Origin of the sequence: Pseudomonas sp. StFLB209 (assembly GCF_000829415.1) — a bacterium.
Lineage (GTDB): Bacteria > Pseudomonadota > Gammaproteobacteria > Pseudomonadales > Pseudomonadaceae > Aquipseudomonas.
Window position 1 is genome coordinate 1302092 of the sequence record NZ_AP014637.1, and the last position, 57671, is coordinate 1359762.

47 protein-coding genes, 4 tRNA genes, 3 rRNA genes and 2 pseudogenes (2 of these 56 running past the window's edge) are annotated in these 57671 nt (G+C 58.8%); 19 read left to right on the forward strand and 37 right to left on the reverse strand.

Going from position 1 to position 57671, the window contains the following annotated elements; genetic code table 11:
• From rpoC to tyrS, 19 genes are all read right to left on the reverse strand, one after another.
• Positions 1–2479 carry the 5' portion of a DNA-directed RNA polymerase subunit beta' gene (gene rpoC / locus PSCI_RS06060; RefSeq protein ID WP_045484156.1) on the reverse strand. The gene continues 1721 nt to the left of window position 1, outside the view, so only the first 2479 of its 4200 coding nucleotides appear in the window; the start codon lies at positions 2477–2479; its stop codon lies off the left edge, out of view.
• Between the two features lie 63 nt (positions 2480–2542).
• Positions 2543–6616 carry a DNA-directed RNA polymerase subunit beta gene (gene rpoB, locus PSCI_RS06065; protein ID WP_045484159.1) on the reverse strand — a complete coding sequence of 1358 codons (4074 nt, stop codon included), beginning with the start codon at positions 6614–6616 and terminating at the stop codon, positions 2543–2545.
• Between the two features lie 219 nt (positions 6617–6835).
• Complete coding sequence (gene rplL / locus PSCI_RS06070) at positions 6836–7207, reverse strand: 50S ribosomal protein L7/L12 (RefSeq protein ID WP_045484166.1); 372 nt, start codon at positions 7205–7207, stop codon at positions 6836–6838.
• Between the two features lie 75 nt (positions 7208–7282).
• Entirely contained in the window at positions 7283–7783 is a 501-nt protein-coding gene (gene rplJ / locus PSCI_RS06075) for a 50S ribosomal protein L10 (RefSeq protein WP_045484170.1), read from the reverse strand.
• A gap of 195 nt (positions 7784–7978) precedes the next feature.
• Positions 7979–8674 (reverse strand): 50S ribosomal protein L1, encoded by a 696-nt coding sequence (gene rplA, locus PSCI_RS06080; RefSeq protein WP_045484173.1) that lies wholly within the window; start codon positions 8672–8674, stop codon positions 7979–7981.
• Positions 8674–9105 (reverse strand): 50S ribosomal protein L11, encoded by a 432-nt coding sequence (gene rplK / locus PSCI_RS06085; RefSeq protein WP_045484176.1) that lies wholly within the window; start codon positions 9103–9105, stop codon positions 8674–8676. The genes rplA and rplK overlap by 1 nt, the downstream gene beginning before the upstream one ends.
• Positions 9106–9222: 117 nt before the next feature.
• A complete protein-coding gene (gene nusG / locus PSCI_RS06090) occupies positions 9223–9756 on the reverse strand; it encodes a transcription termination/antitermination protein NusG (RefSeq protein WP_045484179.1) in 534 nt (177 codons plus the stop codon).
• 9 nt (positions 9757–9765) lie between these two features.
• A complete protein-coding gene (secE, locus tag PSCI_RS06095) occupies positions 9766–10134 on the reverse strand; it encodes a preprotein translocase subunit SecE (RefSeq protein ID WP_045484182.1) in 369 nt (122 codons plus the stop codon).
• Between the two features lie 43 nt (positions 10135–10177).
• Positions 10178–10253: transfer RNA gene (locus tag PSCI_RS06100), tRNA-Trp, on the reverse strand.
• A 174-nt stretch (positions 10254–10427) separates the two neighbouring features.
• Positions 10428–10503: transfer RNA gene (locus PSCI_RS06105), tRNA-Thr, on the reverse strand.
• 27 nt (positions 10504–10530) lie between these two features.
• A tRNA-Gly gene (locus PSCI_RS06110) sits at positions 10531–10604 on the reverse strand.
• Positions 10605–10628: 24 nt separating this feature from the next.
• Positions 10629–10713: transfer RNA gene (locus PSCI_RS06115), tRNA-Tyr, on the reverse strand.
• A 143-nt stretch (positions 10714–10856) separates the two neighbouring features.
• Positions 10857–11282, reverse strand: a complete 426-nt coding sequence (locus tag PSCI_RS06120) for a hypothetical protein (RefSeq protein WP_045484185.1) — start codon at positions 11280–11282, stop codon at positions 10857–10859.
• Positions 11283–11289: 7 nt separating this feature from the next.
• Positions 11290–12039 carry a pantothenate kinase gene (locus tag PSCI_RS06125; protein ID WP_045484187.1) on the reverse strand — a complete coding sequence of 250 codons (750 nt, stop codon included), beginning with the start codon at positions 12037–12039 and terminating at the stop codon, positions 11290–11292.
• Entirely contained in the window at positions 12029–12988 is a 960-nt protein-coding gene (gene birA / locus PSCI_RS06130) for a bifunctional biotin--[acetyl-CoA-carboxylase] ligase/biotin operon repressor BirA (protein WP_045484190.1), read from the reverse strand. Before birA ends, PSCI_RS06125 begins: the two co-directional genes overlap by 11 nt.
• A gap of 146 nt (positions 12989–13134) precedes the next feature.
• Positions 13135–13250: ribosomal RNA gene (rrf, locus tag PSCI_RS06135) — 5S ribosomal RNA — on the reverse strand.
• Between the two features lie 133 nt (positions 13251–13383).
• Positions 13384–16275: ribosomal RNA gene (locus tag PSCI_RS06140) — 23S ribosomal RNA — on the reverse strand.
• A gap of 283 nt (positions 16276–16558) precedes the next feature.
• Positions 16559–18095: ribosomal RNA gene (locus tag PSCI_RS06145) — 16S ribosomal RNA — on the reverse strand.
• The 16S, 23S and 5S rRNA genes sit together here, the layout of an rRNA operon.
• Positions 18096–18603: 508 nt before the next feature.
• Positions 18604–19803, reverse strand: coding sequence for a tyrosine--tRNA ligase (gene tyrS / locus PSCI_RS06150; RefSeq protein WP_045484193.1), 1200 nt, complete (start codon positions 19801–19803; stop codon positions 18604–18606).
• Between the two features lie 201 nt (positions 19804–20004).
• Here tyrS and PSCI_RS30120 point away from each other — a divergent pair.
• The 3 genes and pseudogenes from PSCI_RS30120 to PSCI_RS06160 all read left to right on the forward strand — a co-directional run.
• Positions 20005–20260 (forward strand): annotated as a pseudogene (locus tag PSCI_RS30120) (peptidase M23); the annotation flags it as partial.
• 68 nt (positions 20261–20328) lie between these two features.
• A pseudogene (locus PSCI_RS06155) lies at positions 20329–21444 on the forward strand (peptidoglycan DD-metalloendopeptidase family protein); the annotation flags it as partial.
• A 3-nt stretch (positions 21445–21447) separates the two neighbouring features.
• The gene (locus PSCI_RS06160) at positions 21448–22542 is read left to right on the forward strand and encodes an anhydro-N-acetylmuramic acid kinase (protein ID WP_045484195.1); all 1095 of its coding nucleotides are present in this window, start codon (positions 21448–21450) and stop codon (positions 22540–22542) included.
• Between the two features lie 52 nt (positions 22543–22594).
• On the opposite strand, the gene erpA is transcribed toward PSCI_RS06160, so the two are convergent.
• Positions 22595–22945 carry an iron-sulfur cluster insertion protein ErpA gene (gene erpA / locus PSCI_RS06165; protein WP_045484197.1) on the reverse strand — a complete coding sequence of 117 codons (351 nt, stop codon included), beginning with the start codon at positions 22943–22945 and terminating at the stop codon, positions 22595–22597.
• Positions 22946–23168: 223 nt separating this feature from the next.
• Between erpA and hemJ the strand changes: the two genes are divergently transcribed.
• The 5 genes from hemJ to coq7 all read left to right on the forward strand — a co-directional run bounded on the left by hemJ (position 23169) and on the right by coq7 (position 26550).
• Positions 23169–23594: a protoporphyrinogen oxidase HemJ gene (gene hemJ / locus PSCI_RS06170; RefSeq protein ID WP_045484200.1), complete on the forward strand. Its 426-nt coding sequence runs from the start codon at positions 23169–23171 to the stop codon at positions 23592–23594.
• An 89-nt stretch (positions 23595–23683) separates the two neighbouring features.
• The gene (locus PSCI_RS06175) at positions 23684–24559 is read left to right on the forward strand and encodes a DUF805 domain-containing protein (protein ID WP_045484203.1); all 876 of its coding nucleotides are present in this window, start codon (positions 23684–23686) and stop codon (positions 24557–24559) included.
• A gap of 41 nt (positions 24560–24600) precedes the next feature.
• Positions 24601–25380 (forward strand): SDR family NAD(P)-dependent oxidoreductase, encoded by a 780-nt coding sequence (locus PSCI_RS06180; RefSeq protein ID WP_045484204.1) that lies wholly within the window; start codon positions 24601–24603, stop codon positions 25378–25380.
• 56 nt (positions 25381–25436) lie between these two features.
• The gene (locus PSCI_RS06185) at positions 25437–25781 is read left to right on the forward strand and encodes a histidine triad nucleotide-binding protein (RefSeq protein WP_442965443.1); all 345 of its coding nucleotides are present in this window, start codon (positions 25437–25439) and stop codon (positions 25779–25781) included.
• 121 nt (positions 25782–25902) lie between these two features.
• Positions 25903–26550 carry a 2-polyprenyl-3-methyl-6-methoxy-1,4-benzoquinone monooxygenase gene (coq7, locus tag PSCI_RS06190; RefSeq protein WP_045484207.1) on the forward strand — a complete coding sequence of 216 codons (648 nt, stop codon included), beginning with the start codon at positions 25903–25905 and terminating at the stop codon, positions 26548–26550.
• 49 nt (positions 26551–26599) lie between these two features.
• On the opposite strand, the gene PSCI_RS06195 is transcribed toward coq7, so the two are convergent.
• The gene (locus PSCI_RS06195) at positions 26600–27022 is read right to left on the reverse strand and encodes an OsmC family protein (protein ID WP_045484210.1); all 423 of its coding nucleotides are present in this window, start codon (positions 27020–27022) and stop codon (positions 26600–26602) included.
• Between the two features lie 230 nt (positions 27023–27252).
• Between PSCI_RS06195 and crp the strand changes: the two genes are divergently transcribed.
• Positions 27253–27897, forward strand: coding sequence for a cAMP-activated global transcriptional regulator CRP (crp, locus tag PSCI_RS06200; protein ID WP_045484213.1), 645 nt, complete (start codon positions 27253–27255; stop codon positions 27895–27897).
• Positions 27898–27903: 6 nt separating this feature from the next.
• Here crp and PSCI_RS06205 read toward each other — a convergent pair whose 3' ends face one another.
• From PSCI_RS06205 to PSCI_RS06220, 4 genes are read right to left on the reverse strand one after another with little or no spacing between them, the layout of a single operon-like run.
• On the reverse strand, positions 27904–28590 hold the full coding sequence (locus PSCI_RS06205; protein WP_045493897.1) for a lipoate--protein ligase family protein: 687 nt from the start codon (positions 28588–28590) through the stop codon (positions 27904–27906).
• 13 nt (positions 28591–28603) lie between these two features.
• Entirely contained in the window at positions 28604–29446 is an 843-nt protein-coding gene (gene trpC / locus PSCI_RS06210; RefSeq protein ID WP_045484216.1) for an indole-3-glycerol phosphate synthase TrpC, read from the reverse strand.
• Positions 29443–30492 carry an anthranilate phosphoribosyltransferase gene (gene trpD, locus PSCI_RS06215; RefSeq protein WP_045493900.1) on the reverse strand — a complete coding sequence of 350 codons (1050 nt, stop codon included), beginning with the start codon at positions 30490–30492 and terminating at the stop codon, positions 29443–29445. The genes trpC and trpD overlap by 4 nt, the downstream gene beginning before the upstream one ends.
• 21 nt (positions 30493–30513) lie before the next feature.
• A complete protein-coding gene (locus PSCI_RS06220; RefSeq protein WP_045484218.1) occupies positions 30514–31113 on the reverse strand; it encodes an aminodeoxychorismate/anthranilate synthase component II in 600 nt (199 codons plus the stop codon).
• Positions 31114–31597: 484 nt separating this feature from the next.
• Here PSCI_RS06220 and estP point away from each other — a divergent pair, with 484 nt between their 5' ends.
• Complete coding sequence (estP, locus tag PSCI_RS06225) at positions 31598–33535, forward strand: esterase EstP (protein ID WP_045484222.1); 1938 nt, start codon at positions 31598–31600, stop codon at positions 33533–33535.
• A 98-nt stretch (positions 33536–33633) separates the two neighbouring features.
• On the opposite strand, the gene trpE is transcribed toward estP, so the two are convergent.
• The 9 genes from trpE to PSCI_RS06270 form a co-directional block, all read right to left on the reverse strand.
• Entirely contained in the window at positions 33634–35106 is a 1473-nt protein-coding gene (gene trpE / locus PSCI_RS06230; RefSeq protein ID WP_045484226.1) for an anthranilate synthase component I, read from the reverse strand.
• Positions 35107–35189: 83 nt separating this feature from the next.
• Entirely contained in the window at positions 35190–36008 is an 819-nt protein-coding gene (locus PSCI_RS06235; RefSeq protein WP_045484229.1) for a phosphoglycolate phosphatase, read from the reverse strand.
• A complete protein-coding gene (gene rpe, locus PSCI_RS06240) occupies positions 36005–36679 on the reverse strand; it encodes a ribulose-phosphate 3-epimerase (protein WP_045493903.1) in 675 nt (224 codons plus the stop codon). The genes PSCI_RS06235 and rpe overlap by 4 nt, the downstream gene beginning before the upstream one ends.
• 144 nt (positions 36680–36823) lie before the next feature.
• A complete protein-coding gene (locus PSCI_RS06245; protein ID WP_045484232.1) occupies positions 36824–37648 on the reverse strand; it encodes an ABC transporter permease in 825 nt (274 codons plus the stop codon).
• An 11-nt stretch (positions 37649–37659) separates the two neighbouring features.
• Entirely contained in the window at positions 37660–38907 is a 1248-nt protein-coding gene (locus PSCI_RS06250; protein ID WP_045484236.1) for an ABC transporter permease, read from the reverse strand.
• Positions 38908–38985: 78 nt separating this feature from the next.
• On the reverse strand, positions 38986–40017 hold the full coding sequence (locus PSCI_RS06255) for a polyamine ABC transporter substrate-binding protein (RefSeq protein WP_045484238.1): 1032 nt from the start codon (positions 40015–40017) through the stop codon (positions 38986–38988).
• Between the two features lie 71 nt (positions 40018–40088).
• Positions 40089–41213 carry an ABC transporter ATP-binding protein gene (locus PSCI_RS06260; RefSeq protein ID WP_045484241.1) on the reverse strand — a complete coding sequence of 375 codons (1125 nt, stop codon included), beginning with the start codon at positions 41211–41213 and terminating at the stop codon, positions 40089–40091.
• A gap of 254 nt (positions 41214–41467) precedes the next feature.
• The gene (locus tag PSCI_RS06265; protein WP_045484244.1) at positions 41468–42097 is read right to left on the reverse strand and encodes a response regulator; all 630 of its coding nucleotides are present in this window, start codon (positions 42095–42097) and stop codon (positions 41468–41470) included.
• Positions 42098–42102: 5 nt separating this feature from the next.
• The gene (locus PSCI_RS06270) at positions 42103–44100 is read right to left on the reverse strand and encodes a PAS domain-containing sensor histidine kinase (RefSeq protein WP_045484247.1); all 1998 of its coding nucleotides are present in this window, start codon (positions 44098–44100) and stop codon (positions 42103–42105) included.
• Positions 44101–44203: 103 nt separating this feature from the next.
• Here PSCI_RS06270 and PSCI_RS06275 point away from each other — a divergent pair, with 103 nt between their 5' ends.
• Entirely contained in the window at positions 44204–45199 is a 996-nt protein-coding gene (locus tag PSCI_RS06275) for an alpha/beta hydrolase family protein (protein ID WP_045484250.1), read from the forward strand.
• A 29-nt stretch (positions 45200–45228) separates the two neighbouring features.
• On the opposite strand, the gene PSCI_RS06280 is transcribed toward PSCI_RS06275, so the two are convergent.
• The 3 genes from PSCI_RS06280 to PSCI_RS06290 are packed head-to-tail and all read right to left on the reverse strand — an operon-like array spanning position 45229 to position 47739.
• The gene (locus PSCI_RS06280) at positions 45229–45996 is read right to left on the reverse strand and encodes a TerB family tellurite resistance protein (protein WP_045484255.1); all 768 of its coding nucleotides are present in this window, start codon (positions 45994–45996) and stop codon (positions 45229–45231) included.
• Complete coding sequence (gene murU, locus PSCI_RS06285) at positions 45996–46682, reverse strand: N-acetylmuramate alpha-1-phosphate uridylyltransferase MurU (protein ID WP_045484257.1); 687 nt, start codon at positions 46680–46682, stop codon at positions 45996–45998. Before murU ends, PSCI_RS06280 begins: the two co-directional genes overlap by 1 nt.
• A gap of 31 nt (positions 46683–46713) precedes the next feature.
• Positions 46714–47739 (reverse strand): aminoglycoside phosphotransferase family protein, encoded by a 1026-nt coding sequence (locus PSCI_RS06290; RefSeq protein ID WP_045484263.1) that lies wholly within the window; start codon positions 47737–47739, stop codon positions 46714–46716.
• Positions 47740–47867: 128 nt separating this feature from the next.
• Between PSCI_RS06290 and PSCI_RS06295 the strand changes: the two genes are divergently transcribed.
• The 8 genes from PSCI_RS06295 to PSCI_RS06330 form a co-directional block, all read left to right on the forward strand.
• Positions 47868–50639, forward strand: coding sequence for an LPS-assembly protein LptD (locus tag PSCI_RS06295; RefSeq protein WP_045484266.1), 2772 nt, complete (start codon positions 47868–47870; stop codon positions 50637–50639).
• Positions 50620–51942 (forward strand): peptidylprolyl isomerase, encoded by a 1323-nt coding sequence (locus tag PSCI_RS06300; protein ID WP_045484269.1) that lies wholly within the window; start codon positions 50620–50622, stop codon positions 51940–51942. The genes PSCI_RS06295 and PSCI_RS06300 overlap by 20 nt, the downstream gene beginning before the upstream one ends.
• Positions 51939–52928 carry a 4-hydroxythreonine-4-phosphate dehydrogenase PdxA gene (pdxA, locus tag PSCI_RS06305; protein WP_045484272.1) on the forward strand — a complete coding sequence of 330 codons (990 nt, stop codon included), beginning with the start codon at positions 51939–51941 and terminating at the stop codon, positions 52926–52928. The genes PSCI_RS06300 and pdxA overlap by 4 nt, the downstream gene beginning before the upstream one ends.
• Entirely contained in the window at positions 52925–53731 is an 807-nt protein-coding gene (rsmA, locus tag PSCI_RS06310; RefSeq protein ID WP_045484275.1) for a 16S rRNA (adenine(1518)-N(6)/adenine(1519)-N(6))-dimethyltransferase RsmA, read from the forward strand. Before pdxA ends, rsmA begins: the two co-directional genes overlap by 4 nt.
• 343 nt (positions 53732–54074) lie before the next feature.
• Positions 54075–54455 (forward strand): Co2+/Mg2+ efflux protein ApaG, encoded by a 381-nt coding sequence (gene apaG / locus PSCI_RS06315; RefSeq protein WP_045484278.1) that lies wholly within the window; start codon positions 54075–54077, stop codon positions 54453–54455.
• Positions 54455–55345, forward strand: a complete 891-nt coding sequence (locus tag PSCI_RS06320; RefSeq protein WP_045484280.1) for a symmetrical bis(5'-nucleosyl)-tetraphosphatase — start codon at positions 54455–54457, stop codon at positions 55343–55345. Before apaG ends, PSCI_RS06320 begins: the two co-directional genes overlap by 1 nt.
• Entirely contained in the window at positions 55342–55662 is a 321-nt protein-coding gene (gene glpE / locus PSCI_RS06325) for a thiosulfate sulfurtransferase GlpE (protein WP_045484283.1), read from the forward strand. The genes PSCI_RS06320 and glpE overlap by 4 nt, the downstream gene beginning before the upstream one ends.
• 287 nt (positions 55663–55949) lie before the next feature.
• Positions 55950–57671, forward strand: the 5' portion of a protein-coding gene (locus PSCI_RS06330) for a PrkA family serine protein kinase (RefSeq protein ID WP_045484288.1). The gene runs 201 nt beyond the window's last position; 1722 of the gene's 1923 nt are visible here — the first part of the coding sequence; the start codon lies at positions 55950–55952; its stop codon lies off the right edge, out of view.

Here is a 57671-nt window from a genome sequence, read left to right on the forward strand (position 1 = left end):
CAATGTGCGGAGTCATCAGCAGGCCGTGCTCGGTGCCACAATCGACCTCAGTCACAACCAGGTCTTGTGCGACGTCTACCAGACGGCGAGTCAGGTAACCGGAGTTAGCGGTCTTCAGTGCGGTATCCGCCAGACCTTTACGAGCACCGTGAGTCGAGATGAAGTACTGGAGTACGCTCAGACCTTCACGGAAGTTCGCAGTGATTGGCGTCTCGATGATCGAGCCGTCCGGCTTGGCCATCAGACCACGCATACCGGCCAGCTGACGGATCTGGGCAGCGGAACCCCGCGCACCGGAGTCAGCCATCATGTACATCGAGTTGAACGATTCCTGGTCGACTTCAGCACCCGTGCGGTCGACAACCTTCTCTTTCGAGAGGTTGGACATCATCGCCTTGGATACTTCGTCGTTGGCCTTGGACCAGAGGTCGATCACCTTGTTGTACTTCTCGCCCTGGGTTACCAGGCCGGAAGCATACTGGCTTTCGATCTCTTTCACTTCGGCGGTAGCGGCATCGATGATGCGCGCCTTCTCATCCGGAATGACGAAGTCGTTCACACCAATCGATACGCCGGAGATCGTCGAGTAGGCGAAACCGGTGTACATCAGCTGGTCAGCGAAAATGACGGTGTCCTTCAGACCAACCACGCGGTAGCACTGGTTGATCAGCTTGGAGATCGCCTTCTTCTTCATCGGCTGGTTGACCACGTCATACGACAGGCCGGCCGGAACCACCTGGAACAGCAACGCACGGCCGACAGTGGTGTCGACAATACGGGTGTTCTTCACGCTATTGCCGTCACGATCGTTAACGGTTTCGTTGATACGAACCTTGATCTTGGCGTGCAGGGCAGCCTCGCCGGCGCGGAATACGCGGTCGACTTCCTGCAGATCAGCGAACACGCGGCCTTCGCCTTTGGCGTTGATCGCTTCACGGGTCATGTAGTACAGACCCAGTACCACGTCCTGCGACGGAACGATGATTGGCTCACCGCTGGCTGGCGACAGGATGTTGTTGGTCGACATCATCAACGCACGGGCTTCGAGCTGGGCTTCCAGGGTCAGCGGTACGTGAACGGCCATCTGGTCGCCGTCGAAGTCGGCGTTGTACGCAGCACAGACCAGCGGGTGCAGCTGAATAGCCTTACCTTCGATCAGTACTGGTTCAAATGCCTGGATACCCAGACGGTGAAGCGTAGGTGCACGGTTGAGCAGCACGGGGTGTTCGCGAATCACTTCGGCGAGAACGTCCCACACCTCTGGCAGCTCGCGCTCGACCATCTTCTTGGCAGCTTTGATGGTCGTGGCCAGGCCACGCATTTCCAGCTTGCCGAAGATGAACGGCTTGAACAGTTCCAGTGCCATCTTTTTCGGCAGACCGCACTGGTGCAGACGCAGGGTCGGACCTACGGTAATTACCGAACGACCGGAGTAGTCAACACGCTTACCGAGCAGGTTCTGACGGAAACGACCCTGCTTACCCTTGATCATGTCAGCCAGGGATTTCAGAGGACGCTTGTTGGAACCGGTGATTGCACGACCGCGACGACCGTTGTCGAGCAGGGCATCGACCGCTTCCTGCAGCATGCGCTTTTCGTTGCGCACGATGATGTCAGGAGCCGACAGGTCCAGCAGACGCTTCAGACGGTTGTTACGGTTGATCACGCGACGATACAGATCGTTAAGATCGGACGTCGCGAAACGGCCACCGTCCAGCGGAACCAGCGGACGCAGGTCTGGCGGCAGAACCGGCAGAACGGTCAACACCATCCACTCAGGCAGGTTGCCGGAGCCCTGGAAGGCTTCCATCAACTTCAGACGCTTGGACAGCTTCTTGATCTTGGTTTCGGAGTTGGTTTGCGGAATTTCTTCGCGCAGACGGCCAATCTCGTGCTCCAGATCAATCGCGTGCAGCAGCTCGCGGACAGCCTCGGCACCCATGCGGGCATCGAAGTCGTCACCGAACTCTTCGAGGGCTTCGAAGTACTGCTCGTCGTTCAGCAGCTGACCCTTTTCCAGGGTGGTCATGCCTGGATCGATAACGACATAGCTCTCGAAGTAGAGAACACGCTCGATATCACGCAGGGTCATGTCCATCAGCAGGCCGATACGGGACGGCAGCGACTTCAGGAACCAGATGTGGGCAACCGGCGAGGCCAGTTCGATGTGAGCCATACGCTCACGACGGACTTTGGCCAGCGCGACTTCAACGCCGCACTTCTCACAGATCACACCGCGATGCTTGAGGCGCTTGTACTTGCCGCACAGGCACTCGTAGTCCTTGACCGGGCCAAAGATCTTGGCGCAGAACAGGCCGTCACGCTCAGGTTTGAACGTACGGTAGTTGATGGTCTCCGGCTTTTTAACTTCACCGAACGACCACGAACGGATCATCTCAGGCGATGCCAAACCGATACGGATGGCGTCGAACTCTTCGACTTGACCCTGGTTTTTCAACAGATTCAGTAGGTCTTTCAAGGCCTTTCCTCCTGGCGGAGCAAGGAGCAGGCAGTAGCGCCCTGCTCCCATTCACGTCACGTGTTATTCGGTTTCCAGATCGATATCGATACCGAGAGAACGGATCTCTTTGATCAACACGTTGAAGGACTCGGGCATGCCCGGCTCCATACGGTGATCGCCGTCCACGATGTTCTTGTACATCTTGGTCCGACCGTTCACGTCGTCCGACTTCACTGTGAGCATTTCTTGCAGAGTGTAAGCGGCGCCGTATGCTTCCAGCGCCCAGACTTCCATCTCCCCGAAACGCTGACCACCGAACTGCGCCTTACCACCCAGCGGCTGCTGGGTAACCAGGCTGTAGGAACCCGTGGAACGCGCGTGCATCTTGTCGTCCACCAGGTGGTTCAGTTTCAGCATGTACATGTAGCCAACGGTTACAGCGCGCTCGAACTTGTTGCCGGTACGGCCGTCGAACAGCTGCATCTGGCCGCTGTCAGGCATATCTGCCAGACGCAGCATCGCCTTGATCTCACGCTCTTTGGCCCCGTCAAACACCGGAGTCGCCATAGGCACGCCGTTGCGCAGGTTCTTCGCCAGGTCGAGGATTTCCTGGTCAGAGAAGCTGTCCAGGTTTTCCTGACGGCCACCGATCTCGTTGTAGATCTCGGCCAGGAACTTGCGCAGCTCGATGACTTTGCGCTGCTCTTCGAGCATACGGTTGATCTTCTCGCCCAGACCCTTGGCTGCGAGGCCCAGGTGGGTTTCAAGGATCTGACCGACGTTCATACGCGAAGGTACACCCAACGGGTTCAGGACGATATCGACCGGAGTACCGTTGGCGTCGTGCGGCATGTCTTCGACCGGCATGATCACCGAGACAACACCCTTGTTACCGTGACGACCGGCCATCTTGTCACCCGGCTGGATGCGACGGCGGATAGCCAGGTAAACCTTGACGATCTTCAGTACGCCTGGAGCCAGGTCATCGCCTTGCTGCAGCTTGCGTTTCTTGTCTTCGAACTTGTCGTCCAGCAGACGACGACGATCAACGATGTAAGCCTGAGCTTTTTCGAGCTGCTCGTTCAGAGCATCTTCGGTCATGCGCAGCTTGAACCACTGGCCGTGCTCAAGACCGTTGAGGATCTCGTCGGTGATCTCCTGGCCTTTCTTCAGGCCAGCGCCGCCTTCCACAGTCTTGCCAACCAGAGCCGACCGCAGACGTTCGAAGGTTGCACCTTCAACGATGCGGAACTCTTCATTGAGGTCCTTGCGGATCTCGTCCAGCTGGGACTTCTCGATCGACAGGGCACGGGAGTCGCGCTCGACGCCATCACGAGTGAAGACCTGTACGTCGATGACAGTACCCTTGGTGCCGGTTGGCACGCGCAGGGAGGTGTCTTTGACGTCGCTGGCCTTCTCACCGAAGATTGCACGCAGCAGCTTCTCTTCCGGGGTCAGCTGGGTTTCGCCCTTCGGCGTGACCTTGCCCACCAGGATGTCGCCAGCAGCCACTTCGGCGCCGACGTAAACGATACCGGCTTCGTCCAGTTTGTTCAGTGCAGCTTCACCCACGTTCGGGATGTCTGCAGTGATTTCCTCTGGGCCCAGCTTGGTATCACGCGCCACACAGGTCAGTTCCTGGATGTGGATCGTGGTGAAGCGGTCTTCCTGAACCACACGCTCGGACAGGCAGATGGAGTCTTCGAAGTTGAAGCCGTTCCATGCCATGAACGCGATGCGCATGTTTTGACCGAGCGCCAGTTCACCCATGTCGGTGGACGGACCGTCGGCCATGATGTCACCACGACTGACCACATCACCACGGCTCACCAGCGGACGCTGGTTGATGCAGGTGTTCTGGTTGGAACGGGTGTACTTGGTCAGGTTGTAGATATCCACACCCGCTTCGCCGGTTTCGACTTCATCGTCGGCAACCCGGACCACGATACGGCTGGCATCCACGGAGTCGATCACGCCGCCACGACGAGCCACGACGCAAACGCCGGAGTCGCGAGCCACGTTACGCTCCATACCAGTACCAACCAGCGGCTTGTCGGCACGCAGGGTTGGGACCGCTTGGCGCTGCATGTTCGAGCCCATCAACGCACGGTTGGCGTCGTCGTGCTCAAGGAACGGAATCAGCGAGGCTGCAACCGAGACTACCTGCTTGGGCGATACGTCCATCAGGGTTACGTCGGCAGGTGCCTTGACGGTGAACTCGTTCAGGTGACGAACGGCTACCAGCTCGTCGATCAGTTCCTGCTTGTCGTTCATCGCGGCCGAAGCCTGGGCGATGACGTGGTCAGCCTCTTCGATTGCCGACAGGAACACGATGTCGTTGCTGACAACGCCGTCTTTCACTACACGGTACGGGCTTTCCAGGAAGCCGTACTGGTTGGTACGGGCATAGGCCGCCAGAGAGTTGATCAGGCCGATGTTCGGACCTTCAGGCGTCTCGATCGGGCACACACGGCCGTAGTGAGTCGGGTGTACGTCACGAACTTCGAAGCCTGCGCGCTCACGAGTCAGACCGCCAGGGCCGAGTGCGGAAACACGGCGCTTGTGGGTGATCTCGGACAGCGGGTTGTTCTGGTCCATGAACTGCGACAGCTGGCTGGAACCGAAGAACTCTTTCACCGCCGCCGCAACCGGCTTGGCGTTGATCAGGTCCTGCGGCATCAAGCCTTCGCTTTCTGCCATCGACAGACGTTCCTTGACCGCACGCTCAACGCGCACCAGGCCAACACGGAACTGGTTCTCGGCCATTTCACCAACGCAACGAACGCGACGGTTACCCAGGTGGTCGATGTCATCGACGATACCTTTGCCGTTACGGATATCGACCAGGGTCTTGAGAACCTCGACGATATCTTCCTTGCACAGCACGCCCGAACCTTCGATCTCGGTACGACCGATACGACGGTTGAACTTCATGCGACCCACTGCCGACAAGTCGTAGCGCTCGGCACTGAAGAACAGGTTGTTGAACAGGGTCTCGGCGGCATCCTTGGTTGGCGGCTCGCCAGGACGCATCATGCGGTAGATCTCGACCAGAGCTTCCAGCTGGTTGCTGGTGGAGTCGATCTTCAGCGTGTCGGAGATGAACGGACCGCAGTCGATGTCGTTGGTGTACAACGTTTCGATGCGCACGACCTGACCTTTAGCGATCTTGGCCAGCAGGTCGGTGGTCAGTTCGGTGTTGCACTCGGCGATGATCTCGCCAGTCGCCGGATGCACGATAACCTTGGCGGTGGTGCGACCCAGGAGATATTCCAGAGGCACTTCCAGCTCTTTGATACCGGCTTTTTCCAGCTGGTTGATGTGACGGGCAGTGATACGGCGACCCTGCTCGACAATAACCTTGCCGCTGTCGTCCTTGATATCAAGAACGGCGATTTCACCACGCAGACGCTGCGGTACCAGCTCCAGGTTCAGGCTCTGGTCGCGGATATGGAAAACGTTGGTGGTGTAGAAGGCATCCAGCACCTGTTCGGTGGTGTAGCCCAGCGCGCGCAGCAGTACGGACGCCGGCAGTTTGCGGCGACGGTCGATACGCACGAATACGCAGTCTTTCGGGTCGAACTCGAAGTCCAGCCAGGAACCGCGGTATGGAATGATGCGAGCGGAATACAGCAGCTTGCCGGAGCTGTGAGTCTTGCCACGGTCGTGGTCGAAGAACACACCAGGCGAACGGTGCAGCTGGGACACGATGACGCGCTCGGTACCGTTGATAACGAAGGTACCGTTTTCAGTCATCAGGGGGATTTCACCCATGTAGACTTCTTGCTCTTTGATGTCCTTGATCGCTTTGTTCGACGATTCTTTGTCGAAAATGATCAGACGAACCTTGACCCGCAGAGGTACTGCATAAGTCACGCCACGCAGCACGCACTCCTTGACATCAAATGCCGGTTCGCCCAAGCGATAACCTACATACTCCAGGGCAGCATTGCCGGAGTAGCTGATGATCGGGAAAACGGATTTGAAGGCTGCATGCAGACCGACGTCGCGGAACTGATCTTTGGTCGCTCCCGCCTGCAGGAATTCACGATACGAATCCAGCTGGATGGCCAGGAGATACGGCACATCCATTACGTCCGGCAACTTGCTAAAGTCCTTGCGGATACGTTTTTTCTCAGTGTATGAGTAAGCCATCAGCGTTCCCCAGCTTGGTCACCTGCCTGTTTGGCTCCTTCGACGGAAGCAGCCAGAAAATCGTGCAAACCCTCTTGGTTTGCGCCACCGTCTCGGTGGTATTGCACGTTGTAGAACGTTGGCCTGGCCACACGTCTATAACGGAAAAAGGCCGGTGGCATAAGCCACCAGCCATCAGCCTTCTGCTTGACGCTTGGGCTGGACGCTCAAGGTCGATGCTTATTTCAGCTCGACTTTAGCGCCTGCTTCTTCCAGAGCAGCCTTGGCTTTCTCAGCCGACGCCTTGTCAACGCCTTCCAGAACGGTAGCTGGAGCGCCGTCAACGGCAGCTTTAGCTTCTTTCAGGCCCAGACCGGTCAGCTCACGAACAGCCTTGATCACGTTAACTTTCTTCTCGCCAGCTTCGGCCAGGATAACGTTGAACTCGGTTTGCTCTTCAACAACGGCAGCAGCGCCACCGGCAGCTGGGCCAGCCGAAGCGGCAGCAGCAGTAACACCGAACTTCTCTTCGAAGGCTTTGATCAGTTCTACGACTTGCAGAACGGACATCTCGGCAACGGCGTTAAGGATATCTTCTTGAGAGATGGACATGACTCAATTTCCTGAATTGGGGGACGGCCTGTGCGACCATCGAAATAAACAAAAACGCGTTAGAAGGGCTCAGCCTCAGGCTGCAGCAGCTTCTTTCTGGTCGCGAACAGCCGCCAGAGTACGAGCCAGCTTGCTGGTAGCGCCTTGGATCACGCTCATCAGCTGCGAAATGGCTTCGTCGCGGGTCGGCAAGCTTGCCAGTACGTCGATCTGATTAGCTGCGAGGAACTTGCCCTCGAACGCAGCTGCCTTGATCTCGAACTTGTCCTGACCTTTGGCAAACTCTTTGAACAGACGAGCAGCAGCGCCCGGGTGTTCGTTGGAGAAAGCGATCAAGGTCGGGCCGGTGAACACATCGTTGAGGACACTGTATTCAGTGTCAGCAACGGCGCGCTTGAGCAGGGTGTTACGTACGACACGTACATAAACACCAGCTTCACGAGCCTCTTTACGGAGTCCGGTCATAGCGCCTACAGTCACACCACGGGCATCAGCCACGACAGCGGACAGGGCAACTTTGGCAGCCTCGTTGACTTCAGCGACGATGGCCTTCTTGTCTTCGAGTTTAATTGCCACGGGTTTAACTCCTGCTTGTTACCGTTTCATCCAGCCGGAGCCGGATGTCGTTTTGGTGTCTGATTCGGTAAGGAACCGGGAGCACCATCTGCGTAGGCTTGTGGTTTAAGACTTGCGTCGCCTACGGTCTTGGACAGCCCCCGCCAGGCAGGGACCCCAATTTTTGAGTGGCGCGGCATGCCGCGCCACTGCACATTACGCGTCCAGCGAGCTCTGATCGATAACCAGACCTGGGCCCATGGTGGTGCTCAGGGTTACGCGCTTGACGTAGATACCTTTCGAGGAAGCTGGCTTGATACGCTTCAGATCAGCGATCAGGGCTTCAACGTTTTCCTTCAGCTTGACGGCATCGAAGCCGATCTTGCCAACGGAAGTGTGGATGATGCCGTTTTTGTCGGTGCGGTAACGAACCTGACCAGCCTTGGCGTTTTTCACGGCGTTGGCTACGTCTGGAGTTACAGTACCGACTTTCGGGTTAGGCATCAGGCCGCGAGGACCCAGAACCTGACCCAACTGACCGACAACGCGCATGGCATCCGGAGAAGCGATGACTACGTCGTAGTTCAGGTCGCCGGCTTTCATTTCGGCAGCCAGATCGTCCATACCTACACGGTCAGCGCCGGCAGCCAGAGCGGCTTCAGCAGCTGGACCCTGGGTGAACACGGCAACACGAACAGTCTTACCGGTGCCGTGCGGCAGAACGGTAGCGCTACGAACGACCTGGTCGGATTTACGAGGATCGACGCCCAGGTTAACAGCAACGTCGAACGACTCGCTGAACTTGACGGTCGACAGCTCGGCCAGCAGGCTTGCTGCGTCAACGAAGTTGTAGACTTTGCCAGCTTCGAGCTTGCTGGCGATTGCCTTTTGACGCTTGGTCAACTTAGCCATTACACACCCTCCACGTTAAGGCCCATGCTGCGAGCAGAACCGGCGATGGTACGCACGGCTGCATCGAGGTCAGCGGCTGTCAGATCAGCGCTCTTGGTTTTAGCGATCTCTTCCAGCTGAGCACGGGTAACAGTGCCAACCTTAACAGTGTTAGGACGAGCAGAACCGCTGGCCAGGCCTGCTGCTTTTTTCAGCAGAACCGAAGCCGGGGTGCTCTTGGTTTCGAAAGTGAAGCTACGGTCGCTGTAGACGGTGATGATCACAGGAGTCGGCAGACCAGCTTCCAGGCCCTGAGTACGGGCGTTGAACGCTTTGCAGAATTCCATGATGTTCACACCGTGCTGACCCAGAGCAGGACCAACGGGTGGGCTTGGGTTAGCCTGACCGGCTTTCACTTGCAACTTGATGTACGCGTTAATCTTCTTGGCCATGAGGCACTCCAGTTACGGGTTCTAGCGCCAGTTAAGGCTCCCCGATGCATTGCACATATATCCCGGTGACGAAAAAACCCCACAGCCTTTGGCTGCGGGGTTGGGATTTCAGCTCGCTCAGACCTTCTCGACCTGGCTGAACTCCAGCTCTACCGGAGTAGAGCGACCGAAAATGAGCACAGCCACCTGAATGCGGCTCTTTTCGTAGTTAACTTCTTCAACCGAACCATTGAAGTCCGCGAATGGACCGTCAATAACACGTACAACCTCGCCCGGTTCGAACAAGGTCTTCGGCTTGGGCTTATCGCTGCCATCAGCAACGCGACGCAGAATTGCTTCTGCTTCTTTATCAGTAATCGGCGCAGGCTTGTCGGCAGTACCGCCGATGAAGCCCATCACACGCGGGGTATCCTTGACCAAGTGCCAGGTACCCTCGTTCATTTCCATCTGTACCAGCACATAGCCAGGGAAGAATTTACGCTCACTCTTGCGCTTCTGGCCGTTACGCATTTCCACTACTTCTTCAGTAGGGACCAGAATTTCGCCGAAGCCATCTTCCATGCCTGCCAGCTTCACACGCTCGATCAGCGAGCGCATGACATGCTTCTCGTAACCCGAGTAAGCATGCACTACATACCAACGCTTAGCCACGAGACACCCTTAGCCAACTATCAAGGAAACAAGCCAACCGAGCAGGGAATCAAGCCCCCACAACAGCAGCGCCATAACCAGAACCACCGCCACGACGATCAGCGTAGTCTGGCCGGTCTCTTGACGAGTCGGCCATACGACCTTACGAATCTCTGCACGCGCTTCTTTGGCAAGCGTAAAGAAAGCTTTGCCCTTGCCGGTCTGCAGCGCAACGAACGCGGCAGCAGCTGCAATCACAAGGAGAACGAGAACGCGATACAGGATCGGCTGGGCCGAGTAATACTGATTACCGACAACACCCACGACCACCAGAACGACTACCAGGAGCCACTTCAGCAGGTCAAAGCGGGAGTCTGATGCTTCAGCCTTGAGATTCATCTACGGAGATCCTGTGAAAAGAAAGCCAGATATCGAAAGAATCTGGCAGGTCAGGAGGGAATCGAACCCCCAACCTACGGTTTTGGAGACCGTCGCTCTGCCAATTGAGCTACTGACCTAAAAACAAAATCAGGCCGACCATTATGCTGACCCGACTAGATTTTATCAACACCTCTTTTCATTCACCCAAAAGCAGAAGATACCAATGAGCCATGAAAAGAATTCAAGCGAAGGCCGAGACCGACACACCCGCTTAAAACAAAGGCAGATATTTGCATATCTGCCTTTGATAATGGAGCTCTTGAGCGGATTTGAACCGCTGACCTCACCCTTACCAAGGGTGTGCTCTACCAACTGAGCTACAAGAGCGAAACCTTACGCACAAACTGCAAAATCTGGAGCGGGTAGCGGGAATCGAACCCGCATCATCAGCTTGGAAGGCTGAGGTTCTACCACTAAACTATACCCGCAGAACTTGCAATTCTTGCTAAATATGGTGGAGGGGGAAGGATTCGAACCTTCGAAGTCGTAGACGTCAGATTTACAGTCTGATCCCTTTGGCCGCTCGGGAACCCCTCCTGAGCTGGGCGGCATTATCAACCTCTGCCACCCTCTTGTCAACCACTTTCTTCAATTAAATCTTGGAGTTACGTGAGTTGATCAATCTTGCTCCTTAACTTGGCTTTCAGCCTCGCTGTGGAGCGGGCGCCATTCTATGCAAACTAATTAAGGTCTGCAACCCCTTCACATAAAATAATCCGATTTTTTAACTGCGGAAAATCCTGAGTGAGTTGAGCCACCAACTCTTCACCGACCAGCCGACGACTCTCAGGCATGACGGCAAGCCAATAACGATTGGCGCCCGCCACTTGCTGCACATGATACTGGGTACGAATATCGAGACTCTTCAGACGCTGCTCTACCGCTTTCACATCGTCAGCCTTGGCAAACCCACCCAGGTATTGGCATTCAGGCCTGCTCTCACGCCCCTCCCCTACACCCGACTCACTGAGCAGCCGGATATCCTGCTGAGCAGAACGGTTAAGCGATAGCGGAATCACTTCCTTGGCACGCAGGGGAGCTTCCTGCTGATGCCAGAGGTAGTAGAAGACGTTCAGCATCAAGAGCAAAAGAAAAAGCCAACGCATGAAAACCTCAGCGAAGTGGACAGGCCAGGGCAAGGCCGATGAAAACCAGATCAGGAACAACTCGAGCGCCAGGAATCACATCCTCGACCAACCCCGCGTCGCCGCCAGTGATAAACACATCGAAATGCTCACCCCAGTATGACCTCGCCATCTCCAACTGAGCCTGAACAAAACCGCGCAGCATTAGAGAGCAACCGCGCTCGACAGCCTCTGCGGTAGAGTGCCCCGGCCCCAAACCGACAAGCGCTCTTTCAGCGGCCGCATCATCATAACGAATACGCCTGGTGTGAGTGCGCAGCTGGTTGCGCATCAGCGGGATACCAGGGCAAATGAAGCCCCCCAGATGCAAACCTGTCAAATCGACGAAATCAGAAGTGACAGCAGTGCCAAGATCGATGACCAGACACGCTCTGCGGGCTAAATGGTAGCCCGCCACCAAGGCCAACCAGCGATCAAGCCCCAGGCGCTCATACTCATCATAACCATTCGATACCCCCGCCAGAGTCCGGGCAGGCTCGGCACACACCGGCCTCATACCGTAACAACTGCGCAGCATCTCCATCAGCTTGTGGGTCTCGTCCGGGGTGCGCACACTCACCAGGCGGCAGTGAGCAAGTTCCAGCCCCGGCAAGAGCCCCAACTGTTCCACCAGCGCACTGTCGGAATCCACGACACCACCAGCCCTGATCGAGTCATCGCCCTTCTCTGTGACGCGCCACTTGATAAAGCTATTGCCACAATCGAGTTCAAGAATCATCGCGCAACCTCAGGCTGAGCTCACCGCCACTAAAGCTTTTTTCTATACCACCGACATCCAGTCGCAACGCGCCAAGCTCATCGATACCAAGAACGACGCCCTCCGTTCTGTCCGCCCCCGACAAGAGCGTCACTTCACGACCTTGCCACAGGTGATTACGCTCCCACTCAGCCTGAAACACTGAAAAGCCTTCCTGCTGGTGCCGCTGCAAGAGCTCCTGCAGCCGGCCGGCCAGGCGAGCAGCCAGATGATTACGATCGCACAACGCTCCAGCCTCCAGGCGCACAGAAGTCCAGGACTGATCCACCTCCGAGCAAGCCTGCATATTCACGTTGATACCAATACCTATCACCACGTGACACACATCAGCCGGATCCCCCATCAGCTCCAGCAGGATCCCCGCCAGCTTGCGGCGCCCCGACAGCACATCATTTGGCCACTTGAGACCGGCCTCTTTAACGCCAAATTCCCGTAGAACCTCGACGACAGCCAGGCCCACCATCAAGCTCAGCCCCTCAATCTGGCGCATACCGCCTTCAATCCGGAGCAACAGGCTGAAATACAGGTTTTCGGCAAAGGGGCTAACCCATTTGCGACCTCGTCGCCCCCGACCTGCAGTCTGCCGCTCCGCCACCACTACGGTTGGCATGGTAGCGCCCAGAGCAATCAGTCGAGCAGCCTCGGCATTTGTAGAGTCAAGGCTCTCATGGACAATTACAGACCAGCCTTGGGGCAGCCCCGAATTCTTGATCGCCTGCTCATCATGCAGCGAAAGCGCACTGGCGAGCCTGTAGCCGCGGCCACGAACTTTGTGCAGCTCAACCCCAAGCTCCGCCTGCAACTGCTGTAACTGCTTCCAGACAGCGCTACGACTGATCCCCAACTCATCGCCCAGGACCTGACCGGAGTGAAACGCGCCATCGGCAAGAAGTCTTAGCAACGTGAGCATGAAATTAACGCCTTTTAAAGAGGCACGCATAATAGCCATGCAGACCACGGGTGCATAGGTACATGAGATAAGCATCAACGGCTGAACTTTTCCGCACGCAAAGCAAAACCCCCGATCGCAGAGCGATCAGGGGTTCTGTGTTTGAATCTTGACGATGACCTACTCTCACATGGGGAAGCCCCACACTACCATCGGCGATGTATCGTTTCACTACTGAGTTCGGGATGGGATCAGGTGGTTCCAACACTCTATGGTCGTCAAGAAATTCGGTAGCCAGTGCGTTTTCACACGCTGGCAAATTCGGTTATGTGAACATTTTTCGGCGTTTGTTGATCAGCTTTCGGCTGTATCGTCTTCACACACCGCCACTGCTGTGCAGATGGCTTGGGTGTTATATGGTCAAGCCTCACGGGCAATTAGTATGGGTTAGCTCAACGCCTCACAGCGCTTACACACCCCACCTATCAACGTCGTAGTCTTCGACGGCCCTTTAGGGGATTCAAGATCCCAGTGAGATCTCATCTTGAGGCAAGTTTCCCGCTTAGATGCTTTCAGCGGTTATCTTTTCCGAACATAGCTACCCGGCAATGCCACTGGCGTGACAACCGGAACACCAGAGGTTCGTCCACTCCGGTCCTCTCGTACTAGGAGCAGCCCCTCTCAAATCTCAAACGTCCACGGCAGATAGGGACCGAACTGTCTCACGACGTTCTAAACCCAGCTCGCGTACCACTTTAAATGGCGAACAGCCATACCCTTGGGACCGGCTTCAGCCCCAGGATGTGATGAGCCGACATCGAGGTGCCAAACACCGCCGTCGATATGAACTCTTGGGCGGTATCAGCCTGTTATCCCCGGAGTACCTTTTATCCGTTGAGCGATGGCCCTTCCATACAGAACCACCGGATCACTAAGACCTACTTTCGTACCTGCTCGACGTGTGGGTCTCGCAGTCAAGCGCGCTTTTGCCTTTATACTCTACGACCGATTTCCGACCGGTCTGAGCGCACCTTCGTACTCCTCCGTTACTCTTTGGGAGGAGACCGCCCCAGTCAAACTACCCACCATACACTGTCCTCGATCCGGATAACGGACCTGAGTTAGAACCTCAAAGTTGCCAGGGTGGTATTTCAAGGATGGCTCCACGCAGACTGGCGTCCACGCTTCATAGCCTCCCACCTATCCTACACAAGCAAATTCAAAGTCCAGTGCAAAGCTATAGTAAAGGTTCACGGGGTCTTTCCGTCTAGCCGCGGATACACTGCATCTTCACAGCGATTTCAATTTCACTGAGTCTCGGGTGGAGACAGCGCCGCCATCGTTACGCCATTCGTGCAGGTCGGAACTTACCCGACAAGGAATTTCGCTACCTTAGGACCGTTATAGTTACGGCCGCCGTTTACCGGGGCTTCGATCAAGAGCTTCGCTTGCGCTAACCCCATCAATTAACCTTCCGGCACCGGGCAGGCGTCACACCCTATACGTCCACTTTCGTGTTTGCAGAGTGCTGTGTTTTTAATAAACAGTCGCAGCGGCCTGGTATCTTCGACCGGCATGGGCTTACGGAGCAAGTCCTTCACCCTCACCGGCGCACCTTCTCCCGAAGTTACGGTGCCATTTTGCCTAGTTCCTTCACCCGAGTTCTCTCAAGCGCCTTGGTATTCTCTACCTAACCACCTGTGTCGGTTTGGGGTACGGTTCCCGATTATCTGAAGCTTAGGAGCTTTTCCTGGAAGCATGGCATCAACCACTTCATGTTCTAAAGAACACTCGTCATCAGCTCTCGGCCTTGGGATCCCGGATTTGCCTAAGATCCCAGCCTACCACCTTAAACCTGGACAACCAACGCCAGGCTGGCCTAGCCTTCTCCGTCCCTCCATCGCAATAACCGGAAGTACAGGAATATTAACCTGTTTTCCATCGACTACGCTTTTCAGCCTCGCCTTAGGGACCGACTAACCCTGCGTCGATTAACGTTGCGCAGGAAACCTTGGTCTTTCGGCGTGGGAGTTTTTCACTCCCATTGTCGTTACTCATGTCAGCATTCGCACTTCTGATACCTCCAGCAAGCTTCTCAACTCACCTTCACAGGCTTACAGAACGCTCCTCTACCGCATCACCAAAAGGTGATACCCGTAGCTTCGGTGCATGGTTTGAGCCCCGTTACATCTTCCGCGCAGGCCGACTCGACTAGTGAGCTATTACGCTTTCTTTAAAGGGTGGCTGCTTCTAAGCCAACCTCCTAGCTGTCTAAGCCTTCCCACATCGTTTCCCACTTAACCATGACTTTGGGACCTTAGCTGACGGTCTGGGTTGTTTCCCTTTTCACGACGGACGTTAGCACCCGCCGTGTGTCTCCCATGCTCGGCACTTGTAGGTATTCGGAGTTTGCATCGGTTTGGTAAGTCGGGATGACCCCCTAGCCGAAACAGTGCTCTACCCCCTACAGTGATACATGAGGCGCTACCTAAATAGCTTTCGAGGAGAACCAGCTATCTCCGAGCTTGATTAGCCTTTCACTCCGATCCACAGGTCATCCGCTAACTTTTCAACGGTAGTCGGTTCGGTCCTCCAGTCAGTGTTACCTAACCTTCAACCTGCCCATGGATAGATCGCCCGGTTTCGGGTCTATACCCAGCGACTAAACGCCCTATTAAGACTCGCTTTCGCTACGCCTCCCCTATACGGTTAAGCTTGCCACTGAATATAAGTCGCTGACCCATTATACAAAAGGTACGCAGTCACCTAACAAGTAGGCTCCCACTGCTTGTACGCATACGGTTTCAGGTTCTATTTCACTCCGCTCTCCGCGGTTCTTTTCGCCTTTCCCTCACGGTACTGGTTCACTATCGGTCAGTCAGTAGTATTTAGCCTTGGAGGATGGTCCCCCCATATTCAGACAAGGTTTCTCGTGCCCCGTCCTACTCGATTTCATGACAAGGAGATTTTCGCGTACAGGGCTATCACCCACTATGGCCGCACTTTCCAGAGCGTTCCGCTAATCTCCAAGCCACTTAAGGGCTGGTCCCCGTTCGCTCGCCACTACTAAGGGAATCTCGGTTGATTTCTATTCCTCAGGGTACTTAGATGTTTCAGTTCCCCTGGTTCGCCTCTTGCACCTATGTATTCAGTGCAAGATACTCAGCTTGTGCTGAGTGGGTTCCCCCATTCAGAGATCTCCGGATCAAAGTCTGTTTGCCGACTCCCCGAAGCTTATCGCAGGCTACCACGTCTTTCATCGCCTCTGACTGCCAAGGCATCCACCGTATGCGCTTCTTCACTTGACCATATAACCCCAAGCTATCTGGTTATACTGTGAAGACGACATTCGCCGAAAGCTTGATTCAACAAACTTTCTTTGCCTTAGCCTGCACCCCACCAGTGAAAGTGGCGCACAGTCTAAAATGTTTCACATATCCGAATTTTTAAAGAACAATCTGACAAAGGTCAGAAATCAGCATTCACCATGGCAACCATGGAATGCTCATTTCTAAGCTTTGATGCAGAGTCATCTTCTACAATGAATCAAGCAATTCGTGTGGGAACTTACGACGCAGCTGGGTCGTCGATTAAGGAGGTGATCCAGCCGCAGGTTCCCCTACGGCTACCTTGTTACGACTTCACCCCAGTCATGAATCACACCGTGGTAACCGTCCTCCCGAAGGTTAGACTAGCTACTTCTGGTGCAACCCACTCCCATGGTGTGACGGGCGGTGTGTACAAGGCCCGGGAACGTATTCACCGCGACATTCTGATTCGCGATTACTAGCGATTCCGACTTCACGCAGTCGAGTTGCAGACTGCGATCCGGACTACGATCGGTTTTGTGAGATTAGCTCCACCTCGCGGCTTGGCAACCCTCTGTACCGACCATTGTAGCACGTGTGTAGCCCAGGCCGTAAGGGCCATGATGACTTGACGTCATCCCCACCTTCCTCCGGTTTGTCACCGGCAGTCTCCTTAGAGTGCCCACCATAACGTGCTGGTAACTAAGGACAAGGGTTGCGCTCGTTACGGGACTTAACCCAACATCTCACGACACGAGCTGACGACAGCCATGCAGCACCTGTCTCAATGTTCCCGAAGGCACCAATCCATCTCTGGAAAGTTCATTGGATGTCAAGGCCTGGTAAGGTTCTTCGCGTTGCTTCGAATTAAACCACATGCTCCACCGCTTGTGCGGGCCCCCGTCAATTCATTTGAGTTTTAACCTTGCGGCCGTACTCCCCAGGCGGTCAACTTAATGCGTTAGCTGCGCCACTAAAATCTCAAGGATTCCAACGGCTAGTTGACATCGTTTACGGCGTGGACTACCAGGGTATCTAATCCTGTTTGCTCCCCACGCTTTCGCACCTCAGTGTCAGTATGAGCCCAGGTGGTCGCCTTCGCCACTGGTGTTCCTTCCTATATCTACGCATTTCACCGCTACACAGGAAATTCCACCACCCTCTGCCCTACTCTAGCTTGCCAGTTTTGGATGCAGTTCCCAGGTTGAGCCCGGGGATTTCACATCCAACTTAACAAACCACCTACGCGCGCTTTACGCCCAGTAATTCCGATTAACGCTTGCACCCTCTGTATTACCGCGGCTGCTGGCACAGAGTTAGCCGGTGCTTATTCTGTCGGTAACGTCAAAATCGCCACGTATTAGGTAACGACCCTTCCTCCCAACTTAAAGTGCTTTACAATCCGAAGACCTTCTTCACACACGCGGCATGGCTGGATCAGGCTTTCGCCCATTGTCCAATATTCCCCACTGCTGCCTCCCGTAGGAGTCTGGACCGTGTCTCAGTTCCAGTGTGACTGATCATCCTCTCAGACCAGTTACGGATCGTCGCCTTGGTGAGCCTTTACCCCACCAACTAGCTAATCCGACCTAGGCTCATCTGATAGCGTGAGGTCCGAAGAGCCCCCACTTTCTCCCGTAGGACGTATGCGGTATTAGCGTCCGTTTCCGGACGTTATCCCCCACTATCAGGCAGATTCCTAGGCATTACTCACCCGTCCGCCGCTCTCAAGAGAAGCAAGCTTCTCTCTACCGCTCGACTTGCATGTGTTAGGCCTGCCGCCAGCGTTCAATCTGAGCCATGATCAAACTCTTCAGTTCAATACTGCTTGGGTTTTGAGAAAACCCTAAACTTGGCTCAGCAATCTCAAATGACTATGTGATTTCTCGCATGGTCACTTACGTTGCTGATAATCTGTTGACTCTCAGTCTGACAGCGCAAGCACCCACACGAATTGCTTGATTCAATTGTTAAAGAGCGGTTGGTTGAGCCTTTCGCTTCAACCGAGGCGCGCATTCTACGCTAACCTCTTGTTCTGTCAAGCGTTTATTTTCAGAAGTTTCAAACTCATTCAAAACTTCGAAACGCTAGAACCGAACAGCGTGCCGAGCATCTTTCGATTAACTCGTCAGCGGGAGGCGAATCTTACAGCATCCTAAGTTGCTGTCAACTGCCTTTTTTCACCGCCGGAGCCAGGAGGCTCGCACCGCCTCCAACCCTTTCTGAACTGCTAACTCGTTGATTACCAAGGAGTTTCTCGTTCATTCCGCGTTGGAAGTGGTGCGCATTATAAGGACATCTGAAACCCCGTCAACACTTATTTCAAAATCATTCGCGATTCAGGGAAATACGCGCAAAAGCCTTCTTGCCCGCCTGGCAAACATGAGTAGCACCAAGCTTGAATATAAAGCCGCGATCAACCACCTCACCATCGACCTTCACGCTGCCGGCCGCCAGCAGATCACGTGCACCGGCAGCATTCTTCACCAGCCCTGCTTTATTAAGGACGGCAGAAATCGGCAGATCCTCATTGGAAGTAACGATGACCTCTGGCAAATCTTCAGGCAGCTCGCCATCTTTCATGCGGTTGCCTGCAGAACGATGCGCAGTGGCGGCAGCTTCCTCGCCATGGAACCGCGCAACAATCTCTTCAGCCAGCTTGATCTTGATGTCACGCGGGTTGGCGCCCGCCTCGACTTCAGCCTTGAACGCATTGATCTCTTCCATCGAACGGAAGCTCAGCAGCTCGAAGTAGCGCCACATCAGCGCATCCGGAATAGACACAAGCTTGTTATAGATGACGCCCGGCGCCTCCTGGATCCCTACATAGTTACCCAAGGATTTGGACATCTTCTTCACGCCATCCAGACCTTCGAGCAACGGCATGGTCAGAATGCACTGAGCCTCCTGACCATAGGAACGCTGCAGCTCACGCCCCATCAACAGGTTGAATTTCTGATCGGTACCGCCCAGCTCGACGTCAGCGCGCAGGGCAACCGAGTCATAGCCTTGAACCAGCGGATACAGAAACTCATGAATGGCGATCGGCTGGTTGCCGGTATAGCGCTTGTCGAAGTCATCGCGCTCAAGCATCCGCGCAACGGTGTAGTTCGACGCAAGACGAATGAAATCAGCCGGGCTGAGCTTATCCATCCAGGTGGAGTTGAAGGCCACTTCAGTCTTGGCCGGATCGAGGATCTTGAATACCTGCGCCTTATAGGTCTCGGCGTAATCCAGCACCTGCTCACGAGTCAGCGGTGGACGGGTCGCACTCTTGCCACTCGGATCACCGATCATGCCGGTGAAGTCACCGATCAGGAAGATCACCTGATGCCCCAGGTCCTGGAACTGACGCAGCTTATTAATAAGCACCGTATGCCCCAGATGCAGATCCGGGGCAGTAGGGTCGAAACCGGCCTTGATCCGCAGTGGCTGGCCACGCTTGAGCTTTTCTACCAGCTCCGCCTCGACCAGAAGCTCATCCGCGCCGCGCTTGATCAGCGCCAACTGCTCTTCAACCGATTTCATATCACCCCCAATTCAGAAGGGAACCAACCTTACAAGATCAGCGCCCAATTACAAGTTTTTGCCCGGCACACGGGCGCTCCACCCGACCGTCTCTCGGTCAGGGTTGCTTCGCGCCGGATTTGGTTATATTTTATACAGTTATTTCATCTTCATCATGTCATTCATCTTTTCCATTTCACCTTTTTCAAAGTCAAATAGCCCATGAACGACACTCCGCCTAAAGCGCCGCCGCTTTACCCGAAGAGCCACCTACTGGCTGCAAGCGGTATCGCAGCCCTCCTCAGCCTGGCGCTGCTGGTTTTTCCATCCAGCGAAGTCGAAGCAAAACGCACCAATCTCAGTCTTGATCTGGAAATGCCTGCCGAACAGCATGCACAGCATGAAGACGCTACAAACAGCGCCGAAGCCACACCTCAGGGCGCAGATTCACCATTCGCCCAGATCGAATCGGCTGACAGCGAAAACGAAACAGCAACCGTCATTCCGGAAGGCCAGTCCGAGCAAGGCCAGCTGGCAACCGCTCCGGCCCTGAAAGATCCCAATCACCGTGAAGTGGTCGTAGCCAAGGGCGATACCCTGTCGACCCTGTTCGAGAAGGTCGGGTTGCCGGCCACTGCGGTCCACGAACTGCTGGCCAGCGACAAACAGGCCAAGCAATTCAGCAAACTGCAAAACGGTCAGATCCTGCAATTCGAACTGTCTGCGGACGGTCAGCTCAACAAGCTGCACAGCAAGCTCAGCGAACTGGAATCCATCAGCCTGTCCAAAAGCGCCAGCGGCTATACGTTCGATCGTGAACTCAGCAAGCCGGATGTGCGTAACGCCTATGCCCACGGCGTGATCAACAGCTCGCTTTCGCAATCGGCGCAACGTGCCGGCCTGTCCCACGCCATGACCATGGAAATGGCCGAAGTCTTCGGCTACGACATCGACTTCGCCCAGGATCTGCGCAAAGGCGACGAGTTCGATGTGGTCTACGAGCAGAAGGTCATCAACGGCAAGAGCATCGGTAACGGCAACATTCTCGCCGCCCGGTTCACCAACCGGGGCAAGACCTACACCGCAGTGCGCTACGTCAACAAACAAGGTAACGCGAACTACTACACCGCCGAAGGCAACAGCATGCGCAAGGCCTTCATCCGCACGCCGGTTGATTTCGCGCGCATCAGCTCGGTGTTCTCGGCTGGCCGCAAGCACCCGATCCTGAACAAGATCCGTGCCCACAAGGGTGTTGACTACGCCGCACCTCGGGGCACTCCGATCAAAGCTACCGGCGACGGCAAAGTGTTGCTTGCAGGGCGTCGTGGTGGCTACGGCAATACCGTGATCATTCAGCATGGTGACACCTACCGCACCCTGTACGGTCACATGCAGGGCTTTGCCAAAGGCGTCCAGACCGGCGGCAGCGTCAAGCAAGGCCAGGTCATCGGCTATATTGGAACCACCGGCCTGTCGACCGGCCCGCACCTGCACTACGAGTTTCAGGTCAACGGCGTACACGTCGATCCGCTGGGTCAGAAACTGCCAATGGCAGAACCTATCGCCAAGGCCGAAAAGCAGCGTTTCCTGCAGATGAGTCAGCCGCTAATGGCGCGTATGGATCAGGATAAAGCCAGCAAACTGGCGCTGAACAAAAGGTAAACCATGGCCCACTTCTATATCGGCGTCATGTCGGGCACCAGCCTCGACGGAATCGATATCGCTCTGCTTGAGCAGGATCAGCGTCCCAAGCTATTGGCGACGCATTACATCCCCATGCCGGAGGATCTTCGCGCCGAACTGCTCGGCCTTTGCTCCCCCGGCGATGACGAGCTGGCACGAGCAGCGATCGTCGAACAGAAGTGGGTAAGGCTGGTAGCCCAAGGCGTACAGGCTCTGTTGAACGAGCAGAAACTGGTGGCCGGGCAGATTCGCGCCATCGGCAGCCATGGCCAGACCATTCGCCATGAGCCGGCGCGCGGCTTCAGCATCCAGATAGGCAACGCGGCCTTGCTGGCCGAACTCACCGAAATCACCGTGGTGACCGACTTCCGCCGTCGCGATGTCGCTGCCGGAGGCCAAGGCGCGCCCTTGGTGCCGGCGTTCCACGAAGCGCTGTTCGACGATAACAAGGATCGTCGTGCAGTACTTAACGTAGGCGGCTTTACCAACCTGACCCTGATCGAGTCCGATCGTCCGGTGTCCGGTTTTGACTGCGGGCCGGGTAATGTCTTGCTTGATGCCTGGATTCAGGCTCAGCGCAATCTGCCTTACGACCGCAATGGCGAGTGGTCTGCGAGTGGCGAAGTCCATCAGCCACTGTTACAGGCACTGCTCAGCGATCCGTTCTTCCTTACTCAAGGCCCGAAAAGCACGGGCCGTGAAGTCTTCAACCTGGGCTGGCTGAAGCAGCATTTGCAGGCTTTTGCAGAACTGCCCGCACATGATGTCCAGGCTACCCTGCTGGAGCTCACAGCACGCAGCATCACCCAGTCGCTACAGGGCGCCCAGTCGGGAACCATCGAGCTGTTGGTGTGTGGTGGTGGTGCGCACAATCAGGCGCTGATGGACCGACTCGCCAGCCTGCTGCCCAATACACGGGTCAGCAGTACTGCTCAATTCGGGGTCGATCCAGACTGGGTCGAAGCCATGGCGTTTGCCTGGCTGGCGCATTGCTGTCTGGAAAGCGTGCCGGCCAATCGGCCGACGGTGACCGGTGCCCGCGGGCTGCGTGTCCTGGGTGCGATTTACCCGGCTTGACCGAGCGCCCACAAAAAAGCCGCGCATCAGCGCGGCTTTTTGTTATGGGCGATCAGATCGAGAAAGACGAACCACAGCCGCAGGTTGTCGTGGCGTTAGGGTTCTTGATCACGAAACGCGAACCTTCCAGACCTTCCTGATAGTCCACTTCAGCGCCAGCCAGATACTGGAAGCTCATGGGGTCGACCACCAGGCTTACGCCCTCACGCTCGACGATGGTGTCATCGTCGGCAACGTCTTCATCGAAAGTAAAGCCGTACTGGAAGCCCGAGCAGCCGCCGCCGGTCACGAAAACCCGCAGTTTCAGGCGATCATTGCCTTCCTCATCAACCAGGGTTTTCACCTTGTGCGCGGCACCAGGGGTGAATTCCAGGGCCACTGGAGTGAAGCTTTCCACGCTCATGTCAGATCTCTCCCGGCTAAAGCCGTCGTAATGCGTAATGGACACATTATCCGCTTGTCCTAGAAAACAGGTCAACTATAGCAACAGCAGTGACCCGCTCAGAGCATGCCCGATCGTCGCAGTGACGCGGGCCAGCGATTCACCCCATGCGACAACTGACAACGTGACGTAAGGCCACACGCCCCCTACTATTCGGCCACCGTGAACCTGGAGAACCACTAACATGCTCTATTTATGGATCAAAGCGCTGCACATTGTTGCCATTGTCTGCTGGTTTGCCGGCCTGTTTTACCTGCCGCGCCTGTTCGTTTACCACGCCATGAGCGAAGACAGCACCAGCCGTGAGCGCTTCATTGTCATGGAGCGCAAGCTATACCGAGGTATCATGGGGCCAGCAATGATCGTCGCGCTGCTGCTCGGCGCCTGGCTGGTCTGGCTCAACCCCGGCTGGCTTAGCCAAGGCTGGCTGCATGCCAAACTGACCCTGGTGTTCCTGCTGGTCGGCTATCACCATGTATGTGGTGCCCAGATCAAACGCTTTGCCCGCGGTGAAAAGGGCCGCAGCCATGTTTTTTACCGCTGGTTCAATGAAATTCCTGTATTGCTGCTGTTGGCTATCGTCATTCTGGTGGTCGTCAAACCTTTCTAGACCAGCGTCGATATAGCTCACAGACCAAGCGCCACCTGTGCCGTCGTTTGGTCACCGCAATCTCTTGATATTCGATAAGGAAGCCTTGCATGGCCGCCCCCCACTACCGAATCGTGTTCGACGGACAATTGCGCGAGGGCGTACAGCTCGAAACCGCGAAACTCAATCTCGCCCAGTTGTTCAAGACTGAGGTGGGGGCCGTCGCCTCCCTGTTCAGTGGCCAGCCCGTTGCGTTGAAGCAAGGTCTGGCGCTGGCGGATGCCGAGCGTTATCTGCAGGCACTGCAAGAAGCCGGCGTCCAGGCACGTATAGAGCCCGAGCACGATATCAGCCTGAGCCTGGACAAGGTTGAGCCGGTTCCGCAAACCCGCCCAGCGATCGACGCCGATACGCTCTCACCCTATGCGCCACCCAAAGCCCAGGTCGATACCCCGTCGGCCTATGCTGAACTCAAAGTCTTCAGCCTGAGCGGGCGCATCGGCCGCCTGCGTTATCTGGCCTGGTCGCTGTTGGTGCTGGTGATCACCAGCCCGCTGTCTTTGTTGGCCGGGTTGATGATGAGCGCCTCTGATGGCGCCGGCAGTGTCGCGATGCTGCTGGTCGGTGTCGGCATCGCAGCGGCGCTGATTCCCATGGGTGTCCAGCGACTGCATGACATCGGCTGGTCGGGCTGGTGCATGTTGCTTAATCTGGTGCCTGTCGTCGGCAGTTTCTTCCCGCTGGTAATGTGCCTGATGCCAGGCAGCAAGGGCGTCAACGCCTATGGCCCGCCGCCGCCCGCCAACAGCACCACGGTCAAAGTGATCACCGGCCTGTGGCTGGCAGCCCTTGCTTTGCTGTTTGTGGTTGTCCTGTTCACCGGGGCCGGAATGTTCAAGTCGCTCAAAGAGCATATGGAAGTGACCTCCAGTCATTCTGCGCAGTCGATATCAGTCAGCCCGCAGAGCTCAAGACAAAGCCTGTAAGCCGCAGACAAGCCGACGCATGATGTTCGATGGAGACCTGCATGACCCGTTACGCCCTGATCACCGGCGCCACCAGCGGCATAGGCCTGGCCATGGCCGAAGCTCTGGCACGCCGGGGTCACAACCTGATTCTGGTGGCCCGTCGGCGTGACCTGCTGGAAAGCATCGCCCTGGAGCTCACCCAGCGTTTCGGTATCGAAGTCCTGTTCCGGGCTTGCGACCTGGGCGAACCATTGCGTCTTTCCGGATTTCTGCTGGAACTCGAAGACAGCCCTCATCAGATCGACCTGCTGGTCAACAGCGCCGGGATTGGCACATGTGGGCCTTTTCTGGGGCAGGAGTGGGCCGCCGAACAGGACCTGATCGACCTGAATATCCTTGCCCTGACCCGTCTGTGCCACACCGTGGGTAATCTGATGGCCTTGCATGGCGGCGGGCAGATTCTCAACATCGCCGCCATGGCAGGTTTTCAGCCAGGCCCGTGGATGAGCACCTATGCTGCCAGCAAAGCGTATGTACTGCATTTTTCCGAAGCCCTGCGCGAAGAGGGCCACAAAAACGGAGTCAAGGTCTCGGTACTCTGTCCCAGCCCGACCCGTACGGCCTTCTGGCGCACAGCCCAGGTTCGCGCCGACGACCGCAAGATGATGACCCCGGAAGAGTTGGCGCTGTATACCGTGCGCGCGCTGGAGCGCAATTGCGCAATCATCGTGCCCGGCTGGCGTAACAAGCTGCGCACATTCGGGCCACGGCTGGCCTCACGCTGGCTGACCCGCCGGATCAGCGGTTTGCTCAACAGAAAGCGCTGCCTGAATTACTGACGAAGCAATAACGCCTCAGTACACTGCGGCAAGGCCCACCCACCCTCAAGGAGTTCATGGCTGTGGAGACAATCTTTACCAAGATCATCAATCGGGAAATCCCGGCGAAGATCATCTACGAAGATGATCAGGTTCTGGCCTTCCACGACATCGCCCCGCAAGCGCCAGTGCATTTTCTGGTCATCCCGAAAAAACCGATCCGCACCCTCAATGATCTGGCTGAAGAAGATAAAGCCCTGGCCGGGCACATTCTGTTCACCGCACAGCGGCTGGCCAAAGAGCAGGGCTGCGAAGACGGCTTTCGCGTCGTGATGAACTGCAATGAACTCGGCGGCCAGACCGTCTATCACATTCATATGCACGTACTGGGTCAACGTCAGATGAACTGGCCTCCGGGCTGAGTGCACGACCAGCGGCTGCATCCTGTCGCCAATCAGTCACATCGCGGCAGGATGATCCGCCTCAAGCCTCAGGGGCAGGATTGCAGTAGACTGGAGTCAATCGATATCTTCGGAGGTGCCCATGGCAACCGAACGCCACTACTCTGTGCTCGACAAACTGCTGCTGCAGGCAGACAGCGCCATGCGCACCCTGCTTCCTTCAAGCGGTCACTCTTCGCGCCCATCGCCGGCCATCGTGAGGCCGGAGCACAAGATGGACGAGACCGAAACCCGGCACATCGCCGGCCTGATGCGTATCAACCACACTGGCGAAGTCTGCGCCCAGGCGCTGTACCAAGGTCAGGCCCTGACCGCCAAGCTGCCCGAAGTACGCAAGGCCATGGAGCATGCCGCCGAAGAAGAGATTGACCATCTGGTTTGGTGCGAGCAACGCATTCACCAGTTGGGCAGCCACACCAGCGTGCTTAACCCGTTGTTCTACGGCCTGTCATTCAGCATTGGCGCCGCTGCCGGGCTAATCAGCGACCGGATGAGCCTCGGCTTCGTCGCCGCGACCGAAGATCAGGTCTGCAAGCACCTGGACGAGCATCTCGAACAGATTCCCAACGAAGACGAAAAGTCCCGGGCCATCCTCGAACAGATGCGCATCGATGAAGCCCATCATGCTGAAACGGCACTCGATGCAGGCGGTTTTCGCTTCCCGACGCCGGTCAAGTTCGGCATGAGTCTGGTGGCCAAGGTCATGACCAAGACCACTTACCGGATCTGACATGACAAACAGAAAAAAGGCGCTTCGACAGCGCCTTTTTTCATGAAAGTCAGCCCAACTCGACGATCTCGTAGTCGTGGGTAATTTTCACCCCGGCATTGCCCAGCATGATCGAGGCCGAGCAGTACTTCTCTGCCGACAGTTCGATGGCACGCTTGACCTGGGCTTCTTTCAAACCTCGGCCCTTGACCACAAAGTGCAGATGAATGCGGGTGAAGACCTTCGGATCTTCCGAAGCGCGCTCGGCTTCCAGAAACGCCTCGCAGCTCTCGACCGGCTGGCGGGACTTCTTGAGAATACTCACCACGTCGAAATTGCTGCAACCACCCAGCCCGATCAGCACCATCTCCATCGGCCGTACCCCAAGGTTACGGCCTCCGGCCTCCGGCGGGCCGTCCATCACCACCACATGACCACTGCCCGACTCGCCGAGGAACATGGCTTCGCCAGCCCATTGAATGCGTGCTTTCATCGCCAGACTCCACTGCTGGAAAAAAGGGTCGCCAGATTAGGGGCTGTTGCGCGTTGAGTGCAAGCCGGGTGTTTACTCCCGCCCGCCTATATAAGTCATGACTTTAAAGGTAGATGTGTAGGAAACTTCGGAAATAATGCCAAAGTGCTCTCATCGTGCTGGGGAGAATGACGATTTGGCCGATAATCAATAACAAGCAATCTGGCGCAAGACTTTTTCGGGAAATACGCATGGCCGTCATCGCCCTCAATCCAAAACTCAAGAGCATCGACAAGCTCCTGACGCACGCCCAACGCCGCCGCTGCCCGGCCAGAAGCCACATTATCTGCGCAGGCGACCCTTCGGAGTCGCTGTTCTTCATCGTTAAAGGGTCGGTGACGATTCTGATCGAAGACAGCGAAGGCCGGGAAATGATCGTCGCCTACCTCAACAGCGGCGACTTCTTCGGTGAGCTGGGTCTGTTCGAGCCTCTTGGCCATGCGTCGCCGCGTAGCGCCTGGGTGCGGGCCAAGACCGAGTGCGAGATCGCCGAGATCAGCTACGCCAGATTCCGCGAGCTGAGCCAGCAAGAGCCGGAGATTCTCTACACCATGGGCGCCCAGATGGCCGAACGCCTGCGCAATACCACGCGCAAGGTCGGAGACCTGGCGTTTCTGGATGTCACCGGGCGGGTGGCACGCACCCTGTTGGACCTGTGCAAGCAACCCGATGCCATGACTCACCCGGACGGCATGCAAATCAAGATCACCCGCCAGGAAATCGGCCGTATCGTGGGTTGTTCGCGAGAAATGGTCGGGCGCGTACTCAAGTCACTGGAAGAACAACGCCTGGTTCACGTCAAGGGCAAGACCATGGTGGTGTTCGGCACCCGCTGAGGCAGGTTACAACCCGGCGAGCAATTGCCGATAGGCTGCGGCCAGGTGCTCAAGCAACCGGTCATCGCTAAAGACTTCACGCAGCGCAATATGACTGCTGGCTTGCACTCGCGGCGCCAGTCCGCAGCTTTGGTAGAACAGATTGACCGCTGCCACCATCTCGTCACGCTGGTTGTCCAGCAGCAATGCGCCGTGCACCAACACCACCGGACGTGCTCCACCCTGGGCCTGGCGCCAGCGCTGGGCAGTGCCCACCAGCTTGCGGCCATTGAGATTGACGTTGTAACGCCCGTCACAAAATGCGCCTTCAACCTCGCCCAACGATGACTGGCCGCCGAACGCCGCAAGCACCTTCAGCATTGGCTGGCATAACCGCAGGTAAGCCGTCTCGATACGGTCGCGATCCACATCCGTCGCAGGCTGGGCATAGACCAGCGCAATGTTCACCGTGGCCGGTGATTGCGGCACCGGCTCACCACCGGTCTCACGCAGCAAGACCGGCCAGCCGCTTTCGGCCAGAACCTTACAAGCCTCGTCGAACCCGGCCAGCCGGCTCATGCGCCGGGGCATGACCAAGGCCTGCCGGTCAGGACGCCAGAACAGCAGGCCATGCTCGGCCTCACCGGCGCACACCGCGCCAAGCAGGTCCAGCTCAGCCTGCAGACCTTGCTCTACACCTGCCTCGACGATCATGCCGGCCACCGGGTCAGTCAATCACCGGCCCGATAGCGCTGGGCGCTGCACCGCGCTCGGGGAAGAACAGACGCTGCAACTCGGTGCCCGGCTGCTCGGCACGCATGAACGCCTCGCCGACCAGGAACGAATACACGTCGTTGATTTCCATCAGCTCGACATCGGCGCGATTGAGAATCCCGCTTTCAGTGATCACCAGACGGTCACGCGGAATGCGCGGCAGCAGGTCCAGCGTGGTTTCCAGGCTAACGTCGAAGGTGTGCAGGTTACGGTTGTTGATGCCCACCAGCGGGGTATCCAGAGTCTTGAGTGCGCGCTCCAGCTCCTCACCGTCATGGACCTCGACCAAGACATCAAGACCAACGCCCTTGGCGGTTGCGGCCAATTCAGCCATGCGCCCATCATCCAGGGCCGAAACGATCAGCAGGATGCAATCGGCGCCCAGCGCACGGGCCTCGACCACCTGATACGGGTCGATCATGAAATCCTTGCGGATCACTGGCAGCTTGCACGCCGCACGGGCTTGCTGCAGATACGCATCAGCGCCCTGAAAGAAGTCGATGTCAGTCAGAACCGACAGGCAGGTCGCCCCGCCCTGCTCATAACTGACGGCGATTTCGGCAGGCTTGAAATCTTCGCGGATCACGCCTTTGCTCGGTGAGGCCTTTTTGATCTCGGCAATCACTGCCGGCTGCTTGCGCCTGGCCTGTTCTATCAATGCATTAGCAAAGCCACGCGGTGCATCACCCCTGGCAATCTGTTGTTCCAGTTCGGCCAGGCTGACCCGGGCACGACAGGCAATGACTTCTTCAGCCTTGCGGGCCAGGATTTTTTCCAGAACCGTCGGCACGCTCATCCTTCATTCTCCAGCTTGAATACGGCGGTAAAAGCGCCCAGCTCTTCGAGTTTTTCCCGGGCCAGACCAGTGTGCAACGCATCGTGAGCCAACTCCACGCCTTCTTTGAGGCTGTAGGCATGATCAGCGGCGTAAAGTGCAGCGCCAGCGTTGAGCACGATCATTTCGGCAGCCTTTTGCCCGCTCTCGGTCTTGCGTCGTCCCAGCGCATCACGAATCAGTTCCAGCGAGGCTTGCGGGCTGTCGACTACCAGGCCATACAGGCTCTGGCTCTTGATCCCCAGGTCCTCGGGCTGGACCCAGTACTCAGTGATCTGATCGTTGTTCAATTCAGCGACAAAGGTTGGCGCTGCCAGGCTGAATTCGTCCAGACCATCCTGAGAGTGCACCACCAGTACGTGCTTGCTACCCAAGCGCTGCAACACCTCGGCCAGCGGCCGGCACAAAGCCTGGGTAAACACGCCCACCACCTGATGACGCACACCGGCCGGGTTGGTCAGCGGGCCAAGCATGTTGAACAGGGTGCGCAGCCCCAGGTCTCGCCGGGGGCCGGCGGCGTACTTCATGGCACCATGGTGCATTTGCGCGAACATGAAGCCGATGCCCACACTGTCGATGCAACGAGCGACCTGCACCGGGCTCAGGTTCAGATAGACACCGGCAGCTTCAAGCAGGTCGGCACTGCCGCTTTTGCCCGACACCGCACGGTTGCCATGCTTGGCCACGGTGCAGCCAGCAGCGGAGATCACCAGCGAGGCGGCGGTGGATACGTTGAAGATATTCGCGCCATCACCACCGGTGCCGACAATGTCGACCACCCGCTCCAGCGTCTGCAACTGCACCTGGCCTGCCAGCTCACGCATCACCGAGACAGCGCCGACGATTTCATCGATGCTCTCGCTTTTCATGCGCATGCCCATCATGAACGCGCCAATCTGCGCCTCGGTGCACTGACCGGTCATGATGTCGCGCATCACCTGGCTCATTTCTTCAGTGCTCAGGTCCAGATGATTGACCACCCGGTCCAGGGCAGTCTTGATATTGATTGTGCTGCTCATGGGAGTTCCTTATGCCTGACGACTGCCGCCGGTCTGTTTGAGAAAGTTGGCGAACAGCTCATGACCCTGCTCGGTGAGGATCGACTCGGGGTGAAACTGCACACCCTCGATATTCAGAGTCTTGTGCCGCAGGCCCATGATCTCGTCCACTGAACCATCGGCATGCGCCGTCCAGGCAGTGACTTCCAGGCAGTCGGGCAACGTCTCGCGCTTGACCACCAGCGAGTGATAACGGGTCACCACCAGCGGCTGGTTCAGCCCATTGAACACGCCCAGGTCTTCATGGGCCACCGGGCTGGTCTTGCCGTGCATCACCTGGCGGGCGCGCACCACATCACCACCAAACGCCTGACCGATCGATTGATGGCCCAGGCAGACACCGAGAATCGGCAGCTTGCCGGCAAAGTGACGGATCACTTCAAGCGACACGCCAGCCTCGTTAGGCGTGCAAGGCCCTGGCGATACCACGATACGCTCAGGGTTGAGCGCCTCGATCTGGGCAATGGTCAATTCGTCGTTGCGGATCACTTTGACATCGGCACCCAGCTCACCCAGGTACTGCACGACGTTGTAGGTAAAGGAGTCGTAGTTATCGATCATCAGCAGCATGTAGCTCACCTCTTGAATTCGCTGACTTTGAAACCGCCCCGCGCAGGTCGTCGCTCACAGGTCACCATCACCAGGATGGTCAGGCATCCGGGGCGCACCAGCAGACAGATTACGAGGGCACATTGTTACGAGTCCGGCGTGGCCGGAAGGAGAATAGTCAGGCGCGCCAACGCCAACGGGCGTGAGCCTTGATAACGCGCATCAAGAGTTTGCTGACAGTCGTCACGGAAGGAGTCTCTTCTAAACGTTTCGGGACATTAGCGTACCGGGTCACACCGCGCAATCATTGTACGCAAGAAAACCGACGCAATATCCCATCAGAAACCGACAGTTAAAGCGCATCAGCCCACAAGCACATCATTTGCCCAGACAGACATCGCGTATTACGCCCAATGCTGCGCGTAACCGGCCATCGGCCTGGCAACTGTGCCAATGCTTGCTAGGGTGTCTGGGGCCGGTAAAAACAACAACACGGATGGCTACCATGCGCTCACTCGTCTCGCCGTTTTCCTCGTTGCGCAAGCCGCTGCTGGCTTGCCTGCTATCACTGGGCTGCCTGCCGACGCCGGGCACCGCAGCGCCTTACTCGACCCTGTTCGTCTTCGGCGACAGCCTGGCCGATGCCGGGCAATTCCCGGATCTCGCCGGCCCCAGCGGCGCGAGCCTGCGGTTTACCAACCGCACTGGTCCGACCTACGGCAGCGGTGAAATGACCGGCTACAGCTCTCCGACCCTGCTGGGCATGATGCTCGGCATTGCGCCTGCCGATCTGAATGCCTCGACTTCACCGCTCAACGCCGCCCTGGGTCTGCCCGACGGCAACAATTGGGCGGTCGGCGGGTATCGCACTGACCAGATCCTGGCGGCCATCACCTCGCAGTCCAGCGTGGTCGACCCCAACTCGGGAACCACCTTGCGCACCCGGCCGGGTTACCTGCCCGGCAATAACTTTCGCGCTGATCCCGATGCCTTGTATTACCTGACTGGCGGCGGCAACGACTTCCTCCAGGGCCGGGTACTGAGTGCCAGCGATGCGCGGGCCGCCGGTGGCCGCCTGGCCGACAGCGCCCAAGCACTGCAGCAGGCCGGTGCACGCTACATCATGGTCTGGCTGCTGCCGGACATCGGCCAGACTCCGGCCTTCAGCGGCAATCCGGCACAACCTTTGGTCTCTCAACTCAGTTCCGCCTTCAACAGCCAGCTGGTCGCGCAACTGGCGCAGATCGATGCGCAGATCATCCCGTTGAACATTCCGCTGTTCATCAGCGAAACCCTGGCCGACCCGGCCCGTTACGGCTTTGCAGCCAATACCAATCTGATCGGCACCTGCTTCAGCGGCGACAGCTGCACAGCCAACCCGATCTACGGCCTGAACGGCAGCAGCCCGGACCCGAGCAAGCTGTTTTTCAATGACCGCGTACACCCCACCACCGCAGCACAACAACTGCTCGCCGATTACGGCTGGTCGATCCTCTCTGCACCTTGGGAACTGACCCTGCTGCCGGAAATGGGTCACAGTACCTTGCGTAGCCAACAGGATGAGCTGCGCGCGCAATGGCTGGCAGACTTCGGTGCATGGCAACCGATTGGCCAGTGGCGCAGCCTGGTCGCCGCCGGCGGTCAGCATCTGGATATCGACGCCCAAAGCAGCGGCGCCCAAGCCGATGGCCGTGGCTACAACCTGACCCTCGGCGGCAGCTACCGGTTTGCCGAGCACTGGCGCAGCGGTCTGGTTGCCGGAGCCTATCGGCAGAGTTTGAAAGCAGGAACGCTTGATTCGCACTACCGCCTCAATGGTTATATCGCCAGCGCTTTCCTGCAGTACCAGGCCAACAACCTGTGGGCTGATCTGGCCGCGTCCGGCGGGCGTCTCGACTATGATCGGGCCGAGCGCAAATTCGCTCTGGGCGTCGCCGAAGCCCAGCAAAAAGGTGACACCGACGGTCACCTGTGGGCGTTGAGTGCACGACTGGGCTATGACCTGGCCGGCGCCAACCGCCCCTGGCACCTGTCGCCGTTCATCAGCGCCGACTATGCCCGGGTGAACGTGGATGGCTATCGCGAGCGCGGTAATGGCTCGACCGCCCTGACCATCGACGATCAAGAGCGCACCTCAAAGCGCGCCGGGGTCGGCCTGCTGGGCAAATGGCAATTGAGCAATGCCACCCAAGTGTTCGGCGAAATCGCCCACGAGCGCGAGTTCGAAACCGACCCGCAACAACTGCGCATGGCCCTGACCAGCCTGTCGTCGATCAACTTCGAGCTACAAGGCTATGAGCCTCAGCGCAACCTCAACCGCGCCAGCCTTGGGGTGGCACATAAAATCAGTCGCGACCTGAGCCTGCGCGCCAATTACAACTGGCGCAAGAACGACGAACTGACCCAGCAAGGGGTCAGTGTCGGAGTGAGTCTGGATTTCTGAAGCGAGCGGGAGCTGTAGGACCGGCTTTAGCCGGGAATCGTTAACCGTTTCTTCCCGGCTAAAGCCGGTCCTACAAGCGGATCGCCACCCGGCCCCTGCTACTGCTGCTCAGCCAAAGCAACGGCGCGGAACATGGCGCGGCGTTTGTTGATGGTTTCTTCCCATTCAAGCGCCGGCACCGAGTCGGCCACGATGCCGCCACCAGCCTGCACGTGCAGCTCGCCATCCTTGATCACTGCGGTGCGGATAGCGATGGCGGTGTCCATGTTGCCGTTCCACGCCAGGTAACCCACCGCACCGCCGTAGACGCCGCGCTTGACCGGCTCCAGTTCGTCGATGATTTCCATGGCACGGATCTTCGGCGCCCCTGACAGGGTGCCGGCCGGCAGGATCGCCCGCAATGCATCCATGGCCGTCAGGCCACTCTTGAGCTGGCCTGTGACGTTGGAGACGATGTGCATCACGTTGGAATAACGCTCGATGACCATCTTCTCGGTCAGTTTCACGGTGCCGATTTCAGAAACCCGCCCCGTGTCGTTACGCCCCAGATCGATGAGCATCAGGTGTTCGGCAATTTCCTTGTCGTCGGACAGCAAGTCTTCTTCCAGCGCCCGGTCGGCTTCTTCGTTCGCGCCACGCGGACGGGTCCCGGCAATCGGTCGCACGGTGACCAGGTTGTCCTCGACCCGCACCAGCACTTCCGGCGAGCTGCCCACCACATGGAAGTCGCCAAAGTTGAAGAAGTACATGTACGGCGTCGGGTTGAAGCAACGCAGCGCCCGATACAGATCGATAGGCGCAGCCTTGAAGTCGATGGACATCCGCTGCGACGGCACCACCTGCATCACATCGCCTGCCAGGATGTACTGCTTGATGGTGTCTACGGCCCGCTCATAGTCGCTCTGGGTGTAACTTGAGCGGAACGCAGGTTCGGCGGCCGGCGGACGCGACAGGTCCAGCCCACGACGCGGGGTGATCGGCTGGCGGAGCTTTTCCATCAACGCATCAAGCTGGGCCAGACCGTTTTCATAAGCATCGGACTGCGCCGGGTCGACCAGCACGATGGCGTGCATCTTGCCGGCCAGATTGTCGAATACCACTACCGCATCGGAAACCATCAGCAGGATATCGGGCACGCCCAGCGGGTCCGGGTTCGGGCAGGTGGCAAGACGTTTTTCGACATAGCGCACACAGTCATAACCGAAGTAACCGACCAGCCCCCCATTGAAACGCGGCAACCCCGGCAGGGTCGGCACGTTATAGCGGGCCTTGAAGGTCTCAACGAACGCCAGCGGATCTTCAACCTCCAGGCTCTCGATCTCGACGCCATCGCGGGTCACGCTGACCTTGTGGCCATAGACGCGCAATACCGTGCGGCACGGCAAGCCGATAATCGAGTAACGCCCCCACTTCTCGCCGCCCTGCACCGACTCCAGCAAATAGGAGTTGGGCTGGTCAGCCAGTTTGAGATAGATCGACAAGGGAGTATCGAAATCGGCCAGTGTATCGAGGGCCAACGGGATACGATTGTAGCCTTCAGTGGCCAGACGCAGGAATTCTTCGCGGTTCATGAAACGCCTCGTGGTATGAGGATAAACAGTCAGTCGGGCAAGTTGCCCATGGCAAACGTGCCGCATGCGCGGCCAGGAACAAGTCAGGCGCGCCAGCGCCAGCGGGCCAGGGCCTTGATGACTTTCATCCAGAGTTTGCGAGTGACCACCACGATGGAATCTCTTTGCGAGGGATGTTCAATGTCGGGCAACAGTATCTCAGCGCCCATGTCCAGGCAACCGGGAATCAGCTTGCGCAGATCATCAATCACCAGCGACGGCGACTCCTCGGCAATCGGTCGCCCATGGTTGTAACCATAGGTCAGGCCGACACTGGCAACCCCGGCCGCCTTGGCCGCCTGCACATCACTGCGCGAATCGCCCACGAACAGTGCTTGGGAGGCGTCTACCCCGGCCATTTTCATGACCTGAAACAACGCCGCCGGGTCGGGCTTTTTCTGTGGCAGGGTATCGCCGCCGATGATCCAGCGGAAAAACCGCCCCAGTTTCATCTCATCAAGCAGCGGCGCGACGAACTGCTCCGGCTTGTTGGTGATCAGGGCCATTTCCACGCCCTTCTTCTGCAGCCACTTCAGGGTTTCGCGCACACCGGGGTACACCACGGTATGTTCATGCTTCTCGGCATAGGCCTGCATGAACAGTTCAAGCCCCTGTTCGGCCAACCCGGCATCGACGCTCGCATGCTCGATATCCCCGGCCAGGGCACGGCGCACCAGCACCGGTGCGCCATTGCCAACCCAGGCCCGTACAGCCTCCAGCCCCGCCGCCGGACGCCCAAGCCCCAGCAGCATCTTGTCGACTGCCACGGCCAGGTCGGGCACCGAGTCGACCAGGGTGCCGTCCAGATCGAACATGATCAGTTTCGGCAACTGGCCTGGAAAAAGCTGTTCGAAGCCGCTCATGGGCGGGCCGCTGCCAGCTCGCTGCGCATTTTGTCGATGACTTGCTTGTAGTCCGGGGCATTGAAAATCGCCGAGCCGGCCACGAAGGTATCGGCCCCGGCGGCAGCAATCTCGCGGATGTTCTGCACGTTCACACCGCCGTCGATTTCCAGACGAATGTCACGGCCCGATGCGTCGATCAGCGCACGTGCCTGACGCAGCTTGTCCAGCGTACCGGGAATGAACTTCTGCCCGCCGAAGCCTGGGTTGACGCTCATCAGCAGGATCATGTCGACCTTGTCCATCACGTACTCCAGCACGCTCAATGGCGTGGCCGGGTTGAACACCAGGCCCGACTTGCAGCCACCGTCACGGATCAGTTGCAGGGACCGATCAACATGCTGGCTGGCTTCGGGGTGGAAAGTGATGTAACTGGCACCGGCCTCGATGAAGTCGCCGATGATGCGATCGACCGGGCTGACCATCAGATGCACATCGATCGGCGCGGTGACGCCATACTTGCGCAAAGCGCTGCATACCATCGGGCCGATGGTCAGATTCGGCACGTAATGGTTGTCCATTACATCGAAGTGCACGAAGTCGGCTCCAGCGGCCAGGACACTGTCGACATCCTGCCCGAGGCGGGCGAAGTCGGCGGAAAGAATCGATGGAGCAATAACGAAGGGCTGCATGGCGCACCTGTTGGACTGAATCACGGTGGCGCGCATTGTACCCCAGTAGCAGCTTCAAGCCGCAAGCTGCAAGCCATAAGCAAGAGCAGCCTTCACCACGGAGCGCTCTTGCTTGCCGCTTGAAGCTCGCAGCTTGTGGCTGCTTTATTCCGCCTGGGTGCGCAGTTTCTCGCTGCGCCCGCGCAACCATTCCAGCACCAGCAACAGGGCCACGGAGAAGCCGATCAGCAAGGTCGCGGCAGCGGCGATGGTCGGGCTAAGGTTCTCGCGGATGCCGCTGAACATCTGCCGGGGCAGGGTCGCTTGCTCGGGACCGGCGAGGAACAGGGTCACCACCACCTCGTCGAACGAGGTGGCGAAGGCGAACAGCGCGCCACTGATCACGCCAGGGGCGATCAGCGGCAGGGTCACGCGGCGAAACGCGGTCAGCGGCGAAGCGCCCAGGCTGGCGGCGGCACGCACCAGGTTATGGTTAAAGCCCTGCAAAGTGGCCGACACAGTAATGATCACGAACGGCACACCCAGTACCGCATGCACCAGGATCAGCGCGGTGTAGCTGTTGCCCAGCCCCAATGGCGCGAAGAACAGGTAGCTGGCAACACCCACGATCACCACCGGCACGACCATGGGCGAAATCACCAGGGCCATGACCAGCGGCTTGCCGGGGAAATCGCCACGGGTCAGGCCGATCGAAGCCAGGGTGCCGAACACCATGGCCAGGAAGGTCGCTGCCGGGGCGACGATCAGGCTGTTTTTCAGGGCGCGCATCCACTCGGCTGACTCGAAGAAGTTTTCATACCACTGCAGCGAGAACCCTTGCAGCGGGTAGACCAGAAAGCTTCCGGAGTTGAACGACAGCGGCACGATCACCAGCACCGGCAGCACCAGAAACAGCAGAATCAGCGCGCAGAGGATGCGCAGGCTGTAGTACCAGATGCGCTCGACGGGCGAAGTGTAAGGGGTCAGCATGGCGATTCTCCTCAGCTCAGACGCAGGCGGCTGGCGCCGACCAACCAGCTATAGATCAGGTACAGCAAGATGGTCGCCAGCAGCAGCAGGCCGCCCAGCGCTGTCGCCATGCCCCAGTTGATGCTGGTGTTGGTGTAGAAGGCAACGAAGTAGCTGACCATCTGATCGTTCGGGCTGCCCAGCAACGCCGGAGTAATGTAGTAGCCGATCGACAGGATGAACACCAACAGGCAACCAGCACCGATCCCGGCGTAGGTCTGCGGGAAGTACACCCGCCAGAAACTGGCGAACGGGTGGCAACCCAGCGAAATCGCCGCACGCATGTAGCTCGGCGAGATGTTTTTCATCACGCTGTAGATCGGCAGGATCATGAACGGCAGCATGATATGCACCATGGCGATGTACACCCCGACCCGGTTGAACACCAGCTCCAGCGGTTTATCGATAATGCCCATGGCCATTAGCGCACTGTTGATCAAGCCACTCGATTGCAGCAGCACGATCCACGCCGCCACCCGCACCAGGATCGAGGTCCAGAACGGCAACAGCACCAGAATCATCAGCAAGTTGCTCTGCCGCGACGGCAGGCTGGCCAGCAGGTAAGCCAGCGGGTAGGCCAGCACCAGACAGATGGCGGTGATCACCAGCCCCATCCAGAAGGTGCGGGCAAAAATATCCAGGTAGATGGCCTGATCCGGTGAGGCCGGGGCCACTTCGCCAACATCGTCGATACGGTGATCGAGCGCTGCCAGCAGGTAATATGGGGTGACGCTACTGGTGTTACGACGAATCGCCTGCCAATAGGCCGGGTCGCCCCAACGCTCGTCCAGCGCTTCGAGTGCTTCTTTGTACGACACCGGTTCAGTCGCGAACGGCAGCGCACGGGAGGTCTTGCTCAACAGACTGCGATAACCGGCCAGTTCCTGGTTCAGGCGCTTGGACAGCTCACCTACAGTCGAATTCTTGCGGGCTTCGGCCAGGTCCAGGCTCAACGCCTTGTACGCCGCTTCCGGCGGCAGGCCTTTGCCATCCCACTTGTCCACCTCAACGATGGTGGTAGGCAGTGCTTCAACGACCTCTGGGTTACCCACGCTCTTGTAAAGCAGCGCAGCAATCGGCACCAGAAACACCAACAGCAGAAATATAACCAGCGGCGCGATCAATGCCTGAGCCTTGAAACGGTTGACCCGTTCGGCACGAGCCAGACGTTGCTTGAGGTTGGGACTGGCGCCTTCAGACAGGGGCACGGCGGTGGCCATAGCGAACTCCGAAATCTTTTAACGAGGGGGGCATTCCCCTGACAGGAAATACCCCCGGTCTTACGCAGGGGCAGACGCTTACTTGGCAGCCCAGGCAGTGAAGCGCTGCTCCAGGGTTTCGCCGTTGTCGTTCCAGAACGTAACGTTCATCTGCACCTGGTCTTTGATGTTTTCTTCGGTGGTCGGCATGTCAGCCAGAATGGTCTTGTCCAGCAGCTTCACAGCGTCGGTGTTGGCCGGGCCGTAAGCGATGTTTTCCGAATAAGTCTTCTGCTGTTCGGCGCCCAACGTGTAGGCAATGAACTTCTTGGCCGCCTCGGCATTTTTCGAACCCTTCGGAATGGCCCATGCGTCGAAGTCATACACGCCGCCGTTCCACACCACTTTCAGGTTGCTTTCTTTCTGCACCGCAGCAATACGACCGTTGTAGGCCGAACTCATGACAACGTCACCCGAGGCCAGGTATTGCGGCGGCTGGGCACCGGCTTCCCACCACTGAATGTTTGCCTTGAGCTCGTCGAGTTTCTTGAAGGCGCGGTCTTGGCCGTCTTTGCTGGCCAGTACGGTGTAGACATCTTTCGGTGCCACACCATCGGCCATCAGGGCGAATTCCAGGGTGTACTTGGCGCCTTTGCGCAAGCCGCGCTTGCCCGGGAATTTCTTGGTGTCCCAGAAATCAACCCAACTGGTCGGTGCGGTGCTGACTTTATCGGCATTGTAGGCAAGGACCGTGGACCAGACGAAGAAGCCTGCGCCACAGGTGGTAATCGCGCCTTTGACGTATTTGCCAGCATCACCCAGCAGCTTCGGATCCAGCTCTTCGAACATGTCTTCGTCGCAACCGCGTGCCAGCTCCGGCGACTCGACCTCTACCAGGTCCCAGGACACGCTCTTGGTGTCGACCATGGTCTTGATCTTGGCCATTTCACCGTTGTACTCACCTGCAATGATCTTGCCGTTGCCAGCCTTCTCCCACGGGGCATAGAAGGCTTTTTCCTGGGCGGCCTTGTTGGCGCCGCCGAAGGAAATAACGGTCAGATCGGTTGCCATGGCGTGCGCTGCACACATCATTCCCAGCGTAATAGCGGTGAACTTCAATGGTTTGAGCATTTATTCTTCTCTCCACGGGCAGTGTTGGTTAAGCAATGAGTGAGGACGATGGATCGTCTCTGTTCAGGGTTTTAGTGCACTTGCTGCAGCGGATCGAGCGCACGGGCGTGCTCGATCTGCCAACCGATCGGCACGACATCGCCCACGCGCATGGCAGGGTCGAGTTCGGCGATTGGCTGTTTGACGAAGAAGTCGGTTTTACCGGCGACCTCCATACGCACCCGGACGTGGTCGCCCAGGTAGATGAACTCGGCCACCCGGCCAGAGAAACGGTTGGCGCAACTCTCACTGCGGCCATTGAGGCTGATGCGCTCAGGGCGGATCGACAACGTCACCGGGTCGCCGCTCTGGCCGACGTTCACCGCCAGCGCCTGAACCTTCTCGCCACGGCTCAGTTCCACCACACAACGCTCACCTTCCTGGCTGACCAGGCGGCCATTGAGGCGGTTGTTCTCGCCAATGAAGTTGGCTACAAAAGTATTTTTCGGCGCTTCATAGAGCGTGCGCGGGGCGTCGATCTGCTGGATTTCGCCTTGATGGAATACCGCCACGCGGTCGGACATGGTCAGCGCCTCGCCCTGGTCGTGGGTCACGTAGACCACGGTCACGCCCAAGCGCTGGTGCAGGTGCTTGATCTCCATCTGCATGTGTTCACGCAACTGCTTGTCGAGGGCCCCCAGCGGTTCGTCCATCAGCACCAGTTGCGGCTCGAACACCAGCGCACGGGCCAGCGCCACACGCTGCTGCTGACCACCGGACATCTGGGTCGGGTAACGATGCGCGAAGGCGTCGAGCTGGACCATGCCCAAGGCACGTTTGACCTTCTCGCCGATGTCGGTCTTGCTCAGGCCACGCACCGAGAGCGGGAATGCCAGGTTCTCGGCCACCGTCATGTGCGGGAACAACGCATAGTTCTGGAACACCATGCCAATGTCGCGCTTGTGCGGTGGCACGTTGTTGATGGCCCGACCGTTAAGCAGGATCTGCCCGGCGGTCGGCGTCTCGAAGCCGGCCAGCATCATCAGGCTGGTGGTCTTGCCCGAGCCGGACGGCCCGAGCAGGGTCAGGAACTCGCCTTTGCGAATATCCAGGTTCAGGTCTTTGACGATCAGTGATTCGCCATCGTAGCTCTTCTGCACACCACGAAAGCTGACCAGAACATCATTGGCCCCAGCACTTGAATCGACGTCGCTCATTACCCACACCTTTGTTATGACTATGACTGCGTGAGTTCAAGATTAGTGCAGGCCATAAGCCGCGCAAATCGGCAGCGCGGAGAGAATGAGCTAAGCGCGATGGAAGGTGATTTGTAGGGATCGCCCTACACGGATGACGCTATTGAATATGCAAAATTGCCTTGAACCTCGCAGGAGCGGCTTTAGCCGCGAACCGTCGCGATTATTCGCGGCTGAAGCCGCTCCTACCCAGTCGGTTACAGATAAGTGCAGGGTTAAAGCAGCTTGTGCTCCAGCGCATATTTGACCAGTTCGGCCACCGAATTGACGTTGAGTTTCTGCATCAGCCGCGCCTTGTGGGTACTGATGGTCTTGCTACTGAGGGCCAACTGATGGGCAATGTCGTTGACGTTGGCGCCCTGAGCCAAACGCTCGAACACCGAAAACTCGCGTTCGGACAGTAACGAGTGCAGTGGCCGGCTGTCAGTCAGACCGACCTCAAACACCATGCGGTCGGCCAGTTCCGGGTCGATGTAGCGCCCACCGGCCGCCACCCGGCGAATCGCGGTCAGCAGCAATGCCGGATCGCTGTCCTTGGTCGCGTACCCCGCCGCACCGAACTTCAGTGCCCGGGCGGCCATTTGCGCTTCATCATGCATTGACAGCATCAGGATTGCCGGTGGGTTGTTCAGCGCGCGAATCCGTGGAATGGCTTCCAGACCGTTGACGCCGGGCATGGAGATGTCCAGCAACACCACCTCGCAAGGCACCTGACGTAAAGTCTCCAGCAACTGTTCGCCGTTGCTGGCTTCGCCAACCACTTGCATGTCCTTGGCCAGACCGATGAGCTGCTTGATGCCTTCGCGCACGATGGTGTGGTCTTCGGCTACCAGTACACGAATCACAGTGCTCACTCCTGCTGCGGGATGGGGATATAGATATGCAAGGTTGTGCCCTCGCCCGGTTCGCTGTCCAGCTCCAGACTGCCGCCCAGCATCAGCACCCGCTCACGCATGCCGACCAGACCGAAAGACGCCGGCCGCTCGGTCTGCGGATCGAAGCCTTTACCGTCATCAGCGATGCTCAGGCATAACAGGTTATCGGCCAGGGTCAGGCTGATCTGAACCGAGTGCGCAGCGGCATGGCGCATGACATTGGTCAACGCCTCCTGAAGGATACGAAACAGACCGACGGCACGGGCATCACTGAGCGCCGGCAGGTTATCCGGCACCTGCACCAGGCACGGGATCTGGGTGCGCTCTTCGAAACGCCGCGCCTGCCACTCGATGGCCGAGGCGATTCCGGCATCCAGAATCGGCGGGCGCAGCGCCGTGGCGACATCGCGCACCAGCTGAAACAACTGGGCGATCAGGCGTTTCATGCTGTTAAGGCGTTCGCCCAGCCCTGGGTCCAGATCCGCATAGGCCAGCTCACACATGGAGGTTTCCAGTTTAAGCACGGTGAGCATCTGCCCCAGTTCGTCATGCACCTCACGGGCAATCCGCGCCTTCTCCTCCTCACGCACGCTTTCCAGGTGCGCTGACAACTCGCGTAGCTGCTCGTGGGCACGGCGTCGCTCGCTGACATCGCTAAGAAACACCACCAGGTACTCGGCCTCGCGAAAGCGCAGGAAGCTCAGCGACACGTCGGTTGGCAACACGCTGCCATCGGCGCGAATGCAGTTGGTTTCGAACACCTGCGGGCTGTCTTCGCTGGAGCGGGCGTTACGCCACAGGTTCAGCCAGCGATCCATGTGCAGGCCAGGCTCAAAATCGATCAAAGGCCGGTCGACCACTTTGCCTGCGGCATAACCCAGCATGGTTTCGGCAGCATGATTGGCGTAGCGCACCCGGCTGTCCCAATTGACCCAGAGAATCCCTACGGTGCTCTGGTCGATGGAGAACTGCGCCAGGCGCAACGCCTCCTCACTGGCCAGGCGCCGGGTAATGTCTTCCCGGGCATCGAGCAACTGCCGCTCCAGGCTCTGCTGCATGCGCCGCTGCCACACGACAATCGCCGCACTGGCCAGCAACAGCGCCAACAGCAGCAGACACAGGTTCTTCCACAAGCCCGTGGACTCGGTGAACCGCGATGAGGTCAGCGGCATCCAGCGGGTATGCAACTGGTCCAGCTCCTTGGCCGGAATCGCCAGCAGCGCTTCGCTGACGATTGCCGCCAGCTCCGGCGAGTCACGCCGCGAGCCGATGCGCAACAACTGCGGCAAGCCGATATCGCCGACAATCGCCAGGCCGGCGAACTCCGGCTCACGAAACAGGCGGCTGAGTTGCGCTTCGTCCACCACCGCGTAACGCGCCTGCTGACTGAGCAGCAGTTGCAGCGCCTGACGCTCCAGCGGCACGCCTTGCAGGTTCAGATGAGCAAAGTTGCTGCGCAGATAATCCGCCGTAGCACCGGGCATGCGCACCGCCACCCGCGAACGCTCATCCAGAGTTTCAAGGTCCACCGTCCCGCCACCGTCGCGCTCCCCCACCAGCAGTTGCGAAACCCGCAGGTAAGGATCAGAGAACAGCCAGTGGCGCAGCCCGGCCGGGGTCTGCATCAAACCTGGGGCCAGATCCAGCTCGCCATCCTTCAGGGCCTTTTCCATGGCCGCCTGATCCGGGTAGGTCCGCCATACCAGCTCCACCCGCAGTGCGCTGGCCACCGACTTCATCAGGTCGACGTTGGCCCCGGACAACTGCTGCAGCCGCTGATCAAACTGCGCGTAAGGTGCACGCAGCAATAAACCAACGCGCAGCGGGCCATGCTGGTCAAGCCAGGCACGCTGTTCGCGGGTCAGGGGCGCCCAAAACGAAGGCTCAGGCTCATCCGCTCGCACTGGCAGCGTGGCCAGCATCAAGAGCAGCGTCAGGCTGCCGATAAAAAAACCACGCACAACCGCTATCATCAAGGCTTCATTCTCGTCTGTTCCCATACCCGGACAGGCAAACCCACCTGTACGCTGCTGCCTTGTCAGGTTGCCAGCATTTGATACTGGCCTGGAATATTCAATGCCCTACCTCCTTCGCGCAATGTTTCCTGCGCTGTTGCTGTCACTGAACCTGACGCACATCATGCCCGCGATGGCTGCCGACCCCGCGCCAGCCAGCGAAACCGCGCCGGCCGAGACGGCTGCCGAGCGGCCGGCCCCGCTGCCGCGCGAGCAAGAAGAAGCCCAAGCCCTGGAGCGTCAGTTGCCACGTCAGGACCTGCAACAACTGCAGGCCGGCGATACCACCTTTCTGGCCCTGTGGAAGCCGGCCAATAGCGACGACCCGCAAGGTGTGGTGATCATCGTCCCGGGCGCCGACGAGTCGCCGGACTGGCCGGATGTGATCGGCCCCATGCGGCGCAAATTCCCCGATGTCGGCTGGGCCAGCCTGAGCCTGGCGATGCCTGACATCCAGGACCCGGCCTTGCAGGCCCGCGAGCCACAAGCGGCCGACGCCGCGCAACCGGGATCTGCTGAACCGACCAAAGAGGCTGCCAAGCAACCGGCCAAGGACGCTGCCCAGCCAGCAACCGAAGCCGACAGTGAGCAGGCACGCCAACAGGCGCAAGACGCACTGGCCGCAGCGGCAAAAGCGCTCGCGGAGGCTGAAGCCGAACGCGTGCTGGCACGCATCGACAGCGCAATTGCCTTCGCCCAGCAACACCAGGCCCGCCAGATTATCCTGCTCGGCCACGGCAGCGGCGCCTACTGGGCCGCTCGCTTCGTCAACGAGCGCTCCACCGCGCAAGTGCACAAACTGGTCATGATCGCCGCCCGGGAGCCTGTCAATGCAACGCTCTCGTTGCCGGAAATCATCCCGACCCTGAAGGTTAAAACCGCCGACTTCGTCTACAAGAACCAGACCTCGCGCGCCGCCGAAGAGCGCCTGCAAGTCAGCAAGCGCAGCAAAGGCCCAGGCTTTACGCAGATAAACCTGGTCAATATGGCGGGTATTTCCGAGGCCGAACAGGAACAGGTGTTCCGCCGGGTCCGCGGCTGGGTGCAGGCCGAGTAACCGGCCCCGCTGATGAACGCGGCGCGACCCTAACGGAAACCGCGCCGTGTCTTGATCAAGGCATAGGCGCTGTGCAATTCGCGGGTCTTTTCCGTGGCTTCCCGAACCCTCATGGAACTGGCCCCGGCGCCTTCAAGCTTGTCCGGATGATGGCGGCTGAGCAGACGTCGATAAGCTCGTTTGACGCTTTTCTGGTCAGCATCAGCATCTACCCCCAGTAACGTCAGCGCCTGCTGATACTCGTCACTGGCACTGACCCGGTTACGCTTCATCGGGTCGTACTCGGCCGCCAGGCTCTGCATCCGTACCGGTGACCAGCCCAGCCATTGCCCCCAGGCCGCGATCATTTCCTGCTCGATGCGCGCTACCTTGCCGTCCGCCCAGGCCATGCGCCAACAGGCGCGCAACAACGCCTCGCCGGTTTCCGGCTCGCTGCGCAGGCTACGCAGATAACCGCGCAACCCTTCCTTGCCATCGCGGCCCCGATTGAAGGCCTCAATGGCTCGCAAGCGCTCGGCCTCGTTGAAGCGCAGCCGGTCCATCTCATTGCGTGCCTGATGGATATGGCTGGGCACCACCCGGCCCTCGCTCTTGGCCAGGCGACCCAGCAGTACGAACAGCAAGTCAGCGTCGTGAATCGCCGCCCGGCCACCCAGCCGCTCACGCAAATACGCCCAGTTGCGCAGCTTCAGGCGCCGATCAATGACCTGACCCAGCAACGCGCCCAACAAGGCGCCCGGAATGTTGGCCAGCGCATAGCCCGCGCCCGCACCGATAATTGTGCCCGGCCACAGCATCAGGCGTTGCCTGCCAGCAGTTGCTCGACTTCTGCCAGCCGCTCAAGGGTGCCGACATCCACCCAGCGCCCCTGGAAATGCTCGCCAGTCACCCGACCGGCACGCATCGCCTCGCGAAGCAGCGGGGCAAGTTTGAAGGCACCCGCCTGACAACCGGCAAACAGCGCCGGGTCAATAATAGAGATACCGCTGTAGGTCAGGCGCCGGGCATCGGTGCGCTCATCACCTGAATGCTCTTCAGCCAACCGGTCACCCAGCAAGGAAAAGTCGCCATCAGGGTGGTGCGGCGGATTGTCGATCATCACCAGATGCGCCAGGCCATCGATCTTGCGGCGCAATTGGCTGAAGTCGTAATCGGTCCAGACATCACCATTGACCACCACGAAAGGCTCATTGGCCAGCAACGGCAAGGCCCGGAAGATTCCACCTCCGGTTTCCAGCGGCTCGCCTTCCGGGGAGTAGCCAATGCTCAAGCCATAACGCTGGCCGTCGCCCAGGTAATCCTCGATCTGCTGCCCCAGCCAGGCGTGGTTGATCACCACCTCACGGATGCCCGCTGCATGCAGCGCCTTCAAGTGATACTCAATCAACGGCACCCCGGCAGCACGCACCAGCGGCTTGGGGGTGGTCAGTGTCAGTGGACGCATTCGCTCGCCTTTACCGGCAGCGAGAATCATCGCTTTCATCAGGCCCTCTTCAATGATCAGCCAGAAATGCTCAGGCCGGCGCTTCGCCAGGTTGACGCAGCCCAGCCAGTAGTTGTCCCAGTTCGCTCAGCTCCGGCCGTCTGGCCAGCACCGCCTCTATATAAGAGAAGAAGCGCGCAACGTCGCTCAGGTAACGCGGTTTGCCATCGCGATGGCAGATTCGGGCAAAAATACCGATGACCTTCAGGTGCCGCTGCACGCCCATCAGGTCGCTGGCGCGCTGAAACTCGGCAAATTCGGACTGCACTGCAATACCCGCTTCACGAGCCTTGTCCCAATACTGCTGCAACCAGCCAGCCACACGCTCCTCAGGCCAGCTCAGGAAGGCATCCTTGAACAGACAGGTGACGTCATAAGTCACCGGGCCGTAGACCGCATCCTGAAAGTCCAGCACGCCGGGGTTAGGCGCGCTGAGCATCAGGTTACGCGGCATGAAATCACGATGCACCAGGACCTTGGGCTGGGCCAGCGCGCTGTCGATCAACAGGGTACTGACGCGTTGCCAGGCTGCCTGCTGCGCCGTGCTGAACTCGATACCCAGATGGTGCTTTACATACCACTCCGGGAACAGCTCCAGCTCGCGGCGCAACAGCGCCACATCATAGCTGGGCAGCGGCGCGTCCATCGGCAGTTGCTGGAAGGCGAGCAAGGCAGCAATGGCGTCATCGAACAGCTCATCGGCATTGTGTTCGTTGATCACATCCAGGTAAGTCTGCCGGCCCAGATCGTTGAGCAACAGAAAACCCTGTTCCAGGTCCTGGGCATGGATAACCGGCACGTTGATACCGGAAGTTGCCAACAGTTGCGCGATATCAACGAACGGCCGACAGTTTTCCTGCGGCGGCGGCGCGTCCATCACGATCAGCGTGCGGTCGCCAGCCTGCCAGCGGAAATAACGGCGAAAACTGGCGTCACTGCTGGCTGCGGTCAGGCTCGCCGCAGGAACATCGCCCCAACCATGACGCTGAAACAGCAGCGGTAACTGTTCATCGAGCCAAACTTTGAGCTTTTGCAGACGTATATCTTGATCTGGCATTACAAGGGTCTCCGACGGCGCTAGCCGTCAAGCGGGTCATGCTTTATCATCCGGGATCTTTTTCAGCCCATCGAAAGGCGTGCGGCCCCACGCGGGCAGATGGCGCGCAGGAAGCCCGGACTAATAAGATGGCATTGAAATCCCCCGCGTTTCGTAAAAAATTTCCGTTGCTGGTAACCGGCAGTCTGCTGGCGATGCAACCTCTGGTTTCCACCTCCGTGGTTGCCGCCGACCAGTATGACTGTTCGGTGTCCGCTTCGGGAGCCTGGAACTGCGCGCCGAAATCCAGCGCTGCGCCATTGCCGCCCCGTCCTGCACACACCGCCACGGCCGTCAGCGCCGGCAGCGGCACCGTTGTGTCCGACAGCGCCTCGACAGCAGAGCCCGCCGCCCAACAGGTTACCCAAGCCAAAGGCAAAGGCCTGAAGTCGCGCAGTGCCGACTACAGCCACCTTGACTGGGTACCGCGCGAGAAGCTGACACCTGCGCAGCTGGCCGAAACCGCGCCTTATTGTGCCGGTGCCTATGTCGAGCCGCTGCGCCCGGGCATGGACGACACCACGCCAAAGAACGAGGCGCCGACCTTCATCGGTGCCAAGGCTTCGCGCTACCAGCAGCAAGAGCAGATCGCCTCGCTGGCCGGTGACGTGGTCATGCGCCAGGGCAGCATGCAGATCGAGGCCCAGGAGGCCGCTCTGCACCAGGCTGAAAACCGTGGCGAGCTGACCGGCAACGTACGCCTGCGCGACAAAGGCGCGCTGATCGTCGGCGACCGTGCCGAGTTGCAACTCGACACCGGTGAAGCCCAGGTCGACAACGCCGAATACGTCCTGCACGACTCGCACATCCGCGGTAATGCGCAGTACGCCAAGCGCTCCGAGAACGCCATCATTCGCCTCAAGGACGGTACCTATACCTCCTGCGAACCGGGCAGCAATGCCTGGACGCTCAAGGGCAATAACATCACGCTGAACCCGGCCACCGGTTTCGGCACCGCGACCAACGTCACCCTGCGGGTAAAAGACATACCGGTCCTCTACACACCGTATATCTACTTCCCGATTGACGATCGTCGCCAGTCCGGTTTCCTGCCGCCGACCATCGGCACCGGCAGCGACACCGGCTTCATGCTGGTTACGCCGTACTACTTCAACCTGGCGCCAAACTACGACGCCACGTTGTACCCACGTTACATGAGCAAGCGTGGCCTGTTGATGGAAGGCGAATTCCGTTACCTGACCAAGAGCAGCGAAGGTCAGTTCGGCGGTGCCTGGCTCAACGACGAAGAAGACGAACGCAAGCTGCAGACCGACTACGACAAGACCCGCTGGATGATCAACTGGCAGCACAAGGGGGGTCTGGATTCGCGCTGGATGACCAAGGTCGACTACACCGACATCAGCGATCCGTACTACTTCCAGGACCTGCAGACCGATCAGATTGGCGTGTCGAAAACCGACTACATCAACCAGCAAGGCGTGCTGACCTACCGCGGCGACAGCTACACCGCGCAACTCAACGCACAGGCCTACAAGCTGGCCACCGTGGCCAACATCACGCCTTACAACCGTCTGCCACAGCTGACCCTGAACGGCACCCTGCCGTACAACCCGGGCGGCCTGCAGTTCGATTATCAAACCGAGCTGGTACGCTTCGAACGTGACCTGCGCAACGGCAGCTTCATCGACGAAAACGGCAATGCCAGCCCGCGCCTGGACAACAACGTCACAGGCCTGGCCCGCGCCAACGGCGACCGTCTGAACCTGGCACCATCGGTCAGCCTGCCGCTGAACTGGACCTGGGGCTTCGTCACGCCCAAGCTCAAGTACGTCTACACCCAGTACGACCTGGACCTCGACAACCGTGGCCAGAACAGCCTGCTGGCCGACGAGCAGTACAGCAGCAGCCAGAACCGCAGCGTTCCGGTGTTCAGCGTCGACAGCGGCCTGTACTTCGACCGCGACACCCAGTTGTTCGGCAAGGACTACCGTCAGACCCTCGAACCTCGCCTGTTCTATCTCTACGTACCGGAGAAGGACCAGACCGACATTCCGGTGTTCGACACGGCTGAAACCACCTTCAACTACAGCTCGCTGTTCCGCGACAACCGCTTCGTCGGCGCCGACCGCATCGGTGACGAGAACAAGCTGTCGCTGGGCGTGACCAACCGCTGGATCGAAGACAACGGCTTCGAGCGCCAACGCTTCAGCATCGGCCAGGCCTTGTATTTCCGCGACCGCAAGGTGCAACTGCCAGGCGTGGTGTTCGCCGACCGCGACGACGCCCAGGCCAACGTTTCGCCTTATGCCCTGGAATACGAGTTCCGCTTCAACCGCGACTGGCGCTTCTCGTCCGACTTCAACTGGGACCCGGACAGCCGCAGCACCCGTTCGGGCAGCGCGATGTTCCATTACCAGCCTGAAGACAACCCGGGCAAGATCATCAACGCCGGCTACCGCTACCGTAATGACCTGGTGCGCTACGACCAGAACACTGGTCGCTGGAGCGTGGGCGGCGGTGACTACGGCACGCCGGGCACCCCTGGCTACGTGAAGGACTACTACAAGATCCAGCAGCACGATTTCTCGGTCATCTGGCCAATCGTGCCGCAGTGGAGCCTGATCAGCCGCTGGCAGTATGACTACAACCGTGACCGCACCCTGGAAGCCTTCGGCGGCTTCGAATATGACAGCTGCTGCTGGAAGCTGCGCCTGGTCAGCCGCTACTGGGTCGACTACGACGAATACAGCCAGGAAGCCCCTCAGAACGAGAAAGGCGACCGTGGCGTGTTCCTGCAAATTGTGTTGAAGGGCCTCGGTGGCGTCACAGGCGCCAAGGTCGAGAGCTTCCTGAACAACGGCATTCAAGGTTATCGTGAACGTGAAGACAAAGCTCTGTAACTGCCTGCGCCCGCTGATGCTGGGCGCCCTGCTGCTGAGCGGTGCGGCCCATGCGGCCGTCCAACCGCTCGACAGCGTAGTGGCCATCGTCGATAACGACGTCATCATGAAAAGCCAGCTCGACCAGCGCGTGCGCGAAGTCCAGCAAACCATCGCCAAGCGCGGTGGTGGCACACCGCCTGCCGAAGCGCTGCAGCCACAGGCCCTCGACCGTCTGATTCTGGAAAACCTGCAACTGCAGATGGGTGATCGCGCCGGCATTCGCATTAGCGACGAAGAACTCAACTCGGCAGTCGAGACCATCGCCCAGCGCAACGGCATGAGCATCGAACAGTTCCGTGCTGCGCTGGCCCACGATGGCCTGTCGTACAACGATGCCCGTGAACAGATCCGCCGCGAGATGATCATCAGCCGCGTGCGTCAGCGCCGGGTGGCCGAACGTATTCAGGTCTCGGAACAGGAAGTGAAGAACTTCCTCGCTTCGGACCTGGGCAAGGCACAAATGTCTGAAGACCTGCACCTGGCCAATATCCTGATCGCCACCTCTGACAGTGCTTCCTCTGCCGATATCCAGGCAGCGGCACGTCAGGCCCAGGACATCTACGCACAACTGCAGAAAGGCGCAGACTTCGCCCAGTTGGCCATTGCTCGCTCGGCAACCGAAAACGCCCTGGACGGCGGTGACATGGGCTGGCGTAAAGCTGCTCAATTGCCGCCGCCGTTCGGCGACATGCTCAGCTCGATGAAACCCGGCGAGATCACGCCGCCTGCGCGGACCCCCGGCGGCTTCATCATCCTCAAGCTGCTCGACAAGCGTGGCGGTGAAGGCCAGGTGCAACTGCGTGACGAAGTCCGCGTTCGCCACATCCTGATCAAGCCAAGCGAAATCCGCAGCGAAGCCGAAACCCGTCGTCTGGCCGGCAAGCTGTATGACCGTATCGAGGCCGGTGAAGACTTCGCAGAGCTGGCAAAAAGCTTCTCGGAAGACCCTGGCTCGGCGCTCAACGGCGGCGACCTGAACTGGGTCGACCCCAACTCGCTGGTTCCAGAGTTCCGCCAGGTCATGAACGAGACGCCGCAAGGCGTGCTGTCCAAACCGTTCAAGACCGCCTATGGCTGGCACGTACTGGAAGTGCTGGGACGTCGCTCGACTGACGCCACCAGCCAGGCCCGCGAGCAGCAGGCACTCAATGCCCTGCGCAACCGCAAGTACGATGAAGAGCTGCAAACCTGGCTGCGTCAGATCCGCGACGAAGCCTACGTGGAAATCAAACTTCCTGGCGCTGCCCAGGCCACTCAGTGAAGCCACGCCGCTTCGCCCTGACGCCCGGCGAGCCGGCCGGCATTGGTCCTGACCTTTGCCTGCTGATCGCCGCGCAGCCCCAGCCACACCCTGTGATCGCCATCACCAGCCGCGACCTGCTCCTTGAGCGGGCCGCGCAACTGGGGCTGGCCGTTGAGCTGCTGCCGTTCAGCGCTGACGCCTTTCCTGACACGCCCGCGCCTGCTGGCAGCCTGTATGTCTGGGACACACCACTGGCGGCACCGGTGCGCACCGGCCAGCTCGACAAGGCCAATGCCGCGTTCGTCCTGCAGACCCTGACCCGTGCCGCGCAAGGCTGCCTCGACGGCCATTTCGCCGGCATGATCACCGCCCCCGTGCACAAGGGCGTGATCAACGAAGGCGGTATCGCCTTTTCCGGGCACACCGAGTTTCTTGCAGAACTGACCCACACCGAACAAGTGGTGATGATGCTGGCGACCGGCGATCTGCGTGTCGCGCTGGTCACCACTCACCTGCCTCTGCGCGAAGTGGCCGACGCCATCACGGCAGAACGTCTGGAGCGCGTGACCCGCATCCTGCACAACGATCTGGTCGGCAAGTTCGGCATCAGCACACCGCGCATTCTGGTCTGCGGCCTCAACCCCCACGCTGGCGAGGGCGGGCACCTGGGGCGCGAAGAAATCGACATCATTGAACCTACGCTGGAGCGCCTGCGCAACGAGGGCTTCGACCTGCGCGGCCCGCTTCCGGCCGATACCCTGTTTACCCCCAAATATCTGGAGCACTGCGACGCGGTGCTGGCGATGTATCACGATCAGGGCTTGCCGGTCCTCAAGTACAAAGGCTTCGGCGCTGCGGTCAACGTGACCCTGGGCCTGCCGATCGTCCGCACCTCGGTCGATCACGGCACCGCACTGGATCTGGCCGGCACCGGCCGGATCGACACCGGCAGCCTGTTCGTGGCTCTGCAAACCGCCTACCAGATGGCCGAGACCCATTCATGACCGAGCAATACCAACACCGGGCGCGCAAGCGCTTTGGCCAGAACTTCCTGCACGACGCCGGAGTTATCGACCGTATCCTGCGCGCCATCCGTGCCCGCCCTGAAGACCGCCTGCTGGAAATCGGCCCTGGCCAGGGCGCATTGACCGAAGGCCTGCTGGGCAGCGGGGCACAGCTTGACGTGATTGAGCTGGACAAGGACCTGATCCCGATCCTCAATCATCAGTTCGCCGGCAAGACCAACTTCAACCTGCATCAGGGCGATGCACTGAAGTTCGACTTCAACAGCCTGGGCGCGACGCCGCACAGCCTGCGAGTGGTCGGCAACCTGCCGTATAACATCTCGACACCGCTGATTTTCCACCTGCTGGACAATTCGGCGCTGATCCGCGACATGCACTTCATGTTGCAGAAAGAAGTCGTCGAGCGTCTGGCCGCCGGCCCTGGCGGTGGTGATTGGGGTCGCCTGTCGATCATGGTCCAGTACCATTGCCGCGTCGAACACCTGTTTAACGTCGGCCCCGGCGCGTTCAACCCGCCGCCCAAGGTCGACTCGGCCATCGTACGGCTGGTCCCGCACGAAACCCTGCCGCACCCTGCCAAGGATCACCGCCTGCTCGAACGCATCGTCCGCGAAGCCTTCAACCAGCGCCGCAAGACCCTGCGCAACACCCTCAAACTGCTGCTCAGCAGCGAAGACATCGAGGCCGCAGGCGTAGACGGCAGCCTGCGTCCCGAGCAGCTCGACCTGGCGGCGTTCGTCCGTCTGGCTGATCAGCTCAGCGAAAAAAGCCAGGCGCACTGACCCCAAAGACCGGTACGGGGAGCATCGCTGCCGATGACTTTCTCCGTACATGGCGTAGGGTCTGTTGCCGTTTCAGCGCAGGCCGCGTTGCAGCGCCAAATCGTGTCAGGCGAGGCGAAGGACGCAGGAAAGGGTCGCTCCCTTTTCAAGTCCTTCGACGAAGCATGGCGCGATTTGGCGCGCAACCCGTAGGGCCGTGGCTGTTTTGTTACACGCACTCCAACAGAGTGGCGCCTATACTGGCCAACAAAACAGGCCTCGGCGCGGTTGTGATGGGATGGCAACAGACCCTAAACTGAGCCAGTGCTTGAGTTTTCCGCCCTTTGCATTCAAGGCCCACTGCATGTCCGACCCTCGCTACCAGATTGATGTAAGCGTCGTAACCCGCTACCTCGCTGAACAATCGAATCCCGAGCAGAGCCGCTTCGCCTTTGCCTACACCATCACCGTCCACAACAATGGCCTGCTGCCAGCCAAGCTGCTGTCACGCCACTGGATCATTACCGATGGTGACGGCAATGTCGAAGAAGTACGCGGCGACGGCGTGGTCGGTCAGCAACCATTGATCCAGCCCGGACAGAGCCACACCTACAGCAGCGGCACCGTGATGCCGGCCAAGGTGGGCAACATGCAGGGCAGTTACCAGATGCTCGCCGAGGACGGCAAGCGCTTCGATGCCGTGATCGTCCCGTTCCGCCTGGCCGTGCCGGGCGCCCTGCACTGATGGCGGTGTATGCTGTCGGCGACCTGCAAGGTTGCCTTGAGCCGCTCAAGTGCCTGCTTGAAGAAGTCCGCTTCACGCCTGGCCAGGACAATCTCTGGCTGGTCGGCGACCTGGTCAACCGCGGCCCGCAGTCACTGGAAACCCTGCGTTACCTGTACGCCATGCGCGACTCAGTGACCTGCGTGCTGGGCAATCACGACTTGCACCTGCTGGCCGTGTCGCGCAGGACCGAACGCCTGAAAAAGTCCGATACCCTGAGCGAAATTCTCGACGCACCCGACGGCCAGATGCTGCTCGACTGGCTGCGCCGCCAGAAGCTGCTGCACTATGACGCCGAGCGTAATATCGCCATGGCCCATGCCGGCATCCCGCCACAGTGGTCACTGAAAAAAGCCCTCCGGCTGGCCGCCGAAGTCGAACAGGCGCTGCGCGACGACAAGCAGTACGAACCGTTTCTGGCGCATATGTACGGCAATGAGCCGGCCAAATGGGACAACGACCTGGAGGGCACCACGCGCCTGCGGGTCATCACCAATTACTTTACCCGCATGCGCTTCTGCACCAGCGAGGGCAAGCTCGACCTCAAGGGCAAGGAAGGCATCGACACCGCGATGCCCGGCTACGCGCCCTGGTTCAGCCACAAGCAACGCAAGACCCGTGAGGTGAAGATCGTTTTCGGCCACTGGGCGGCACTCGAAGGCCGCTGCGACGAGCCTGGCGTCTTTGCTCTGGACAGCGGCTGCGTGTGGGGCGGCAGCATGACCTTGCTCAACCTCGACACGCTGGCGCGCCACCGCTGCGATTGCGATCATAATGGCCGGGCGGTCGCCCCCAACCCGATCACGCCGACACCCGCCCGCCTCATCAACGCCCAGGAGCCTCCGACATGACAGAATTCAAACGTATCGCCCCCGAGCAGGCCCAGGGCCTGCGCGAACAGGGCGCGGCACTGGTCGACATCCGCGACCCGCAAACCTTCGCCAGCAACCATATCGCCGGCTCCCGGCATCTGGACAACCACTCGCTGGCCGACTTCATTGCCAAGGCCGACCTCGACCAGCCAGTGATCGTGGTCTGCTACCACGGCAACTCCAGCCAGAGTGCAGCGGCCTATCTGGTCAGCCAGGGCTTCTCGGACGTCTACAGCCTGGACGGCGGTTTCGAACTGTGGCGCAGCACCTATCCGGGCGAAACCGCGCAAGGCTGACTGAAAAAAAAATTCATAAGGCTCACCCCGCATTCTGCGCGGGCTGGGGCCCGAAACCGACGAACGGTTGAGGGCCCTGTGAGCATATCGCTCCTGTACCTTTGCGAAATCCAACTATCCTTACCCTCAGGCCATCCGTAATCCGGGGAGAGCCGGTACACCGGCGCGTGGGTCATCGGTAGTTACTTTTATGGTGTTCTGGGGGGTAACGGCATCTGGAGACTCAGCTGCCGCCAGCATCGACTGACGATCCGCCGCCGGCTCAACGTATCGAGCGAGGTGACGTCATGAGTATTTTTAGCCACTTCCAACAACGCTTCGAAACCACACGGCAGGAAGAGCTCTCATTACAGGAGTACCTTGAGCTCTGCAAACGGGATCGCAGCGCCTATGCTTCGGCAGCAGAGCGACTGCTGATGGCCATTGGGGAACCTGAACTGGTGGACACCTCCACCAATTCGCGGCTGTCGAGGGTGTTCTCCAACAAGGTCATCAGACGTTACCCGGCCTTCGCCGACTTCCACGGAATGGAAGAGTGCATCGAGCAGATCGTGTCGTATTTCCGCCATGCCGCCCAAGGCCTGGAAGAAAAGAAACAGATTCTCTATCTGCTGGGTCCAGTGGGCGGCGGTAAATCGTCCCTGGCCGAGAAACTCAAACAACTGATGCAGAAAGTGCCCTTCTATGCAATCAAGGGCTCGCCGGTATTCGAGTCGCCGCTGGGGCTGTTCAACGCAGCCGAGGACGGCGAAATTCTCGAAGAGGACTTCGGCATTCCGCGTCGCTACCTCAGCACCATCATGTCGCCCTGGGCCACCAAACGGCTGGCTGAATTCGGCGGTGACATCAGCCAGTTCAAGGTGGTCAAACTCTACCCCTCGATTCTCAACCAGATCGGTATCGCCAAGACCGAGCCGGGGGATGAGAACAACCAGGACATCTCTGCCCTGGTGGGCAAGGTCGATATTCGCAAGCTTGAAGAATTCCCGCAGAACGACGCTGACGCCTACAGCTATTCGGGCGCGCTGTGCCGTGCCAACCAGGGCCTGATGGAATTCGTCGAGATGTTCAAGGCGCCGATCAAGGTCCTTCACCCGCTGCTCACCGCTACCCAGGAAGGTAACTACAACAGCACCGAAGGTCTGGGCGCGATTCCGTTCAACGGCACCCTGCTGGCTCACTCCAACGAGTCGGAGTGGCACAGCTTCCGTAACAACAAGAACAACGAGGCATTCATCGACCGGATCTACATCGTCAAGGTGCCGTACTGCCTGCGCGTCAGCGATGAAATAAAGATCTACGAGAAACTGCTGATCAATAGCTCCCTGGCCAACGCTCACTGCGCGCCGGATACGCTCAAGATGCTGGCGCAGTTCACCACCCTGTCGCGCCTCAAAGAGCCTGAGAACTCCAACATCTACTCCAAGATGCGCGTGTACGACGGCGAAAACCTCAAGGACACCGACCCCAAGGCCAAGTCGATTCAGGAGTACCGCGACAGCGCCGGTGTCGATGAGGGCATGACCGGTCTCTCGACCCGTTTCGCCTTCAAGATCCTGTCCAAAGTGTTCAACTTCGACCCGCATGAAGTGGCCGCCAACCCGGTTCACCTGCTGTACGTGCTCGAACAGCAGATCGAGCAGGAGCAATACCCGGCCGAAACCCGCGAGCGTTATCTGCGCTTCATCAAGGAATACCTGGCACCGCGCTATATCGAGTTCATCGGCAAGGAAATCCAGACCGCCTACCTTGAGTCCTACAGCGAATACGGGCAGAACATCTTTGACCGCTACGTGCTGTATGCGGACTTCTGGATTCAGGATCAGGAATATCGCGATCCGGAAACCGGCGAGATCCTCAACCGCGTGGCCCTCAACGAAGAACTGGAAAAGATCGAGAAACCGGCCGGCATCAGCAATCCGAAGGATTTCCGTAACGAAATCGTCAACTTCGTCCTGCGTGCGCGGGCCAACAACAATGGCAAGAATCCGACCTGGCTGAGTTATGAA

Bases quoted from the DNA above. Each gene is read 5' to 3' on its own strand.
- rpoB (WP_045484159.1), bottom strand. From the start codon at position 6,616: ATGGCTTACTCATACACTGAGAAAAAACGTATCCGCAAGGACTTTAGC.
- rplL (WP_045484166.1), bottom strand. From the start codon at position 7,207: ATGTCCATCTCTCAAGAAGATATCCTTAACGCCGTTGCCGAGATGTCC.
- rplA (WP_045484173.1), bottom strand. From the start codon at position 8,674: ATGGCTAAGTTGACCAAGCGTCAAAAGGCAATCGCCAGCAAGCTCGAA.
- rplK (WP_045484176.1), bottom strand. From the start codon at position 9,105: ATGGCCAAGAAGATTAACGCGTACATCAAGTTGCAAGTGAAAGCCGGT.
- secE (WP_045484182.1), bottom strand. From the start codon at position 10,134: ATGAATCTCAAGGCTGAAGCATCAGACTCCCGCTTTGACCTGCTGAAG.
- PSCI_RS06120 (WP_045484185.1), bottom strand. From the start codon at position 11,282: ATGCGTTGGCTTTTTCTTTTGCTCTTGATGCTGAACGTCTTCTACTAC.
- PSCI_RS06125 (WP_045484187.1), bottom strand. From the start codon at position 12,039: ATGATTCTTGAACTCGATTGTGGCAATAGCTTTATCAAGTGGCGCGTC.
- birA (WP_045484190.1), bottom strand. From the start codon at position 12,988: ATGCTCACGTTGCTAAGACTTCTTGCCGATGGCGCGTTTCACTCCGGT.
- tyrS (WP_045484193.1), bottom strand. From the start codon at position 19,803: ATGAAATCGGTTGAAGAGCAGTTGGCGCTGATCAAGCGCGGCGCGGAT.
- PSCI_RS06160 (WP_045484195.1), top strand. From the start codon at position 21,448: ATGGCCCACTTCTATATCGGCGTCATGTCGGGCACCAGCCTCGACGGA.
- erpA (WP_045484197.1), bottom strand. From the start codon at position 22,945: ATGAGCGTGGAAAGCTTCACTCCAGTGGCCCTGGAATTCACCCCTGGT.
- hemJ (WP_045484200.1), top strand. From the start codon at position 23,169: ATGCTCTATTTATGGATCAAAGCGCTGCACATTGTTGCCATTGTCTGC.
- PSCI_RS06175 (WP_045484203.1), top strand. From the start codon at position 23,684: ATGGCCGCCCCCCACTACCGAATCGTGTTCGACGGACAATTGCGCGAG.
- PSCI_RS06180 (WP_045484204.1), top strand. From the start codon at position 24,601: ATGACCCGTTACGCCCTGATCACCGGCGCCACCAGCGGCATAGGCCTG.
- PSCI_RS06185 (WP_442965443.1), top strand. From the start codon at position 25,437: ATGGCTGTGGAGACAATCTTTACCAAGATCATCAATCGGGAAATCCCG.
- coq7 (WP_045484207.1), top strand. From the start codon at position 25,903: ATGGCAACCGAACGCCACTACTCTGTGCTCGACAAACTGCTGCTGCAG.
- PSCI_RS06195 (WP_045484210.1), bottom strand. From the start codon at position 27,022: ATGAAAGCACGCATTCAATGGGCTGGCGAAGCCATGTTCCTCGGCGAG.
- crp (WP_045484213.1), top strand. From the start codon at position 27,253: ATGGCCGTCATCGCCCTCAATCCAAAACTCAAGAGCATCGACAAGCTC.
- PSCI_RS06205 (WP_045493897.1), bottom strand. From the start codon at position 28,590: ATGATCGTCGAGGCAGGTGTAGAGCAAGGTCTGCAGGCTGAGCTGGAC.
- trpC (WP_045484216.1), bottom strand. From the start codon at position 29,446: ATGAGCGTGCCGACGGTTCTGGAAAAAATCCTGGCCCGCAAGGCTGAA.
- PSCI_RS06220 (WP_045484218.1), bottom strand. From the start codon at position 31,113: ATGCTGCTGATGATCGATAACTACGACTCCTTTACCTACAACGTCGTG.
- estP (WP_045484222.1), top strand. From the start codon at position 31,598: ATGCGCTCACTCGTCTCGCCGTTTTCCTCGTTGCGCAAGCCGCTGCTG.
- trpE (WP_045484226.1), bottom strand. From the start codon at position 35,106: ATGAACCGCGAAGAATTCCTGCGTCTGGCCACTGAAGGCTACAATCGT.
- PSCI_RS06235 (WP_045484229.1), bottom strand. From the start codon at position 36,008: ATGAGCGGCTTCGAACAGCTTTTTCCAGGCCAGTTGCCGAAACTGATC.
- rpe (WP_045493903.1), bottom strand. From the start codon at position 36,679: ATGCAGCCCTTCGTTATTGCTCCATCGATTCTTTCCGCCGACTTCGCC.
- PSCI_RS06245 (WP_045484232.1), bottom strand. From the start codon at position 37,648: ATGCTGACCCCTTACACTTCGCCCGTCGAGCGCATCTGGTACTACAGC.
- PSCI_RS06250 (WP_045484236.1), bottom strand. From the start codon at position 38,907: ATGGCCACCGCCGTGCCCCTGTCTGAAGGCGCCAGTCCCAACCTCAAG.
- PSCI_RS06255 (WP_045484238.1), bottom strand. From the start codon at position 40,017: ATGCTCAAACCATTGAAGTTCACCGCTATTACGCTGGGAATGATGTGT.
- PSCI_RS06260 (WP_045484241.1), bottom strand. From the start codon at position 41,213: ATGAGCGACGTCGATTCAAGTGCTGGGGCCAATGATGTTCTGGTCAGC.
- PSCI_RS06270 (WP_045484247.1), bottom strand. From the start codon at position 44,100: ATGATAGCGGTTGTGCGTGGTTTTTTTATCGGCAGCCTGACGCTGCTC.
- PSCI_RS06275 (WP_045484250.1), top strand. From the start codon at position 44,204: ATGCCCTACCTCCTTCGCGCAATGTTTCCTGCGCTGTTGCTGTCACTG.
- PSCI_RS06280 (WP_045484255.1), bottom strand. From the start codon at position 45,996: ATGCTGTGGCCGGGCACAATTATCGGTGCGGGCGCGGGCTATGCGCTG.
- murU (WP_045484257.1), bottom strand. From the start codon at position 46,682: ATGAAAGCGATGATTCTCGCTGCCGGTAAAGGCGAGCGAATGCGTCCA.
- PSCI_RS06290 (WP_045484263.1), bottom strand. From the start codon at position 47,739: ATGCCAGATCAAGATATACGTCTGCAAAAGCTCAAAGTTTGGCTCGAT.
- PSCI_RS06295 (WP_045484266.1), top strand. From the start codon at position 47,868: ATGGCATTGAAATCCCCCGCGTTTCGTAAAAAATTTCCGTTGCTGGTA.
- rsmA (WP_045484275.1), top strand. From the start codon at position 52,925: ATGACCGAGCAATACCAACACCGGGCGCGCAAGCGCTTTGGCCAGAAC.
- apaG (WP_045484278.1), top strand. From the start codon at position 54,075: ATGTCCGACCCTCGCTACCAGATTGATGTAAGCGTCGTAACCCGCTAC.
- PSCI_RS06320 (WP_045484280.1), top strand. From the start codon at position 54,455: ATGGCGGTGTATGCTGTCGGCGACCTGCAAGGTTGCCTTGAGCCGCTC.
- glpE (WP_045484283.1), top strand. From the start codon at position 55,342: ATGACAGAATTCAAACGTATCGCCCCCGAGCAGGCCCAGGGCCTGCGC.